The following is a 56,026-nucleotide window of genomic DNA, read 5'->3' on the forward strand; positions in this document are numbered from 1 at the left end:
AATGGATTGTGTTCGTTCTGGTTCTGATAACATCATTAAATTTGGAACATCAGCTTCATTTACAATTGTAACTTTTGTAATTTTAACTTCTTCAGGATCTATTGGTCTATCATTTGCATCTGTTTGAACTTCAGCAATTTTATCAAGGGTTTCAAAGCTTTCTTCAGTAACTAGTCTGCCAAATACAGTATATTGTTCATCAAGAAAGTTAGAATCTTTGTGAACTATAAAAAATTGTGAACCTCCACTATTTGGATCAGCAGATCTTGCCATTGAAACAATCCCACGATTATGTTTTATTGTATTAAATTCTGCATCTACTCTTTCATCAGGGCCTCCCATTCCCCATGTGTTTGGATCACCATCGACAGTGTTTGGATCACCGCCCTGAATCATAAAACCTGGAATAATTCTATGAAAGAGAGTTTCATCATAATAACCGCTTGAAGATAATTTGATAAAATTTTCAACATGTTTTGGTGCATCGTCATAGAAAAATCCAATAGCAATTTTTCCTAAATTAGTTTCTAAAATAACAATTGGGTTTGTAAGATTATGATAGTCAACAGAAATTTGAGCAAATGCCTGATTTCCAAAACTTACTAATAATAAAGACATAGTCATTATCAGAAATATTTTATTCAATATTTTTTTTCAAAACGGCTTACATAAAAGCTAATTGTATTAGTTTTTAACAACCTCAAATAAAATAATCAATATGAACCCTGATGAGAAAATTCAGGCACATTTAGTTTCGGTCTGGAGAGAATCTAAAAAGTTCTTTTCTATTGGTGGGAAAGAAGGTATGTTGATTTTAACTGATAAACATTTGATGTTTATTCATAAAACAGAGTCCAAAATGAATTGGTGGAAGGCAATTACTCAAAGACAGGTGGTGAATTTTATCAAATCAAAAAACACAATGATTCGTCATGATGGTTATGATGAAGAAGAATTAATGAATGATGTAGAAGATGTGAGGAATGTTGAGTTATCATTTGATGATATTTCCAGTATTAGTTATGAGGAAAAGGATTGGGGAAGTCCATTATTGATAGAATATGAAAAAGATGGAAAACAAGAGAAATTTCAGTATTCAATTGCTCAAGATTGGGTAAAATATCCAGTAAAAGAGCCTATGAAATACATGAAGGTTGATTGGAAACCATTTGTGCAATATATTAAAGAAAGGCAAAAATTTACAAAATAAAATTGGGAAAAATTTTTGCTGTTGGTGTTGGGCCTGGTTCTCCAAAATATGTAACTGAGATTGTTAAGGAGATTATTCAGAATTGTGATGTATTAATTGGATACAAATACACGTTAAAAACAATAGAGCACCTCATTGAAGGAAAAGAAGTTTATGAAATTACCATGAATGATCAAGAAAAATCCTATCAAGAAATTCTTCCAAAACTCGGTGATAGAAAATTAGTGATTCCATTTACTGGTGATGTTAATTTTTCAGAATCAGAAGTGGTAGATAGGTTAATTGAAATTTTTGGCAAAGTGGAAATCATTCCAGGAATTAGTTCAATTCAAGTTGCTGCATCAAGGGCTCAAGTTCCTTTAGATAAATCCAAAGTAATTACAATGCATGTTACAACTCCAATTGAAGATAAAAAATTAGAATTGCAAAAAGCTTTGATTGATGGTTTTAGTGTAATTTTAGTTCCAAGGCCTTGGCCAAAACAACCAGACAAACACTTTATGCCATCAGAGATTGCAATTTATCTCAGAAAAAATAATTTTGATACTAGTAAAATTAAAGTTCATGTTTATGAGGCTATAACAACTGAAAATGAAACAAGTTTCGAAGGAACAGTAAAAAACTTGGAAGGAAAAGAATTTTCTGACTTGTCAGTTATGGTTTTCAATCAAACGAGTTTAGATTCGTATATGAATTATAGATGGCAATGGGAAAATTAATTTCCCAAGTTTTGGCCTTTACCTAAAACTAAACTATCTGAAGTTGGAAACACGTATGCTACAATCTTCATCCAAGTGTAATCAGGATCATACAATCTATAAAATCCTGCATTCTCAAATGTAATGTTTATTGATTCACCTGGAGCTATAATACCAGTTGAAATTCTTCCATCAGATTCAAAAGGATTGTGTCGGTCACCATAGTTTTCTTTTCCACTAAGAATACTATGAGATGCTACATCATCATTTACAATAGTTATAGTTGCACCTGGTGCCACTGAAATTCTATCATTAGAAAAGAATCTTAAATTAATTGCAGAGTTAACACCTGGAGTAATATCATCAGCTGTTTTTAATGCAGATGAGCCTTTAAGAATATGAATAGTTAGATTTTCGGATTGTTTTGTCTCTGTAGAAACTGGGGAAATTTTAGAGAGTTTGGATAATTTAGTAGTATAAAGTATTTTGTAACTATCATCTGTAGTTGTAATTCTTCCAGTAAATCCATAGACTGATGCATCTTTGCTTTCTTCAACTAATCTTCCAAAGAAGCTAATTGAAGTATCAAATCCATTTGAACTTTCTATATTTCCATTAATTCTAACATATTGACCTTCACGTAAGAATTTTCCATTTAGTTTAGAGATTGTAAATTCTTCGTTATCTAATGTTACAAATCCATCTTCAATAATAAAATTAATTGTACTTCCACTTTGTTTTTGAGAAGATAGCCCCAAATCAATTTCAGATGTTCTAATTGATTCTTCAGTAACAGCAAATCCAGATCCTTCTAAAAGGAATGCTTGATTTTCAGAAATTTCAGCAAATGATTCATTTATGAAATATCCTGATGAAAATACAAGTAATGGTAATAGAAATAGAAGTGCTTTCATGATTAATTTCTCTTTTAATTTGGTTTATAATTTGCTACTAAATTATTTTAGACATATTAGGCAAAACCAAATTTGTATGAAAAATTAGAATCCAGGTAGCTTAAAACCTTCTTGTTGAGCTAATTCTATCATATAAAATTCAAGATATCCTCCTGCTAAAAGAAGTCCAATTACAACTCCAATTTCTATTGCAGTTGGTTTGATAAATGATGTGAGATTGACTTTTTTAGTTATTGCTCTAATCAAGATAAAACTTCTAGAAATCCCTAAAGAGTAGGCTACAAGTTCCATCAAACCAAATGGGGATAAGAAAAGAATTGTAAGTGGAGGAACATCTGCCAGAATTGGAGCAGTGGTAGCAATTGCTGCAAAAGCATATCCAGTAGACCAAGCAGAGAATAGTCCCCATGCTACTCCAAAACCGGGAATAAACATGGGTAATGCAATAGTAGTGTTATGTGTAAAGATTCCAAATGCATCAATATCTAATACTAATTTCTCAAATTCAGACATGAACATTTTAGCTTCTTCATCACCTACAGTTGAAAAAGATCCAATCTGATAAGCCGAAGCGAAAATTATTAGAAATATAAAAAATGTTATAATTCGAATTTTATTCATATTGGCATTGATTACGAATGATATTTGAGGGTTAGTGTGGGCGCAGATTTAATTAAACCAGATAATATTTTTGTATATGAAAAAGGAATTGTCCTTTGCGTTAAACTATGCATTAAACAAAGGATTTCAAATTCATCCAGATGCTTTTAAAATATTAGAAAATGTAGATGTTAAAAAATTAGAGAAAATTATCAAAGAAATAGTAAGAGAGAAAACCAAACAGAAATTATTTCAGATAAATCAAGATGATTTGGAGACATATTTAGGGATCAAAGAGGATCTTACATTACAAAGTGAAATTAAGATAATTTCTGAGCCTAGTAGTAAAATAACATCAGGAGAAGGGGTAAAAGGTTACAATGCTTTGTTTTCTAGTCGATTTAACAAGCTTAAACGAATAATTTCAGATAGGCCAGAGTCTAAAATGCTCAAATCTGCAGCTTCTGTAAAAACAGCAAAATCGGAAGAAGACATCTATGTGTGTGGTCTTCTAACTACAAGAAATATTGAAAGAAATATCACCAAATTGATTTTAGAAGATCCCTCTGGGACTTTTGAGGGTATTATTTTTGATAATGAATTACAAAAAACGGCAAATACGCTATTAATGGATCAATTTGTCATGGCTAGAATTAGCACAGGAAAGAATTCAGGATATATTATTAAAGATTTGATTTTGCCTGACATTCCAGATCAAGCTAAAAACAAATCAGAATCTGAAGCGTATGCAGTTTTTCTATCAGATCTTCATATTGGAAGTAAGTACTTTATGGAGGAGGAATTCTCAGAGTTTGTTTCTTGGTTATCAAGTCCGGATCCTGTTGCAAGAAAAATTCGTTTTGTCCTTATTGGTGGAGATGTTGTAGATGGTGTTGGAATTTACCCAAATCAGGATAAAGAATTAGTTTGTCAAACTATTCAAGAGCAATTAAAAAAAGCAGAAGATTTGATTGATAAAATTCCAAAAAATGTAAAAATTATCATAATGCCGGGTAATCACGACCCTGGCAGAAGAGCACTTCCTCAGCCTGCTATTCCAAAAAAATACAATTCAGGGTTGTGGGAAAGAGAAAATGTAGTAATGGTTGGAAATCCGGCCTTGGTGTCTTTGAATGGGGTCAAAATTATGATGTTTCATGGACAAAGTATCGATGATATTGTAAAGACCACCCCAGGCCTAAGTTATGATAAACCAACCAATGTGATGAGACATCTATTGCGAGCAAGACATCTTAGTCCCATTTATGGCAGTCAAACACCAATAGCTCCTGAAATGGAAGATCTTTTAGTAATTGAGGATATTCCAGATATTTTTCATGTAGGTCATGTTCATAGAGCAGAATTAGACATGTACAAGGGAATTTTGTTAGTTAATTCTGGTTCATGGCAAAAACAGACACCATTTCAAGCCAGTGTTGGTATGACTCCAAATCCAGGAATTGCCATAATGGTGAATTTGAAAACTTTTCAAGTCTTCCATGAAAATTATAGTTCAAACTCAAACAATATCTTGCAAAGTTAAATCATCTTTGAAAGTCTTTTTAATCATTTCAGATGCTATTGTAAGTTTGTATTTTTTTGTCCTTCCATGAATTCCTTGATGAATTAATCTTCCAGAGATTAATCCAGATAATTCAATTTCACTTAGCATTTGCGTGATTCTTCTTTGAGTTAATTCGTCTTTTCCAACCACTTTACAGAGATTTTTGTATGAAGAGTAAATCTCCCCAGTAGAAGAGCCATTTGCCTTCATTATTGCTATAAGAACCAATTTTTCGTGTAGTGGGAATGATTTAAGAGATTTTTCTTCTTTATTTTCCTCAATTTTTTGGGAGGCTTCTCTAACATGCTCTATTGTAACTTTATCAGATTGTTGTCGCTCAGCAAGCTCACCGGCAACACGTAGTAAATCAATAGCTCTCCGTGCATCACCATGCTCTCCACCTGCCAGAGCAGCTATGAGGTTTAGGGCTGGTACATCTACAGAGTTTTCAATAAATGATTCATTGATTCTTTCTTGAAGAATTTTTTTTATTTGTTCAACATCATAGTTTGTAAAAACTACTTCCTCTTCTCCCAGACTGCTAATCACTCTAGGATCTAGTTTTTCTTTAAAAGTCAGGTCATTAGATATTCCAACCAAAGTTAGAGAACCCCCTTCTTCAAGTCGTTCGTTTGCTCTTGTAAGTTGATAGAGAATATCTTTTCCTGTTTTAGCCACTAATTGGGCTAGATAATCAATTTCATCAATTACAAAAATTGCATTAAGTTTCCCACTTCTTATTTTATTGAGTAGTCTTTTGAAGACCTCACTAATTGCAAGGCCTGTATTGGGTAATTCGTCCTCTTCTAAGCCTAATTGCCTACCTAAACTTACTAATAATCCATATAATGTTGTCTCTTCTTTTGAATTAGTGTAAATTAATTTTATTGGAAAATCGGATTTTTCCACTCTTTCTTGAATTTTATCAATAACTCTTCTCACCACAAGTGTCTTACCTGTTCCAGGTTTTCCATAAACTAATAGATTTGATGGTCTTGATTGTTTTAGGATTGGTAGTAATGATTGGGTTACTTGTTCTAATTCAGATTCTCTATGTAAGATAATTGGTGGTTTGTAAGAATAATGAAGACTTTCTCGATTTTTAATAATTGATTTTCCAGATTCGGCTGCATCTAACAATCTATCTATAGGATCAGACATACTCACACACCTTCATTTCCAATGTATCTATCATATCCATATCTAAATTAAGAGAGTATAGAATACAACAGTAATTGTAGTTTAGTTTGTAATTAATTATTTTTAGTTAGTTTTAGATTTTCTTAAAAAAAATAATTAAAAAAAGATAGAGTGGAAATATTGGTGTGTGGGTTTAGTCCAAAAAAATTAAAATTAACATTTTTGTTATTGGTATGTTAAGAAAATCCTAAAAAACCTCATTTTACCCCCTTTATTTCCATTCCAGGCGTTAAGGTGGATGTTAACACTGTGAATATCATCAAAATACCCCTTTATTTCCACTCCAGGCATGAAAATACCCTAAAAATTAACCATTTTGATTGTGTGGTTGTTAATAACAAAATTATGGCTAGGCGTGGCCTAGGCAGTCAACGTTAACAAACTAATTAGTTAACAAAGATTCTGGGATCCATTGAACTGTTAACTACTGATCCATTAGATCTCTAAGATGACAAACAAACGTATTCGAATAGGCATGGAAGATTCTGATGGAGCCAAATATGATATTAAACTAGAAGGAAATGTGACTAGAGAAAAAGTCCTTAAAATATTTGAAATGATGGATTTAATGAATATTGAAGAAGAACAACCTGAAACAACAAATATGGACTCAATAGGCTCAAAAATTTGGTTTATTGTAGATAAATTCTTCCCAATGGGCAAATTTACCTCTACAAACATTCTTGAAAAATATGAAGATGAATTTAATGAGCCAATAAAACTTAGTATTATTTCCACATATTTGTCTAGATTCGCTTCAAAAGGTAGGGTGGATAGGTCAAGAACAGGCCGAGAATGGACATATCAAACAATTAAGATTAGACAAAAACAAGAGTTATCATCTAAGAAATAGTGACTTTTCTAACCAATAATCTATCTTTTCCAAGAATTACTTTAACATATTCACCTTTTTGGATATCCATATACTTTCTAAATTGTTTAGGGATGGAAATTGTTCCTGCGGAAGTAATTTTTACTAAGACTTCATTTTCTTGGACTGACATGATTGTATTATAATTTAATAATATATATAATTTATTAAAATCTATAATTAATAATTCATAATAAATTAGGCCTAATTTAGTGTATTTTTTAAAAATTATTTCTAAACAAATAACAAAAATCGTCGATAATTATTTTATGCAATAGAAGGACTTGTTTGTACTTCTTCAACCTTTGCTAATCCTTTTTCTGTTATTGAATAAGTATATGGTTTTGATTCGGTATTTCTTTCAACATAACCATCATCAAATAATTTTTTCATTAGTCTTGAAGTATGCTCTCTACTTCGCTTCAATGTGATTTGAATATCACGTGATGTCATAGCTTTGTTTGTGATTAACTGCAACACATGATTTGTTGGGTTCGTATTATCAATATTTGAAATAATAGGCACGGAAATTGGTTTTTCCTGTTTAATTTCAGGATTGATGACTTTGTCAGTTGGTTTCTCTTCTACTTGATTTTTTGTTAATTTCTCTAAGAATTGTTTTAACTCTAAGTTTGGATCTTCTGTTTTTTGTTCAATTCCCTGTATTTCCAATGCATCTAGGCGTATTTTCATATCAATTAATTGTCTTTCATAGTACTCTAAACGCTCTGATTGTGATGCATCAAACATTTCATTCTTAGTTTTAACAAAAGGACGAATTTTGTAATACAGATACAATCCTCCTAAACCAACAACAAATGCTAAAATCACACCTAAAATCACTTCAGGATCAGGAATCTCTACTAACATCACAACTTTTACGCCTATATCGTGATTTATCGTGATTGAACAATATTATTTCACACTTTAGATTAACTAACTCACACACTTTATCACAAAATACATGTTTGAGCATTAATGATTATCATCACATATATCACATATTACATGCCTGTCGAATGAGCCTATCTATCACACTAATCACCTCATTTTCTCTTTCTGGAAATATATCACTCTCATTAATCACACTAATCTGCTCTGAAAGCTTTGATATCACATCAATATCATCAGGCAAAAGTATGCCTAATCCTCGCAAAAGTATGATTGAATAGAATAACCCAATCAATTTGTCTCTAGATTGTCCAACTTGCCTGTAATACGCGCCTTTACTGATAGAAAAATTAGATTCAAGAAGATCTTTCTGATTTAAAATAATTTCAATTTGTCGCTCTGTAAACAAAGATTTTTTGATAATTTTACGTATAATATTGTTAAAATTAGATCCTTCTAACTCCTTCATAGCTATACAAATCTGTATACCGCATTCCAATTAAACTTTAAAGAGTCATCTACAAACCCATTTTATGACTGAAAATAAAGTTGAAGAATTCCTAAAATTAGAATTAAAAAAGAAAAATGCATTACTATTTGTGTTAATTGATTCAGAAGTTTCTAATTTAGAAGCATCATCTAAACTTGCAAAAGATGTAGAAAAGATAGGCGCATCAGCAATCCTAGTAGGCGGATCTTCTGCAACTGATCAAATAGAGATGGCTCAAGTTGTTAAAGGAATAAAACAAGGAATTAAGATTCCAATCATCTTATTTCCTGGTAATGTTACAGGTGTTGTGCCTGATGCAGATGCAATCCTATTTAGCTCCTTGATGAATTCAGAAAATCCTTATTTTATCACTCAAGCACAAGCCTTAGGAGCTCCAAATGTTCTCAAATTTGGTTTAGAACCTCTTCCAACTGCATATTTAGTGATAGGTGAAGGAACATCTGCCTGGTTTGTAGGAGCTGCTAGAGGAATACCCTTTGAAAAACCAAAGATTGCAGCCGCATATGCCTTAGCTGCTCAATTTCTAGGTATGAGATTTGTTTACTTAGAGGCCGGCTCTGGAGCAAAATCTAACGTTACTCCTGAAATGGTTAAAACAGTAAGACATGCATTTAATGGATTTTTAATTGTTGGAGGTGGTATCAAAGATGTCAAAACCGCAGAAAGTTTGGTAAATGCAGGAGCAGATGCCTTAGTGATTGGAACATTCCTTGAAAAAGGAGGAAGTATTTCAAAGTTAGAAGAAATAGCAAAAGCAATTCAAAGAAGCAAGTAATAGAGCACATATCATGTCTGAAAACGACGCAATTTCTCGTATTAGTGGAATTAACATGCCAAATTATTATCTTGATTATTACACAAATCTTTCAACTGATACATATTCAATTTTTCAACATGCTGCAAAGGCAAAATCTAGTTTGGTTGATTCTTCAGGAATTATAGAGCCAAAAATTGCATTTGATCTAGCTGATCGAGTTGCAAAGATGCACGAAATTGATATTGCAGATCCTTTAAGAGACCTTCTAAAAATTAATGGAAAAGAACTATCTGCACTAATACTTTCAAAAGAAATTGCTTTAGGAAAATATTCTCTTCCAGATGCAACATTAGAAGAAAAACTTGATCTAGCAGTACGTGTAGGTCTTGCAATTGTCACTGAAGGGGTTACTATTGCACCATTACAAGGAATTAGCGAAGTTAAAATTAAGAAAAACAAAGATGGCACTGATTATCTTTCAGTTTCAATAGCTGGTCCAATGCGTTCAGCAGGAGGAACAGAATCTGCTGTAACAATGTTGATTGCAGATCATGTTAGAAAAGCAGCTGGATTATCTAAATATCAAGCCAATTCATTTGATGATGAAACAGGTAGATTTGTTGAAGAATTAAGAATTTATGAAAGAGAAGCTAGTAGTTTCCAATTTCATATCTTAGATGAAGATATTGAGCATGTAATTTCTAATCTTCCTGTTGAATTAGACGGGGTAGACACAGATCCTTATGAAGTTGTAAATCACAAATCTATGGCTCGAATCAAAACTGACAGAGTTAGAGGTGGAGCATTACGAGTTTTAAATGATGGATTAATTGGAAGATCAAAAAAACTTCTAAAAAGAATTGAATTATACAATTTAGATGGTTGGGAATGGCTCAATGATCTAAAAGGAGCAGTTCAGACTGGTGACAATCAAGAGGATGCAGCTGCTAAAAGAATGCGAGAGGTAATTACTGGAAGATCAGTATTATCTATGCCTAACAAACTAGGTGGATTTCGATTAAGATACGGAAGAGCATGTAATACTGGGTTTGCAGCAGTTGGAATTCATCCTGTAATCGCTGAGATTCTAGATCATACAGTAGCAGTAGGAACACAAATTAAAATTGACATTCCTGGAAAAGGAGCTACCGTTGCCTTTGTTGATTCCATAGATACGCCAACTGTTCGTCTCAATAATGGGGATGTAGTAAAAATTAGAGATGTAAAGCATGCTTTAGAAATAAAAAATGAAATTGAAAAAATTCTGCATTTAGGAGATATATTAATTTCATTTGGAGATTTTCTTGAAAACAATGCACAATTAGTTCCATCTGGATATGTTGAAGAATTCTGGATTGAAGAATTAAAACAAAAAACACAAAATATTAAATCTGATTCTGAATATCTAAAACAATTCTTAAGTAAAATTCCTTCAGTTGATGAAGCAATTAAAATTTCATATGATTTTAAAATTCCACTCCATCCTCATTATCTATATTTTTGGGACAAAATTTCATCTGAAGATCTTTCTATTCTCTTAGAACCTACAAATGTTAATGAAAAATTAATTGAATATCCAATAAAAGTTAAAAAAATCCTTGAAAATCTTGGCACTCCTCATAAAATCGATAATCAAAAAATAATTTTAGAAAGTCAAGAAGCAAAAATATTCTTTAATTTATTATTTAGAGAAAAACCAACAATAAATGATTTTTCAGTTCCATTAATAATATCAAAATCATCTGGCATTAAAATCAAAAACAAATTTTCAACTTCAGTTGGTGTAAGAATAGGGAGACCTGAAAAAGCAGCTGCAAGACAAATGAAACCCCCAACCCATGTATTATTTCCAGTAAGCGATAAGGGAGGACCTACCAGAGATCTTCTAAAGGCATCTAGGAATGAACATTTTTTTGCAAATATCTATAACAGAATTTGCGACCAATGCAATGAGCCTTCAATTGGAATAAAATGTTCAAACTGTGGTGTTAAAACAACAATTACTTATCGATGTACTAATTGTAGAGATGTTCTTAATGAACCGTTTTGTGAAAAATGTAAACGTAAAGCTCCTGCACATTCTCATAAAGAATTTCCACTAAAAACAAGATTACTTTTAGCACAGGAAAAAATGGGACTGCGTGCAAAAGAACCATTCAAAGGTGTTAAGGAACTAATTAATCAAGATAAAATTGCAGAACCACTAGAAAAAGGACTTACACGACAAAACTTTGGATTGACAACCTTCAAAGATGGAACTGTTAGATTTGACGCAACAAATTCACCATTAACTCAATTCAAACCATCTTGGATTGGAACATCAATTGAGAAACTAAAACAACTTGGATATTATCATGATATTGATGGAAATCCACTTGAAAACTTAGATCAAATTATTGAACTTCGTATGCAAGATGTGATAATTCCTTATGAAAGTGGAAAATATCTTGTTTCAACTTGTAAATACATCGATGCACTTTTACAGAAATTTTATGGCACATCTGCATTTTATAATGTAAATAATTCTAAAGAGCTAATTGGGCATCTGATAATTGGTTTAGCACCTCATACTTCTGTTGGAATTGTAGGACGAATTATTGGATACACTGAAACCCATGTTTGTTTTGCAACTCCTAATTGGCATTCTGCTAAAAGAAGAGATGCTGATGGTGATGCTGATTCAATAATGCTTTTGATGGATAGCCTGCTAAATTTTTCAAGACAATTTCTATCTGATAGAATAGGTGGATTAATGGATGCACCATTACTTGTTCAACCACTAGTTTTACCCCATGAATCGCAACCACAGGCACACAATCTTGAAGTTACAAAATTTCTTCCTTTGGAATTCTTTGAATCAACATTTAATGAAATTAAAGCATCTGACATTAATTCTGTTGATATAATTAAATCACGACTTGAAACTGAAAGGCAATTTTATGATTATTTCTTTACACACCCAACCTCGTCATTAACTACATCAAAATCTCGAAGTGCATATTCGACACTTGGTTCAATGCTAGACAAATTTGATATGCAAGTTAAAAATGCGGATTTAATTGATGCTGTAAACACTTCAGAAATTGTTTCCAATGTAATCTCAACGCATTTAGTTCCAGACATTATGGGAAATCTTAGAGCATATGCTAGACAAAACTTTCGGTGTACTGCTTGTGGTAAATCTTATCGTAGAATGCCATTGATTCAGACATGTATTTGTGGTCATAAACTAATTGCTACAATCACAAGAGGTTCTGTAGAAAAATATCTAAAACTTGCAAAAAGATTAGTTGAAAAATATGATGTTAGTGAATATCAACGTGGAAGAATACATGCACTATCAGATGAAATTGAATTAGTATTTGGTAAAAACAAAGGAGATCAATCACTACTTACAGATTATGCTTAAAGTTTATCTGAGTTTAACGTATTCGTAAGCACCCAACTTATTATCAAAACAGAATTTTACTTTCTGGAAATTCTTTCTAAAAGATTTAACCTTTGAAAGTATTTTCTTTGGATCTTTTTTCTCAATTACAATATTTTTGATTAAAGATGCAATCTCTTCCATCTCATTCTTTTTCATTCCCAATCGGGTGATTTCAGAAACTCCTAATCTAATTCCACCTGGATGGAAATAATTTCTTCCAGCCTTAATATCACCTGGAATTAGTTGTCTATTTACAATGATGTTTGCTTTTTCTAAATCAGCTTCAACTTTACCACCATCAGAATAATCTAAAACATTCACAGCTATTTGATGAGACTTTGTAAATCCTTTACTTTCACCCAAGACTTTGAAACCTGCATTACTAAGAGCGTCTGCTAATGACTTTGCATTTTTAATTACCTCAGTAGCATAATCTTTTCCAAATTCTAAAGCTTCGGCAAAAGCAACTGCTTTTCCAGCCATATGATGAATATGATGACTGCTTGTAAGACCAGGAAATGTTGCTTTTTTAATTACTTCTTCATGTTCCTTTGAACCTAAAACAAGTCCCCCTTGAGGCCCAAACAAAGTCTTGTGAGTACTCATAGTCATTGTATCTGCTCCTTCACGCAGAGGATCTTGGAATTTTCCACCTGCGATTAACCCTGCAACATGAGCTGCATCATAATTAATATGAATATCAAAACTCTTTAGAAAATCTGATAATTCTTTGACAGGATGAGGAAATAAGAATAATGAACCTCCAAACATTGCCATCTTTGGAAGACGATTTGCTTTTTCTAAATCCTTTACTTTTTGCTTAGTCTTGTCAACATCAATTGTCATTTCTTCTGCATCAAATGGATAGAATTCAATTTCTAATCCATGAACTAAACCTGCAGTACCTGAATGCTCCTTTTTACCATGAGAAATATGTCCGCCAGCTGGAATGGAAGGTGCTAACATTATATCGCCAGGATTAGTAAAAGCAGAGTAAATCGCTAGATTTGCAACAACGCCTGAAATTGGTCTTACATCTGCAAATTTTGATTTAAATAATTTTTTTGCTAATTTCATACACTCAAACTCTACATCATCAATGTAGACACAACCTGCATAGACTCTCTCACCAGGCCATCCTTCGGCATATCGATTCCCAAAATCAGAAATTATTGCTTCACGAACAGCAGGACTTGGAATATTTTCACTTGCAATTAATGGAATTGAATTTTCAAACCATTTATGATGTTCCTTTAATTTTCCAAAAATTTTATCATAAGATTGTCTATTCTGGGATTTTGCCATATTTTGCAACTTTATTTTCCCAATTTAAAAACACCGATAATAATCTAATTTTTTAAATCTTGATCTGGAAGGTATAAAAGGGGAATTCGGAGTTTTAGCATCTATGGGTATGCAAGCAACTTCAAAGGGAAATATGCCAGTAGTATTGTTAAAAGAAGGCGGTTCAGAAACTAAAGGCCGAGAAGCACAAAAGAACAACATTGCTGCATCTAAAATTATTGCTGAAATTGTACATACCAGCCTAGGTCCTAGAGGAATGGATAAAATGTTAGTTGATTCCTTAGGTGATGTTACTATTACAAATGATGGGGCAACCATCCTTAAAGAAATTGATGTTCAACATCCAGCAGCAAAAATGCTTGTTGAAATTTCCAAAACTACAGATAATGAAGTTGGAGATGGTACAACATCTGCTGTTGTCTTAGCAGGTGCATTATTAGAACATGCAGAATCTTTGATAGATCAAGATGTTCATCCAACAATTATTGTTGATGGCTATAGAAAAGCAGCAAAAAAGGCTAAAGAATATCTTGAAAGTATCGCAGACAAAATTTCTGCAAACGATAAATCAATTCTAACTAAAATTGCAAAAACATCAATGCAAACTAAACTCGTTAGAAAAGATGCTGATCAACTTGCAGATATTATTGTAAAATCAGTACTAGCAGTAGCAGAGAAGAATGGAGAAAATTATGATGTTGATATTGATGATATTAAAGTAGAAAAGAAAGCAGGTGGATCTGTAAAAGATTCAATGATAATCCAAGGAATCGTACTTGATAAAGAAGTAGTTCATGGAGGAATGCCAAGAAAAATAACTGACGCTAAAATTGCATTAATTAACACTGCATTAGAGATTAGTAAAACTGAAACTGATGCTAAAATCAATATTTCAAATCCTCAACAACTAAAATCATTTCTAGATGAAGAAAACAGAATGCTAAAGACAATGGTTGACAAAGTTATTGGTTCTGGAGCAAACGTAGTATTATGTCAAAAAGGGTTAGATGATATGGCTCAACATTATTTTGCTAAGGCAGGAATTATTGCAGTAAGAAGAATAAAAGAAAGTGATCTTACGAAACTTGCAAAAGCAACTGGTGCTAGAATAGTTACTAATCTTGATGACCTCTTTGAAAAAGATTTAGGAAGTGCAGAAATTGTTGAAGAAAGAAAAATTGAAGAAGACAAGTGGGTCTTTATCGAAGGATGTAAACATCCAAAATCTGTAACCTTACTTCTTCGTGGAGGTTCACAAAGAGTAGTAGATGAAGTTGAACGTTCTGTTCATGATGCCCTTATGGTAGTAAAAGATGTAATCCTAAAACCTGAAATTGTTGCAGGTGGTGGTGCTCCTGAAACATATGCTGCAACTAAACTCAGAAGTTGGGCAAAATCCCTAGAAGGAAGGGAGCAATTAGCTGCAGAAAAATTTGCTGATGCTTTAGAATCAATCCCATTAGCCCTTTCAGAAAATGCTGGAATGGATCCAATTGATACACTTACACTTCTTCGTTCAAAACAACAGAAAGGTGAGAAATGGACTGGAATTGATGTAATGAAAGGAAAAGTAGGTAATATGAAATCAAGTGATATCATTGAACCATTAGCAGTCAAACTTCAGATAGTCTCAGCAGCAGCAGAAGCTGCATGTATGATTCTTAGAATTGATGATGTAATTGCTACTCAAAAATCTGCAGGAGGTCCACCTGGTGGAGAAGGAGGAATGCCACCTGGAATGGGAGGAATGCCACCTGGAATGGGAGGAATGGGCGGAATGCCTGGAATGCCTGACATGGGCGGAATGATGTAAATTATTTTTAAAAAATTTTTCAAAAGTTTATTTGATTACCATATTTACAACCAGTATTGAATAAGACATCATCAAAAATTCTTGCTAGTTTTAAGTACATTTACCTTATTGCATTCTTTGCATTACTTTCTGGATTTTTTCATCCATTAATCACTAACACCAGTTTTGATAGTGTAGTTATTGGAGTTTTGATATTGTTTGTAGGGCTTGCAGGTGGAGTTTTACTCTATAAAGCAGCTACATCTGAAAAGAAACGAGAAATATTTCTTGGTGGAGGATTCACCTTAATGGCGATTTCATTATACTATATTGTTGCACTTACCGGAAGAATCTAAACATCAAAGTATAGATAAAATTCATGTGGATGTGGTCTAATTGCTATTTCACGTTGGTCACGTCTTTCTAATTCTATAATTCTGTCAATTACATCATTTGTAAAAATCGTGTTTAGGAATTTTCTGTCACTTTCCAATTCATCTAGTGCTTCTCCAAGACTTTTTGGAAGAACACCTATTCCTCTTCGAGCTCTATCTGATTTAGTCATCTTGAAAATATCGTCACGTACTTCTTCTCCGGGATCCATTTTCTTTTTTAATCCATCCATTCCAGCTGCAGTTACCGCAGCAAATACAAGATACGGATTTGCTGAAGGATCAGGAGCTCTAAACTCTAGTCTTTTAAGATGTGCATAATTTCTTCCTGATAGATGTTTAGGAACTCTTACAATAGCAGAACGATTTCCTGAACTCCATGCAACATATGCTGGAGCTTCATAACCAGGTACTAATCTATGATATGAATTAGTTGTTGGATTACAAATTGCAGATAATGCTTTTGCGTGATTAACGATTCCACCACAGAAATATCTTCCAGCCTGACTCAGTTCAATCTCATCATCTGGATCAAAAAATGCATTTTCTTTTCCCTTCCATAAACTAACATTAACATGCATACCAGATCCTGAATCCATAGCAATTGGTTTTGGCATCATTGTTGCAACTTTTCCATATTTCTGTGCAACATTTCTAATTACATACTTGTAAGACTGGGCAGCATCTGCAGCATTTGTCATGTAATCATATTTTATGTCAATTTCACACTGTCCTGCAGTTGCAACTTCATGATGATGATTATCACATAAGATCCCAAAATTATTTTTAAGAATATTCACACATTCATTTCTATATGGTGTAAGAGTATCTGATGGTGTACTAGGATAGTATCCTTCTTGTAATCCCATTGGATATCCATCTCCTTCTTGACTCCATGGAGCTTCTTTTGATTCAATTGAATATGACTGACCTTTGTATGGTGTTAGGACATCCCAATGAACTTTATCAAAAACAAAAAATTCTACTTCTGGACCCCACGTACTAAAATCATATCCTTGAGATTTGATATACTCTTCTGCTTTTTGAGAAATTCCTCTGGGATCTCGTGATAATCGTCCTCTATTTTCTCCCCAGTAAATATCACAAAGAAGTCTGGCAGTTTTATTTTCAGTCATCCAAGGAATTATTGCAAAAGTATTTGGATCAGGTTTTAAAAGCAGATCTGAATCATTAATGCTAGCAAAACCAACTATAGATGAACCATCTAATTTTGGTAATCCATCTCTCATCTGTTCCGGAGTAAAAGTATCCGCTGAAATTGTAGTATGATGGAAATGACCAGTTAAACCAGTAAATTGTAAATCGATAAATTGGATGCCTTCATGTTGAATTCTGGAGAAAACTTCGTCAGGAGAATATGTTACTTGTATTGCTTTACCATGACTTACTTTATAGGGCAATTTTTTACTTCAATCAAACACAAATACATCCAGCATTTAAGGATTAGGTAAGAAATGTCTGAAACAAATCAAATAGATATCAACTCATTACATCATACTGTTTTGCGAGAAATCGAAAATGATTCTCTTTTAGAAATCGATCCTAATTTTTATCGAGATCTTGCTGATTTTATAGGAAATTTACGAAAACAAGAATTTGATGGTGTAGAAAGCAAAATTAAAGATACAATGATAGAAATGGCATCTGAATTATCATCATTATTAATAAATCTGAGATTAAATAAAATCTTAAACTCTTCTGAAATAGAAATTGGATTTCTTTTAGATGAAGAAAAATTCATTTTAGATTCAAAAGAAGAAGAAAAAGAAAGAATTGAAATGATTATTTCTGCAACAATTCACGGAAAATCAAAATTTCTTGAATCATTAGCTCAAAATCATAAGACAAAAAAAATTGTCATTAGATTTCTAAATGAAGTAGATGAAATAGTTGGAGCCGATCTTGAAAAATATGGTCCTTTCAAACCTGAAGATATAGCGACTATTCCCTATGAGAATGCTCAAGCCTTAATTTCCAAAAATATTGCGACCAAAGTACGTTGGGAAGATTAGATAGAAATTATACCTATTTCTTTTGATGTTAAATGTCTCATACAGGTGTCGATGTAATAGATTTTTTGTTCTATACAATATATCCTGTAATTGGAATTTTTGTAGTAGAAGCTATTAGTAGATTAATCAAAGCTCCAAAATGGATAAAATTATGGGTTCAAGCAATTGTATCAATTGGTTTTGGTGTATATTATTGGTTCATTTTACCTGCTCCACAGAACTTTCCGCTAACTGCAATGGTGATGTTTGCACTTGCTATTGCACTTATTTATCAAGGCAGACGTGCAAAAATATCTCCTGATAAAAGTCCATATTGATTTTAAAAACGTCCAAAAATCCGTTTGAAAATATTTGGTTTATTTGGACCTCCGTCCCGAATTACTTTTTTCTCCCCAAATCTCCTTGCTCTAATCTGACTAAGTTTTACACATCTATGTTCTTCAGGAAGTCTATGTTCTGAACAAAAAGGATCCTTGCAATAATTACATTGAAAAGGTAAATCTGTCAAATCACCACAATATGCGCAATTTTCAGATTTCATAAATTAATTAGATCTTTTCTTTTAATAAAGGTGCTATAACTTTGCATTTAATTTACAATTTTATAACGTCTAAACATTTTTACCATGATAATCTGTTTAAGAGATTTAGATGATTAAAGATAAAGTTGCTATAATTACCGGAGCAAGTAGTGGTATTGGTTTTGCTACTGCATTAACTCTATCAAAAGCAGGTGCTAAAGTTGCTATAGGAGCTAGAAGAATTGACAGATTAGAAGAACTTGCAAAAAAAATTTCTGCCAATGGTGGAGAAGTATTTTTCCAAAAATTAGATGTAACTCAAAAAACTGAATGTGAAAATTTTGCTAATGCCGTTTTAGACAAATGGGGGTCTATTGATATTCTTGTGAATAATGCAGGTTTGATGCCCTTGAGCTTTTTCAAAAGTCTGAAGGTTGATGAATGGGATAGAATGATTGATGTAAATATCAAAGGGGTGTTATATTCAACTGCCGCAGTAATTTCTCACATGAAAGACAAAAAATCAGGTCACATTGTAAATCTCTCTTCTGTAGCTGGAAGAATTGTTTTTCCAGCAGGAAGTGTTTACTGTGCAACAAAACACGCTGTTGCTGCATTTACTGAGGGCTTAAGACAAGAATTTAGTATACGATCTAAAATTAGAGTTACTAGTATAGAGCCTGGGGTTGTTGCAACAGAACTCAATGATACAATAACTGATGAATCATTGAAAGGGTTTGTTGAAAATACAAAGAAGATGGAAGCATTACAAGCAGAAGACATTGCAAATGCAATTTTGTATGCAGTTGAATCTCCACCGCATGTAAACGTAAATGAAATTTTGATAAGACCTACAACACAAGAACGTTAAGTTGACTGATATCCCACATGTTGTCATTTTAGGGGGAGGTTTTGGTGGACTATCTGCTGCAAATGAATTAAGAAATTCTCTATCTTCATCTCAAGTAAAAATTACCGTAATCGATAAAAAAGATTGGTTTATGGTAGGATTTGCAAAATTATGGATTATTAATGGAACACGAACTTTTGAAAATTCTATTGGATCATTAAAAGAATTATCAAAAAAAGAAATTAATTTCATTAAAGATGAAATTGTAAAAATCGATCTAGAAAATAAAAATGTAAAAACTATTTCTCAAAATATACAATATGATTATCTAATAATTTCTATGGGTGCTGTATTGGCTCCAGAAAAAATTCCCGGATTAGTTGAAAATGGATTAAATCTATATGATCATAATGATCTATCAGAAATTCACGACAAACTACAAAATATAGAATCTGGAATTATCGCAATTTCAATAATGGGAATGCCTTACAAATGTCCACCTGCTCCCTTTGAGGCTAGTTTACTAATAGATTCTATGCTTAGAAAACGTGGAATACGTGATTCTGTAGAAATTAATTTTTACAGTCCTGCCCCTATAACTTTGCCTGCAGCAGGTGCTGAAGTAAGCAAACAAATTCTTGAACTTGTAAATTCTGAAAATATTATTTTTCATAATTCAAGCAAAATCAAATCTGTGGAATCAAAAAAACTAATTTTTGAAAATGGTCAAGCTGATTTCGATTTACTTTTAGCTATTCCTCCACACACAGCTCCAAAAATTATTTATGATTCTGGATTAGCAAAAGAACCTGGATTTATTCCGATAGATAGAGATTGTAAAACATCTTTCGAAAATGTTTTTGCAATTGGTGATGTCACCAGCTTAACTGTTGCAGAAACAATGGCAGTACCAAAAGCAGGAGTATTTGCAGAGGGTGAAGGCATTACAGTTGCAAAAAATATCATATCAAAAATTCAATCAAAAGAAGAATCTGTACTTTTTGATGGAAAAGGTGGTTGTTTTATTGAATCTGGTAGAAATACTGCTTCGGTTATTGAGGTGGATATGTTTTCAAAACCAAAACCATCAACAAATCTTACAGAATCAACCACAGAAAATCTTTCCAAGAAAGTAGAATTTGAAAAAGAAAGATTAGAAAAATGGTTATAGATTATCTTTATCATCTTTAGTTTTAGAGAGATGCTCTAAGATAGCTTTAACTTCAACACCTAAATCTTGAGTATTATTAGATAGATTCAGTTTTTCTGGAATATTATTTTTAAAATCTTCATCTTGTGATTCGATGCTTCTTTTTTGAATACAATCTAGATGATCTTGATCAGTTGCTGAAATTTTGTGACAAATATTACAAATCTTCATCTATTTCCTTATTCAATACGACGATTTAATAATTTCATTTTGTGCCTCTGAGACAAGGGATTGTAGTCTAGCTTGGTATGATACTAGTCTGGGGGACTAGTGGTCGCAGGTTCAAATCCTGCCAATCCCATTATAATTTAAGAACTTTTAGTAATTCATCAAAATTCTCTCGTGTTTTTTCTTGTTTGTATTGTTTTAACGCTTTAATTATTTTTTCTTTGGAAGAATTTTTGTATATTTTTTGAGTTTTTTTTGCAATTCCTGAGCCAATAAAAAATGCTTGAGTGATTGATGTTACATTTGATGGTTTTCTTTCAGTACTAGAGCTTTCAAAATCGATTAAAGTAGATTTTGTTTTTCCAACAATAACATGTTTAGAAATATTACTTAATTCACCATGATCAAAACCTATTTGATCTAATCTATAACAATCCTCTAAAATTTTTTTAATTGTTAATTTTAATTTTTTTGCACTACCTACTCCTTTTAACTGATAAATCCATTCACTAATTTTAATCCCATCTAAATATTCCATCACCAAAAAATTTTTACTAGCAACAATCATTTTTGGGCCTACATTCACAGAATTTACTAATTTCAGTAAAACTGATTCTTTTTTCATTTCTTTTCTTTGTGAATCTGTTCTTCTAATTTTTAATGCAACTAGTTTGTTATTTTTTTTTGCAAGAACAACAACACCAACATATCCTTTTCCTAAAATTGCTAGATTACCAATTGTTGTAGGACCTGAAAATGAAATTGATTTAATTTTTAATTTATCTAATTCAGATATTCTTGATTTTATTTGACGATTAGTAGCTTTTGGATATCCAAGAATTTTTGAATATGGCTCCTCAGATAATTTGTTAATTGAAATAAATGAGTGTGCCATCCGTTGAAATCAACTCATTTGCAACCTCTTTAATTGATTTGCTTAAATTTTTCTTTCCTATTGTAATCTTGTAACCTCGTTTAAAATCACTTTGAAGTCCTTTTGGTATGCCTGTTTGAAGATTCTTTTTCAAAAATTCTGACATAAACTTGACTGCGTCTGTATTCTTTCTTTTTTCAACTGAAATAATTTTTCCATTATTTCCAATCCACATCAGTTCGGTATTTTTAAGATTTTTAGAAATAAAGCTCTTCGAACTTTCTTCTCTGAAAAAATCAGGTCCATTCTTTGAATAAATTTGATTTATTTCAGTTGATTCCAAGAAGAAAAACAACCATGCATCTTTCTTTTGATCCGTGTAACAATTACTTCTTAATACGTGAAATCCACCTAATTCTAATTGTGTTGACAATGATGAAGTAGCTCTTTTAATCTGTCCCCATATTATATCTGGACTTCTTATTTTAAAACTAAATTTTATCACTAACAAATTTTCCCAATATTTTTTTGAAACCTTCAATTGTTTATTCTTAAAGAAATTCAACGTACTTTTGTTTTTAAAAGCTCTACAAATTAGAATAAATTTTCCAAGATTCTCATTTGATATTGCTGCAGCTAAGTTTCTATTATTGTCAATTGGATCAATTATAGCAATTAATGTTTCAAATTTCTTCGATGTTTTTCCAATTACCTGACATTCTTTAATTTCTGATATTGTATTTACAATGTTTTCAAAACTTCCATAGTGTAATACTAAAACCTCGCATACATATCCACTAAACCCTTGTTTGGCAATTTCTGCACCGTAAATCCCATTTGATTTTAGAAATGTCTTAAGAATTCTAACATTGTTTTTCATTTTTAACGTCAATGATTTTTGCATAAATTTAGTATGAAATGTGGATCTATCAGCAGCACTTTTCCATTCTCCAACTTTTACATCATAAAATGGTACTACATTGATCTTCGTGTTTTTAATTTTAGCCTCAACATATGGATGTTCAGAATATCTTACATATGGTGAATACTTTTTTAATGATTCAAAACCTATCTTTTTAGAAATTTTTTCAAACTTATCTTCTGTTGTAGATTTTTTGAATCTTACAAAAATATCAATATCTGCATCCTTTGCTAACCAAGTGCCTTTTGCAAATGATCCTCCAAATTCTAATCCAATGACTTCTGGATATTTTTTAATTTCTTTTTCTACTAATTTGAACGCTAAATTAGATATTTCATTTTTTGATTTCTCAATTGTACTTGATGGAATTACATTTTTTGTTATTTTGGTAATAATTTGTTTCATTTTCTTAATTTAATCTCCTCTAAATCAGAATAAATTGGTCCAGTAGAAGTTAGTTCACTTTTTTTCAATTTGAAACTAGTTATTTCTTGAATTCCAAAATCTACCATTTTTTGTTCATCCAATTCTTTTGTTATATCTCCTACCTTCTTTTTAATCCTAAATATCGTAATGTGAGGTTTGAATGGTTTATCAGGAGAGAACCCTAGTGGTTCTAATACCTTTTCAACTTTTTTTGCTAGTTGAATTAGCATATTGCCTCCATTTTCATCAACACCAATCCAAATCACTCTTGGAAATTTAGGTTTAGGAAAAACACCTACTCCTTTTAGATTAATCTTAAAACTTGAAAATTCAACGGTGTTAAGAGCATCAATAACTTTCTTAGAAATTTCATCTGTTATTTCTCCTAAAAACTGCAATGTAAAATGTAAATTTTCTAAATTAACTGGTTTTGCCTCGATATCAATTTCATTTTGAATTTTTTTTATTGAATCAAGAATATCATTATTTGAAATTTCTATTGCTACAAAAGTTCGCATCACAACATTCTTTGGTGTATCTCTATAATAATTTCCGGTAAATTCATAGACGAGTCTTTTTTTTGTTATATATTGACAAAACTAATTGTATGCCTAACAGGAATGCCCGGTGCTGGGAAATCTACAATCGCTGAAGGTTTAGAATCAAAAGGTTACAAAATTATCAATATGGGAAATGCTGTGAGGGAAGAAGCAAAAAAAAGAAATTTAGAATTGACAAGATCAAATCTAGGTAAATTAATGCTTGAACTTAGAGAACAAAATGGTCCAGGGGCTATAGCAGAATTAGTTAAACCACAAATCGAATCTTCTTCTGCTAATGTGATATTATTAGATGGAGTAAGATCAAATGATGAAATAAAAGTACTAAGAAAATATGGAACAGTAAAACTATTGGCAATTCATGCTTCAACAGACACAAGATTTGATTTTTTACAGAGAAGAGGAAGATCAGACGATCCACAAACAAAAGAACACTTTGAAGAAAGAGATAATCGTGAATTAGGAGTTGGAATTAGTAATTCAATTGCGTTATCTGATTATGCAATCTCAAATATTGGCTTGACAAAAGATGAATTAATCAAAAATGCATATGAAATTATACAAAGTTGGATAGAATGAAAATTCCAAGCATTAACTGTGTACTTGAAATGAAAAGTGCATTACATCCTTCTGAAGATCCTGAAAAAGTTAGGAAATGCATCTCAAATATTTTTCCTTATTCATCAATAAAAACTGAAAATTTTTCAATTTCATCCCAATCAAAAGAATTAAGATCATTTGAAAAAATTTATGAAACAATTCATTTAAAAAAATCTCAAAACACATACCGCCATTATCTTGAAAAAAATTTAGATAATAATACAACTTGGTTTTATCTTAACAAACAAGCAGCATTTGCTGAAAAAATAGCAATTTGTGAAGAAGCAGAAGAATCTCCTTTGGGACCAATTAAAGTAATTATTACTTCATCAAATATTGATGGAATTATTGATTGGATTGTTTTAGGAAATTAGTAAAACTTAGTTAAGAAAATTCACTCTTTTTTGACTATTTTTTTTAGTATGAATCTAAAATGATTTTTTGTGAACTATAATCAAATGTTCATAAAATTAGGCATAATTGCTGGTATTTTGATATTAGGAGGCATGATATTTTCTACTGAGATTGATACTTTATTTCCCTCAACTTCTGCAAGCGTAGTGGATTCCTTAAAAACTGACGTATCAGATTTTGGTTCTAAAGCTTCAGATTCAGTAGAAAAAAGAATTGATAACTCCATTGAAAAAATTATAGATGAAACTGGAAATTCTATCTCTAATGAAATTACTCAAACTGGCAATAAAATCTCTAACGAAATCTCTGAAGTAAAAGAATCATCACAAAAAGTTATCTCTGATGGTATTTCTAATTTTAATCCAATAGAATCTGTTAAGAATATCTTTGAAACAAATTCAACATCACAAAATTCAAAATCAATTGGTTCATCCTCTATTTCATCATCACCAACTACACCATCTATAACTCAAACTACTCCAATTACATATGAAACACTCTCTTTATCCACCAAACAACAATCTGATGATAATATTGTTCTTCAATATTCAGATACAAGTGGAAAAACAAATAGTGTTAATGTTGTAATTAGAACTGAAGATAAAGAAATTTTTTCTGGTACTTATTTCACTTCAATGTTTGAAACTACTGTAAATGATGCAACTGGAATTCCTTATTATGTGGATATGGTAATTGACCATGAAGATTATGGTACAGTTGCTTCATCTGTATTTAATCCTGGAGATTCTTCAGACTCGAACATAAATGGCATCTTTTCACAAAAATAATTTAATTTTGTTTAAACAGAGATACTAATTCAGGTAATGAATTTGCACCTGTATCTCTTACTACTAAATCCATCTCAGATGACATTTCAGTAATTTCTGGATTAATCTCAATTAATGTAGTATGACTTTGTTTGGCATAGATAGGCAATGTATTTGCAGGTGATACTACTAAAGATGTTCCAACAATTATCATTAAATCACACTGATTTGCAAGAATCATAGCTTTTTGCCAAACATCTTGAGGTAAAGATTCCCCAAACCATACAACGTCTGGCCGTAGAATATTCCCGCATTTACAAATAGGTGGAATTTCTGAAAATTCTGATGTTATTTCTTCTTTATAATCACAAACTGAACATTTGATTTTAATGATACTTCCATGCAGCTCTAATACTTCGGTACTACCTGCCTTTTGATGAAGTCCGTCAATATTTTGAGTTAAAACCGATACTTGAGCATATTTTTCTAGTTCTGCAATGGCTTTATGACCTGGATTTGGTTTGGCTGCAAAAATATTTGCTCTTCTTTCATTATACCACGTCCAAACTAATTCTGGATTATCATAGAATGCATCAATTGTAGCTAATTTCATAGCATCATGATTTCTCCATAATCCATCTTTCCCTCTAAATGTTGGAATTCCACTTTCTTGAGAAATTCCAGCTCCTGTTACAACTACAATTTTTTTAATATTTTGAACTTGGTCTTTGATTATTTCAAACATTTTATTTTATTTCTATTTCTAAAAGATCTCTTGCAGTTATCACTGAATCATGAATTTTTTTTGCTTCTTCAAAATGCCCAACTTCATCTTTATATCTTGCTGAAAAATGTGTTAAAATTAAATTTTTTACATTTGCATTTTTAGCAATTGTTGCAGCTTGCTTTGCTGTAGAATGACATGTTTCTTGTGCTCTTTGTTTTTCTTCATCTAAAAATGTAGAATCAAATACAAGATAATCACAACCTTCAAAAAATTTTTCTAATTCTTGAGTAGGCATTGTATCTCCTGAAATACCAATCTTTTTTCCAGAGCGTTTTTCTCCTAATACTTGATTTGGTTGTATCAATTTCCCATCAATTTCGATTTCACTTCCATTTTGCAATTTATTCCACAACTCACCTTCTGGTATTCCTAATTTTTTGGCTTCATCAATATTGAATCTTCCTGGTTTATCTTTTTCTACAAACAAATATGAAAATGCAGTGACTGAATGATTTGCTTTACAAACATAAATTGAATATTTTTTATCTTCATAGATTTTTCCTTCTTTAATAATATTGATCAAAACAGGAAATGATAATCCAAAATTTAATACTTTGATATTAGCAGCTATGAATTCTTCAATCCCATTTGGACCAAAAATTTCCAAAGTTTCTGTTCTATTTTGCATAGACATTGTTTGTAACAATCCCAAAATTCCTACACAGTGATCACCATGTAGATGTGTTACGAACAACTTCATTTTTTTATTCCATCCTAAACCTGATTTCATATACGATATTTGTGCTGCTTCACCTGCATCAAACATTATAATTTCACCTTCTTTTTCTAAACAAATACAAGACAGCCCTCTTTTTTCAGTAGGCTGCGCTGCTGATGTACCTAAAAACACAAGCTTCATTTTATCAAAATTGTCCTTGTCAAGCTTTTATGCCTATAGATTTCATATTTTTTAATTCCCTTTAATTTCAATTTACTATCCAATTCTTTTTTGTACATAATTGCACCTCTTTTACGTTTAGGTAGAATTGAAAAAAATTCCTTTAGAATTTCTTCTGGTTTTTCTGATGTTTTTGATGATTTTCCATATGGTAAATCAGTAACAATACCATCGATCTCATCAGAAATCTTTGATAATTCATGATAATCAGAGTTGAAGACTTTTGATTTGTAGCCATTTACCTTAAGATTTTCATCAGAAATCCTACACATTTTTTCATCAAAATCAAATCCAATTGCATGAATTCCCATTGACTCAGCTTCTAAGAGAGTTGTACCAGTACCACAAAATGGATCACAAACGGTCTCACCCTCTTTTATTCCTAGTAAATTTATCATAACTCTAGTTAATTTCCAATCTAATTCATGAGGATATTTTGTAATTTTTTTTGGTCTTTTATCATCTTTCATTCTTTTTGAAAAACCAAAAAAGTTTTCTTTATCTGTAAATATTAGATATACAGTAATATCAGGATCTTCTAACTTTACCTTTGCATGAGAAAATTTGGATATCATATCCCCCATAGAACTTTCTAATTCGGGAACATTGAATTGATTAGATGATAAATTAATTATTCTACACACAAAAGTTTTAGCATTTTTTAATACTCCAAAGTTTTCTTCATCTAAAAATAACCCTGACATTTTTCTTAAAATCTGACCAGAAATTTTTACAAATGATGCACGTTTTGTAATTTTCTCCCAATTTGTTTTTGATTGAATTATTACTAAATTAGAAATAATTTTAATCTTAGAAAATCTATCATACATTTTTGATAATGCAATTATTTCATCAGTTGCAAGCTCAAGATAATCTTTAGATAAAATAAAAAAACTTTCTGGCATTAGACTATTGCCTTTGCTATTGTACTTGAAACATCTACTACTGATGTTTTACCTGGTATTGTATTTGCACTAACAATTTTTGTGACTCCTGCTTTCTTAATTTTCTTTTCTGCATCATTCATTAAAAGAGCATGAGTACATGCAACATACACTCTACCACATTTTTGTTTTTTAAGAAATTGTGTAGCCTTAACAATGCTACCGCCAGTACTTATCATATCATCTACTAAAATCAGATCCCTACCACCAACTTCTACATTTTTTGTTTGAATCTGTACTTTGCCTGTTTTTCTATCCCTCTTCTTTTCTAATGCAATATACTCTGTTCCAAATTTACTTGCAAATTCTTGTGCTCTTTCTTTACCTCCCTGATCAGGTGATACAATTAGAGGATTTTTTAGCCTCAATTTCTTAAAATATTGAACAAGATCTGGAATTGCAGTTACATTTTTTGTCGTTATAGTAAAATGGTTAAACCCAATCAGGCTGTGAATATCTACAGCAATAACTTTTGATGCACCTGCACCTTTGAATAATTTTCCAAGAACTTTCATTGTAACAACCTCTCCGGGCAAGAACTCCCTGTCCTGTCTTGCATATCCCATATATGGAATTACAGCAATAACTTGTGATGAAATTTCTTTAGCTTTTGATATCAATGATAATACTTGTATCAAATTAGTATCAACTGGTGGATAAATTGACTGCACGACAACTGATTTTTTTTTGGAGATTTTACCTTTAAGCGTAATTTTACTTTCTCCATCAGCAAAAATTCTAATTTCGGATTTCACTAAGTTTGCCTTTATTTTCTTAGATAGTCTTCTTGCTAAATCTTCAGATGATTTTCCTGAGATTACTGATAAACTACTCAACAAAGAATTGTGATTCGATGGGATTCTTAAGTTTTGAGAAGATCAATCTTCTCCACCTCCACGACCTAAGTCACCAGTACCATATTCATCTAAGACCTGATTTCTTTCTTCATCAAGCTTACTGATTTCTTCATCCTCACGTTTTTCATCACCCTGATACACTGTTCTAATTGGCCATGGAATTCTAATATCATATTTTTTAAATTCTTCATACATAATTATCCTGATGTCTGTTTTAGTTTTGAATTGTGCACCATAATCCCTAACATACACCCATAATGAAAAATCTAATGATGAATCATTAAATTTGTTAAATCTAACAACTGGTTGATTTATGTCAACATGAATATCTTTGTCACATCCACAACTGGGTTTATTTTCATCCAAGTAAGGACACCTTTGCTGTCGAATTAGATGTCTTCCCCTTTCATCAATAACCTCTTTCATAGCACGTTTACCGATTTTTACTAGAATTGAGGCTACTTGTTTTGGATTATTTAGATAAGAAACACCTACTTCAACAATTGCAGGCACCATTTTGATTTCTTTTGAATAATTAATGATTTGAGAATTAACAAGCTGCCTAGTTGGAATTACTGCATATGATTCATTTAATGCATCACGAATGAAAGTCACTCTGGGAGTAATTTTATGCACGTATCCATTATAGCCAGTATCTAACTGTACACGCTCACCTTCTGCAAAAATCTTATCCTTTCTAATCAATATGTAAGCAAAATAATTTTGCATAGTTTCTTGTAATGCTAATCCAATTCCAATGGCCAATCCTCCTGTAGCCGTTGCAAGAATTATCAAATCTATTCCCCACCAACTAATCACTCCAAGTATTACTGCAATAAATATTCCAAGTGGTAAAATTTGAGAAATTGATTTTGGAAGATCTTTTCTTTTTCTTTTTGCATAACCTGGTGGCTTTGATCCTGAAATTATTGGATCGAATCCATTAAACCTCTTTTCTTCTCTCCATGTATCTATAGGGAAAATCTCTTCAACATCTTGTCCAGGCTTTAGTTTTTTCCCAGACTCATTATTTCCAGAAACACAATCATCAAAATATTGTTCATATTTTTTTCTTTCAGATATTTTCCATTCTTCAAATGGATCTTTAACTAATTGTTCGAAACTTCCAATAGGTAACCCTTTTGTTGTTCTAAATTCTTCCAGGAATTTTCTTCCTTCTTCTGTCTTTAACTTTTCTTCAAACTCTTCATCTGTCAACTCATCTGGTGTATGTTTTGGAGGAACCCATTTGTAGAATTTATGGAAAAGATCACCATCATCATCAGGAAATCCACGTAATTCTTTCCATGATTCAAAATCTTCTTTCTCCAAATTTGATTTTTCTTTTTTACGAAGTATTATTGGAATTAAATGAGCAACAGAATATCCGATTACGAGAATGTTTATTGTGTTTAGAATCTTTGCAAACGTTTCACTAGGGGATATTTTTCCTTCTGGATTTACAAAGGTATCATCTTCAAACAAAGCAAATGATTGTATGTAAAAATTCACTGATGTAATTAGTATGATGGCAAAAACTGGTAAAACTACTACCCTAACAAATCTTGAAAGATGCGGTCGTACATAATTCAATTTTTGTTTCTTGACCCATTTTGAAAATGTGCGATAAATTACTGTAATTCCAATAATGCCTACAATTAATACAATAAATGCTGCCTGAAGAGATTCTGATGAGGCTAGAAGCTGAGATATACCTTGAAACTGGTCTACTTGGCCTGATACAGCCTCGATTATTTCTTCAGCCATTTAGATCTCTTTTTCTCCTTTTTCCTATCATACAAAGGTTAACTCCGTTTCTGATAGAATTTTTAATTTAACTATTATAAAATTTAAAATTTTTAGGCATAAAAAACGTGTAACCTTTAACAATGGTATTTGTACTAATAACTAAGTGACCTATCAAGAAACAGTTTGGGATTCTTCGCCCTCGCTAAAATCCTATACCCTATCGAATTTTAGAACTCTTCCACAAATTCAGAAACTTGGAGAGGATATTCAATTTGAAATGGAAGTTGTTGGAAATGTATTACCATTTAAAGCAAATAACTATGTTGTTGAGCAATTAATTGATTGGAATGATATTCCAAATGATCCTATGTATGTTCTAACTTTTCCCCAAAAAGGAATGCTAAAACCTGAGCACTATGAAAAAATGGAAACTGCATTAAAAAATAATTTAGATAAAAAAGAAATAACAGCCATTGCAAACGAAATTCGTTTACAATTAAATCCACATCCTGCAGGACAAATGGAACTCAATGTTCCAACATTAAAAGACGGAACAAAACTATATGGAATGCAGCATAAATACAACGAAACCTGTCTTTTCTTTCCTAGTCAAAGTCAAACATGTCATGCATATTGTAGCTTTTGTTTTAGATGGCCACAATTTGTGGGGATGGATGAAATGAAGTTTGCAATGCAGGAAGGAGAACAGCTAGTACAATATGTTCGAGAACATCCCGAAATCAGCGATGTACTATTCACTGGTGGAGATCCAATGATTATGAAAGCAAAAATTTTCTCCAAATATGTTGATTCTTTACTTGATGCGAAGCTACCAAATCTTAAAACAATTAGAATTGGAACAAAAGCTTTGTCATATTGGCCTTACAAATTTTTAACTGATTCTGATTCTCAAGAAATGTTAGATGTGTTTAGAAAAATTGTTGATAGCGGTATACATCTAGCAATTATGGGTCACTTTAATCACTTAAATGAATTAAAAACTGATGCTGTAAAAAACGCAATTAAAGAAATTAGATCTACTGGTGCAGTTATTAGAACACAATCTCCTATTTTAGCTCACATCAATGATGATGCTGAAATGTGGGCAAAAATGTGGACCAAACAAGTCCAATTAGGATGTATTCCATATTACATGTTCGTTGTAAGAGACACTGGTGCTCAGCATTACTTTGGTGTTCCTTTAGTAAGGGCTTATCAAATTTTCAAAAAAGCATATTCATCAGTTAGTGGCTTGGCAAGAACTGTTCGTGGACCTAGCATGTCTGCAACACCAGGAAAAGTACATGTTATTGGTACTGCAGATCTCCACGATCAAAAAGTTATTGTTTTACGATTCTTACAAGGTAGAAATCCTGATTGGGTTCAAGTTCCATTTTTTGCAAAATACGATGAAAATGCAATTTGGTTAGATGATTTGAAGCCTGCATTGACTGAAAAATTCTTTTTTGATGAAGAGATGAAAAATTTCAAAAAATCAAACCCACTTGATGACTATCCTGAATCCTAAAATTATTTATGAAAATCAGTCAAAGGTTTTTAAAATCAATTAAAGTTTTTTTAGTGTTGAAAACAAAACTCTTGTTTTTATTTTTATTATTTGCTTCAGGTTTAGCAGGTATTGCATATGGGCATACAGTTGATTCTGTTGGAGAATATAGAGTAGAAATTGGTTGGATGAATGAACCAGTTGTTTCTGGTGAAACTAACGCAATTGAATTTTTTGTTAGTCCACTTGAGCCTGGATTAGAACTTGAAGACCAAGTTTTTAAAAATGGAATTAAAGATTTAAAAAAAACAGTTCAGATAAAATTAATCTACAAAGATGAAAGCATAACACTTCCTTTATCACCAGATCATAATATTCCAGGAAAATATTATGCATTTGTTAATCCAACTATCTCTGGATTTTATCAAGCAAATATTTTGGGGACAATCAAAGATACTCCAATTAGTTTATCAATGCATCCACCAAAAGTTGAAGAACGTTCTTACATTGAATTCCCTGAACCCTCTGATCTTACATTGAATCAAATTATTGATGGACATACTGCACTAATTAGTGATGTAAATGATTTGAAAGAATCTGTTATTTCTCTTGAAGAATCTAAACAGCAGATGGATATAGGATATATTGGAATTGGAGTTGGTATTGCTGGAATTGTTATTGCAGTAATTGCACTTGTAAAATCTAAAAAGAACTAAGTAGAATTCATAAAATCTTTTCTTCTTTTCAAAATTATATACAAAACAACTCCAATCCCAATTATTGCTAATCCTGCAAGAACTACTTCGATCTCAAACTGTAATGCCATGTAAACAGTTGTTCCAAATCCAAACAATGGCAAAATTGGAAATTTACCAATATTTACCGGAACTCTAAATGGTCTTTCTAAAACTGGTTCAGTATATCTTAGAACAATTACTGCCAAATTTATTGCTGCAAATGTAATAACTACAGCAAAAACAACAATATTTGCAACAATTACAATATCTCCGACAAAAGCAAATCCTATTGAAGTCACCAAAATTCCAATTACTGCAATCCATGGTGTCTTTGTTTTAGGATGGATTCTCCCTAAAAATTCAGGAAGAGACTTACTTTTTGCCATTCCATATAGAATTCTGGAACCTGCAACTAATGTGATTAGAACAGTACTTGCAGTAGCAAATAATGCAATTAATGATAAGGTAACACTTCCATTAATGCCTAAAACTGCATGTGCAACATCGGCTAATGGAGCTGATGAACCTGCTAACACTTGCCAATCTAAAATTCGTACTACTGATAATGAAACAAGAATGTAAATTACTCCAGTAATCACAACTGATAAAATTATAGCCCTAGGAATTGTCTTATGAGGTCGTCTAACTTCTTCAGCAACATTTGCCATGTCCTCAAATCCAATAAATGCAAAGAAAATCAATACAAATGCTAAAATTATTCCAGTCATTCCGCTTGGTGCCTCAAAGTAATCAACTGATTCAACAGGTTCAATCGTAAATCCGAGAAAAATAATCAGTGCTAATCCTCCAGCAGTAATTATTGCAAAAATGGTATTTGCCCATGCTGATTCTTTAATTCCAATAAAATTTACGATAGATAAAATTACAATTAGAATAATAGCACCAATTGTTATTGGTAAATCAATAAACTGAGTTAGATATCCGCCAAATCCTAAGGAAACTGTAGCTGCAACTATGATAGATGTAATTGCTGTTAGCCATCCTATAATAAAACCAAAAAAATTATTCTTGAAAGCATTTTTTACAAAAGTATATTCTGCAGCTGCTTTTGGATACAAAGCTGATAGTTCAGCATAACTTAATCCAGCAAAAACTGCAACTATGGCACCCAACAAAAAAGATATCCACATTGAATTTCCAGCAAATCCTGCAGCTTCTCCAATTAAGACATAGATTCCAGCACCTAAAATCAAACCCACTCCATACATGGTAAGATGAAAAAGTCCCATGTGGCGCTTTAATTCAGACATTTATCATTAATCCTAAGACACCAGAAAATTTAATCCGTATCCTACAATGTAAGCAACCATTGCTGCCACACCCCCAATGATTAGTGTAATTATCCCAGCACGAATCATGGAACTTTTAACAATTTTTCCTTTTATCATTCCTACCAAAAAAAATGCTGCAAGAACAGAAACTGTAGAATAGATAAATGCATTTGAATTTGATTCAAACCCCAACATCATGAAAACCATGAATGGAACTAAAGGAATAACTCCAATCAAATTAAAACCAACAAAAGTACTAACAGAACTATCTATTGGTTTCTTTTCGTCTTCAATTAATCCTAATTCCTCTTTCATCATTGTATCTATCCAAACTTTTCTTCTAGATGTGATAATTCGTACAACATCTTCTAGTAATTCATCCTTGAATCCTTTCTCTCTGTAAATTTCTCTGATCTCATCTATTTCTTGTTCTTCTAAATTGTCAATCTCCCACTCTTCTTGCCTTCTCTTCATTTGAACAAATTCATTTCGTGCTTTTGATGCTTGATAATTAGCAGCTGCCATTGAAAATCCATCTGCAAATAAATTTGCAAATCCCAAAATCAAAATAATGCTAGGCGATAATGATGCTCCAACTACTCCAGCTACTATAGCAAAAGTTGTTACAGCACCATCAATTGAACCATAAATGAAATCATCAAAATATATTCTCATTATTTAATTCATATAATTTAGAATATTTGAATAAATCCAACTAACAATTTCAAACTTGGAAATCATCACTGTTTCTTATATTGAAATAGAAAGTATTGTTTCATATGGCTAAATTCAATAAAATTCTAGTTCCTCTTGATGGATCTGCAAACTCTATGAGAGGATTAGATAGAGCAATTGAAATTGCAAAAGGCGGAAATGCTGAAATAACTGGATTTTATGTATTTCATTTACCATTGGCAGCAGGAATAAAGTATACTGCAAAAATGAAAGATGAAGCACAGAAAAAAGCTGTTAAAGCAATTGGTCCTGCAATGAATAAAACTCAAAAGGCTGGTGCCACATTCAAATACAAAACCGGTGGTGGTCATACTGGATCTGAAATTGTCAAAGCCGCAGAAAAAGGAAAATTTGACATGATAGTTATTGGAGCAAGAGGTGTAGGCGGGGCCAAGGAAACATTCCTTGGAAGTACCTCAAATTATGTAATGCACAAAACAAAGCTTCCTGTATTAATTGTGAAATAATTCATTTCCATTTTTCCCATTTTTTCACATCCTTGATATTCTGTAAGTAAAAACCTACAAGTATAAGGAATATGAAAATTTAATTTTGATGGTGTAAAAAATGGTGGAAAGTAATTATGATATCTTAGGAATTGTGGAAGGCTCAACAGAGAAGGAAATTAGAGATGCATTTAGAAGATTGGCACTTCAATATCACTCAGATCGTGGGGGAGAAAACGACCAATTTATCAAAATTAAACAAGCATACGAAGACATCAAAATTGGTAAAAAATATCCTGATACTGATATTGAAAAACTAAAAAATTCTAAAGTATATTCTAGTGATTCAGAAGCTGACATTAGACGAAAAAATCAGATCCTAGGTCAAGAATTATCAAAAGAAATGAAAACTGCTGAAGAATGGGCAGGAGCTTTGAATAGATCAGGTGCCACTGGAACAAGACTATTTGGTTCTAAAACTCTTGGAGAAATTGAACTAGAAAGGAAAGCAAATGGGGCTCTCTCGATTAAAGGAAATTTTATGGCAGGAAATCTAACTTATGATGGGCCAATAATTATGCAAGGAAGTATTTCAAGTCCATCGTGGACTGAGGAATTTAAAACTAACATTCATCTGACTACAGGAGATTTCAAATTTATTGATCCTATTGAAAATAAATACAAAATTGAGAATGGTGCTACAATTATTGCAGATAATGGAAACATTGTAGTTGGAAATGTTTTTGGAAGAAAATTCAAAGTTGAAGATCCACAAGGAAGAGTTGGCATTTTTCAAATCATTGAACATAGAACACATCTATCTGCACCTAACGGAAAAATTATAGCTGAAAATCTTGTAAATTCAGTATCAATAGAAGCAGATACTGCTATTATTCTAAATGTAGAAGATGATGTAACAGTAACTGCACGTGAAATTTTATTTTACGGTGGCAAGTTTACTTATGATTCAACTATTGAATTAAAAAAAGGCGGATCAATTAGATTCTTTGAAAATTTTTCAATTCAAGGACTAAGTGGTGATGCAATTATTAAACTTGAAAATGGAAAAAAAATTCGTCTATTTGATGTAAAAACTAAAAAAATCAGAGATTTGTCAGATGAATTTGTTACCAATAAAGAAAATTACGGTAAAGATGATACAATGGTTGGGCACGGATTTACAATTACTTATGATATGCTAGATAACCTTTCAAAGAAACCATCTAAAAAACAAAAAAGCAGTTGGAAATCTAAATTTGGATTATAAACAATTTATTGTTTTGATTCTATAATTTAGCAAAAAGGCTATTTTCTTTCTGTTCTATCTAATTTCCTTCTTACTTCATATACCCTATAATCATATTTTTGCTTCAATTCAGCCACAACTAATTCATCAAAACTGTATTCTGAAAAACTCTTTGAAATTTTATTCATGTTCTCTCCAATCACTATACTGTTTCTTGGACACAATGAATTAATCTTAAAACATCGATTTACTGTTGGCCCAAAGATGTCACTGATATTTGAAGTTGTACTCTCAGCAACTTTAACAGCGCCATATGTCAAACTAATTTTATAATCAATTTGAGGCATATTTTCAGCTTTGAGTTTCTCTTGTAACTTTTCATGTGATTCAATCATTGATAAACAACATTCAAAAATATTTTTCAAAACTTTTTGATCTGCAATGTCCACATTTGGAAATCTAAACATCAATGCATCACCAATATTTTTTACCACTTCGCCATTATACTCTCGAATAATCTTTGCCATAAAATTCAGAAAAATTTCATATAGCTTTGTAACATCTTGATCAGATAATTTAGATGAAATTCTTGTCGAGTCTGACATATCAATCACCCCAACACAATCATTTTGCTCATGCTGAGAAAATTTTAACAACATATCTCCTTCAAGTTGCTTGATTACCTTTTCTTTGCGTTTAATCTCAATTATTGATTCTTGAAGCTTTTCTGCCATTGAATCAAATGCATGAGACAATTCACCAATCTCATCACCAGTATTGATCTTAGTTCTTACATCAAAGTCTCCACTTGAAATTTTATTTGCAGCATTTTTTAATTTAGTTAGTGGCCTTGATAGTGATTTAGAAATACCAAAAGCTACAATTCCCATTACTAATGTAATTACTATGCCTGTTTCAAGTATTCTCTCTTGTAGAATTATTATTGGTTTTTCAACTTCTGACTGATCAATTTCTGCAAGTAAAGTAATTCCTAAATCATTTGCACAATACGATGAACCAAATATTGGAATTCCTCTATAATCTTTGTAAAACCCAATGTACTCTTCGCCCTCATTGAAGCATTTTTGAACTGGCAAAGTATCCACTTTTTGCTCAAACACAGCATTTTCAAAAAATCTAGATTCAGATAACATCATAAACTTGTCATTTACTATGTACACTTCCCCTGTTTCGCCTAATCCACTTCTACTAATCAAAACATTATCTATTGATGCTGTCCTCATTCTTGAAATGATTACACCAATTGGTTCATCTCCTTTTTTACTATCACTTGCAACAATTGGTGAAACAACAATCATTTTTTTACCTGACTCGGCTGGTTCAAATTCTATAAAAGATTCTTTTTGACCTCTTTTAAAAAATGGGTCATTAGTGAAATCTTCATCAGTATTTGCTCCAAGAGAAAAGAAAACTTTTCCATTAGCACCGATAATTTTTACATCTTCAAACCCTATCGAAAACCCAATAAGCCTCTGGTAAGCTTGAATCTGGATTAAAAAATCTCTACGATTATTTTCTTTTAATTCTTGAAATTCATTTTCAGAAGATTGATTCATTTGTGAAACTAAAAGTTGAATCATTGGATCCTTTGCAAGAATGTTATTTTGTTCAATTCTTGATTCAAAAAGAATCCTAAGTGAATCTCCACGAACACTTGATTCTCCTAATAATTGATCTCCTGCTCTTTGTTTTAGTATTTGATCTGCGTAATTGAAACTAAGAAACCCTGTAATTGAAAGAGCAACAACTGATACGATCATTACTAAAAAAATTAGTTTCTTGCCAAGATTGATTGAAATTGCCATTTTACTCTACGTTCATTTTATGTTAATATGAAACCTTCTACAAATCTTGAGTTAATATATTTGGGTTAATTCTTTGATTTGATAATTACTTCTCATCGATGAAAATTAAATCATGTATTTATTTAATGAACTAATAATTTTAAAATGTGAAGTTTTTAATATTTTCAATAATTTTTACGATTTTAGCCTCAATTCCAGTTGTTTATGCAAATGAATACATCATTGATATTCCACTAGGAGCATATAATCCAGAATTAAATACTCCTGCTGAAGTGTGGTATGATCCCCCACAACTATACGCTACAGTAGGTGATACAATTACTTGGTATAATGATGACAAAGAAGGTCACACAGTTACAAGTGGAGAGGGATCTGGAAGATTTGGATGGATGAGTGATAATTTTGGAACTCCGAATGGAATTTTTGATAGTGGTAGATTTATGCCAGGAGAATCATGGTCTTACAAATTTGAAGAATCTGGTACTTTTTCATATTATTGCACTATTCATCCATGGATGGAAGGTGTACTAATAATTGAAAAATTAATTCCAGACTATCCACATGATGCAACTGGTGCAAAAATAGAATTTCCATTATTACAATACACTCCAGACTTGGCCTTAGAAGTCAATCTAGCATGGGATCCACCTGTGATTAAAACTCATGAAAAAATACAATTTGTATATCAATTCTATGATCCTCAAACAAATTCAAATCTTGCAGAAATGAAATACAATTTTGTTATATTTCAAAACGGAAAAGAGATTTTCCGAGATGAAGGACTAAGCCAGATTGGAGGCGATTACAGAAATTTTGTCTTTAGCGATTCTGGTTCAATCATAATAAGAATAGAAGGAATTCATACCCCCTCTATATTTGCAGAAGAAAGTGTAACTGTATTTGGTGATGTACAAAGTAAAGAACAAAGATCAGTTGATTTTACTACAGCAGTTTATGATAATCCTGAGCGAACATCTCATGAGACCTATCACATTAAACCTGCTCAAAGACTTACCACTTATTACGAATTAATGCTGTTCATCATTCTAATCCCAGGTATTTTGTTTATTGGAGCAATGCTCTGGTTAAAGAAAAAACCAAATATTCCACAAGAAAAGCCTGGTGCTGTTAAAGTCTAAAATAATAAAAAGAAATTAAAAATTGATGAATTAATCTAATCGATTAATTCAGTCCAACCTTTGACGAAGACTGAGTTCTTGTAGAGTGGAACTGGTTGTCCAACAGTAAAGTCCATTGGTCTCATCCAAAAGATTGCTTTTGTTGGGCATACACCGATGCATGCACCATCAGAAATACATCTTTCTGGGTAGAAAACAAATGCTTTACCTCTCTTCCAGCCTTCAACTGGTTTTACTCTAAGGACATCTGGACCTAATGTTGTACAGATTTCTACACATAGTGCACATCCGATACACATTTGTTCGCTGATGTCTGGAATAATTCCTACTGGCATAACAGAATTCAATCTTGATTTCTTCTTAATATAATTTACCTAAGAATTTCGTCTTATAACGGCGTTTCAAATTTTATAACGGCGTTTAAAATCTGATCGCTATTGTTTCATAAATTTTGATGCTCTATTTTGAATGATCTGTGATCATTTTCTTCCAAACTAGTAAAAATCAGATTGTTCTGATTTTTTTTAATAAAGTAGACACCTGTTTTTTCAGATTTTATGATCTGTTTTCCTCCTGGTGATATTATCCACCCAACATTTTCTTTCTTTCTTGCCATTCCAGTAACAACAACTTGTGAACTTGTTTGATTTGCCAGAGATGATAGAAGCATTATACATGAATTAACAAATCTTGCAGATTCTAGATCATCAAACATGTTGTAAACTCCATTAAACGAATCAATTACAACTAGAAATTTCTCCTTTGAAACTTTGGAGATAATTTCAGTTAATTTTTCTTCTCCAGTTTTCTTTTTCAGGGTGAAAAATTATTACATTTTTATTTTTTGGAATCATGCCAGATTCAACATATCCAGTATAAAGTAAATCCAAGTCCACAAAAATTATCTTGTTTTCTATAGAACTGATTAATCTATAAAGAAATTCTATCTTGTGAAAAGGTTCAGAGCACAAAACTAAACTTGGAATATTTAGCTCAAACTCATTTTTAATGTGTACCAAATTATTATCTAAAATTAACTCAGGACTTTTATCCAACACCACTTTAGCATTTTACAGATATAATAATGAATTTAACTTCAAAAGATATTTCTGGTGATTTTCCAGATTCAAATAAAATCTATCTAAATAATGCATCAGTTTCTTTGATGCCTACTCAAAGCATAGAGGATATGAAAGAATTTCTAATTTCATACAATTCAATTGGTCCGGATTCAAAGGATTCAGAACCATTTGTAACTGAAAAACTACAAAATGTCAGAAAAATAATTTCAAAAATCATATCATGTCAACCTGATGAGGTAGTTCTTACTCAAAGCACAACAGATGGAATAAATTTTGTAGCAAATGGTCTATCTTTTGATGATAAATCAAATATCATCATTCGTGGGATGGGACATGAACATCATGCTAACTATTATCCTTGGATTCAACTCAAAGACAAAATTTCAATAAAAAATCTCAACATTGACAAAAATGGTCTTTTCAAATTAGATGATCTAGAATCTCTAGTTGATCAAAACACAAAACTAGTTGCTTTGAGTCATGCATTATACAATACTGGTTCAATTTTACCTATAGAAGAGATTGTAAAAATTCTTGATGATAAAATTCCATTCTTTATTGATAGTGCGCAAACTGTAGGATGCATAGGTGAAATGGATGTATCAAAAATTAAATGTAATTTTATGTCATTTAATGGCTCAAAATGGCTTTGCGGACCAATGGGTACTGGATTATTTTACTGCAATAGAAAATCAAGTGAATTACTAAAACCTATGACTATTGGAGGTGAGTCTGCAATAATTTATGATGAAACTAATCTTGCTTTCAAAGAACTTCCCGACAAATTCCAAACTGGTTTTAGAAATTATGTTGGAATAGTAGGCTTGGAATCATCTGCAAGGTATTTGATGAATTTTGGTTTGAATAATATCCGACAAAAAAATCAGTACCTGTCAAATCTATTCAGAGAAGAACTATCAAAAATTCCTGATATTATTTTGTATGGACCTGATGACCCAAATCAAAGAACAAGTATCGTATCTTTTAATCTAAAAGGACATGATTCTCAAGAAATAGTAGATAGACTTGAAAAGCAAAATATCATTTTAGCAGTAAGAGAAATTATGGAGCAAAAAATTATCCGAGCATCTCCCCATTTTTTCAATACTGAATCTGAAATGCTTCAGGTAATTGATGAAATAAAGAAACTATAGATTTTCTTGTTCTTCAATGACCATCATGGTCAATGTTGATTGAACTTTACTGATTTTTCTAACTTTATTGGTGATAATTGCACGTAGTTTTTCTGCATCATTAGATGTCAATTTTAATACAATATCGTATACTCCGTAGACACCCTGAATTTCGTATTTGATGTCCTCATCAGCTAGAATCTGTTTTACTTCATTGATTATTGATTCATCTGATCCCAAATCAGAATTTAATAGAACATATGCAGTAGGCACAGGATGATTTTCATCAAACAGTATTTAACTTTTCATAGTTCATAAATTGATTAATTACTAGTAGATTCTATTGATATGAAACCAATAGATCTTACACTTACAATATCAAAATCCATTCCAAGTTTTCCAGATTCCCCAAAACCTCAATTCATTTTATGGTCTGATATCAAAGATGATGGATATAATCTTGAATTATTATTTCTAAGTTCTCACACTGGGACCCATATTGATGCACCATACCATTTTGTTAAAGATGGGATAAAGATTCATCAAATTCCCCTTGATAGACTGATTGGAAAAGCCATTCTAATTAAACTCAAAAAAACTAGAAATTCCCCAATAACAAAGGAAGATATTATTTTATTTGAAAAAAACAATGGAATTATCCCAAATGATTCATCAATCTTCTTTTTTACTGAATGGCAAAAAAATCTAAAAAACGATAATTATTTTTCAGAAAATCCAGGACTGGACAAATCATCTGCTGACTATCTTGTATCAAAAAAGATCAATCTTGTTGGAATAGATTCCCCAAGTATTGATCTAGGCATAGATGATTCATTTACTGTTCACCATATTTTCTCAAAAAACAATATCTTGATTGTAGAAAATCTTGCAAATTTGAATAAAATTCCTTCTAGAGAATTTACTTTTACAATTCTACCATTAAAACTCAAAGATGCAACAGGCTCACCTGTAAGAGCAGTAGCATCATAATTTTGTTCATTATTTCGCAATGCTAAAAATATAGCAAATTCCTATTACGCATATGAGTAAACCTGGAAATTTATGGAGAAAAGTTCATGGAAAAATTACAAAAAAACCAACAAACTTTTCTTGGTTAATCGATGAACAATTAGCTGGTTCTGGATTCCCAACGACTTTTGATGAATTTAATTGGCTTTTAGATCAAGGTGTAAAATCAATTGTTACTATGACTGAGAATGCATTACCTGATGATTGGATAGAAAACATTGGTTATCTTCATGTTCCCACACCTGATCTAACTGCACCAGATATGGATAAGATAGATTTAGCAGTGGATTTTATTCATGAACGAATTAACAACAATCAATCTGTTATGGTTCATTGTGCAGCTGGAATGGGAAGAGCAGGAACAATTCTTGCATGTTATTTTGTAAAATATAAAAAATATGCAGCAAAAGATGCAATTAAAAAAATTCGAGATGAAAGACCAGGCTCTATTCAGTCTGAAGTGCAAGAACTAGCTATTGGTTTTTATGAAAAACATGTGAGAAATTAGTTTTAAACAAATTCAGAAACTAATTTTCCATCTACAACTTTAATTTTCAAAGTTTTATTTTCTTGGAAAATCATAGTTAATCCACCGTCTGAATCAGGATCTTCAACTTTTACAAGTTCTAACATTTTGATTGCATCAAATTTTTCCATTCATATCACCTATTCTGGAATTGATACGGTCTCAATCTTTCCATCAATTGCTTTGATGAACAAAAACCTGTTGTCCTTAAAGATAAAGGTAATTCCGTCTTCTTTATCAGGTTCTTCAACTTCAAGAATTGGTTGTCCTAACAGACCATCGTATTTTGCCATATTGATTCTCTCAAAAAGTTCCTTATATCCCTAATTGATTGTTATCTCAATTTCACTAGAATTATTCTTGATACTTCCAGTTTCTGTATAGTCATGTTTTTGCCATGATGCAAATGCTTCAGCACTAATCTTGTGTTTACCTTTTCCCAAATCTGATGCCTTGAATACAAATTTCTCATCAAAGTCAAAAAGCTCTTGCCTTACTTCTTCTTCAGATAGTCTGATAAATGGCTCAAAATTTTTGGCTACCTGAACCCAAATCCTTCTATCTTTCATTGGATTGACTAGTTTAGGATTTCTAGTCCAAAAGATTGATGCCTTTCTATAGGTATCAATGGTTCTGCCCAATTCCTTCTTTCTGAATCCGCCTGATGTCAATTTAATCCCGTATTTCATTTTGAATGAAACATCGTTGTTATTGTAGGCCTTAGTCCAATTTGCCTCATTAAACGCATTTCTAAGGTCTCCCTCGACTGAAAATTGCACATTTATCTCTACATTTTCATCAGATGAGTACTCATCCTTTGAATTTGCTAGTTTTATCTCTGAAATCTTACTTTCTGCCATTCCTACCGCTCATAATGATTTATATCCGCAATAAGTGCTTTTTCTGAATACATGAACGCACAAGTGATCAGTTCTGAACCAAAAGAAATCAGCCTTTCCATCACTGAGACTGATATAGGAATTTTATACATTATTCAACATGAACTCCTAAAAGGATCAAATATTGATTTTGCAGGAGTTATAGTAAAACATCCCCTTACCAATGAATGCTGGATGAGAATTAACTCCAGCACAAAACCTCTGGGAGAAATTAAAAAAGCAACAGATTCCGCAATAAAAATGGCAGAAGAGTTCAAACAACTGTTTAATTCTAAAATTAAGGTAAATTAGATTGAAATTTTGCCCCAAATGTGAGGTCAAATTAAAGAAGGGTGCTTCTGGTCTTGAATGCTCAAAATGTGGCTATGTAGAAGGACAAAAAGTAAAAGAGACAAAAAAAATTATTGAGGAAGAGAAAGAAGATTTTTCACTTTTAGCTTTTGAAGGAGATGAAGGAGAAGATACTCATCCAACAATCAAATTAGATTGTGAGAAATGCGGTCATGATGAGGCAGTTTGGTGGATGTTTCAAACTAGAAGTGCAGACGAACCTACAACCAGATTTTATCGTTGTCAGAAATGTAAATACACCTGGCGAGATTACACATAACGTTTAACTGGAACTTTAAGTCAAGAAAATTGATTTGACTTTTGGAGCAAAAACAAGTGGTTCTGATGATCTAAAGGCAATCATATCTGCAATATCTACACTTGTTGAAGAAGCTACTTTTGTTGCAACAGCAGAAGGAATTACCTTTAGAGGAATGGATCCATCACATGTCGCTTTAATTGATATATCGTGGCCTAATTCTGCATTTGAAAAATATGAATGTGATAGTGATATTAAATTTGGAGTTAGAATTGATGAATTTTCAAAACTTATCAAAAGAGCTGACAAAAAAGATAGCATAGAGATTAGCATCTCTGAACAAAACATGTTACTAGTTACTGTTGGAAAAAATAAAAAATACAAAATGCGTTTAATTGAAAGTTCTGCTACAGATACCCCGTTACCAAAAATTCCATATGATTCTAAAATTGTCTTGTCATCATCAAAATTTGATAAAATTCTCGGCGATGTGCAAGTAGTATCAGATTATCTGACAATCCATACATCTGATTCTAAGGGTGACTTTTCAGGCAAAGGTGATTCTGGAGAGGTAGTTATTGATTTGGATAAAGAAGATGAAGAGATTGAAGAAATCTCTTCAAAAGAAGACAGTGTTGGAACTTATAGTCTTGAGTATCTAAATCCAGTAGTAAAGGCAGTAGGTACAACTGCAGGCTTTATCACATGTGAGTTTTCAAGCGCAAAACCTCTTAGAATTGAATTTAAAGTAGCAAATATTGGCAGAATTCACTTTTACCTAGCCCCACGCGTGGAAAGTTAAAGCATTTAAAGATTAACTAATTCAGGTACTTTGAATTGAGACTCGTAATAAAATATGGTGGAACATCAATTTCTGCTACAAAAGATATCCAAGCAATAGCTAAACAGATTAACTCACTATCAAAGAAACATCAAATTGTAGTTGTTTGTTCTGCAACAAGTGGTACAACTGATGATCTAATAGAAATATCAGAATCAATCAAAAAAGAAAATAAATCAAAAGCTGAACAACTTGCATCAAAGATTACAAATCGACATAAACAGTTAGCAAAACAATCAATCAAAAAATCTGATTTACAAAAAAAATTATTAAGAAAACTAGATGAAGATTTTTCAGAACTTCTTGCTTTAATTGATGGAATGGTTCTACTTGGTGAAGTTACAGCCAGATCAATGGATTATCTGATTTCATTTGGTGAAAGATTATCCATAAAGTTAATCTCAGCAGCAATTAATGATTCAGGAAAGAAATCAATTCCTCTTACTGGAAAAGAAGTGGGAATAATCACTGATTCTAATTTTGGTGAATCAAAACCACTAATGGATACTACAAGACTTCGAGTATCAAAGACTGTAGATGATTTATTCTCAAAGAAGACTGTTCCTGTAGTGGGAGGATTTGCAGGTGCAGATCAACATGGACATGTAACTACGTTTGGCAGAGGTGGTTCTGATTATTCTGCAACAACTATTGGCTCTTGTATGAAAGCAGATGAAATTTGGTTGATGAGTGATGTTGATGGACTAATGACTGCAGATCCAAAAATTGTAAAGAATGCAAAATTACTCAAAGAAGTTTCATACATTGAAGCAGTAGAGATGGCCATGTTTGGTGCCAAGCAAATTCATCCAAGAACCTTTGAGCCCCTACTATCAAAGAAAATTCCCATGAAGATCAGAAATTCCTTTAATGTCAAGAATGAAGGAACATTGGTAACTGTATCTCCATCAGCTTCTGTAAAAAATACTGTCAAATGTGTAAGTAATGTTCAAAATAATGGGCTAATTGATATTCGAGGCGGTAGTATGGTTGGAACTCCTGGAACTGCAGCAAAAATATTTGAAACATTAGCAAAATCTGGCATAAATGTAATGATGATCTCACAAAATCCATCAGAATCAAGCATCACAATTGTGGTAAAAAATACTGATCTTGATAAAGCAGTAAGTGCACTAGAGATGGAATTATTAGGAAAAATCATCAAAAAACTGGAAATTACTACTAATGTAGCAATTATTGCATTGATTGGTTCTGGAATGAGAGGAACAGTTGGGGTAGCATCAAGAGTATTTGGAGCAATTGAGAAAAATAAAATCAATGTATCCATGATAACCCAAGGTTCATCAGAACTAAACCTTGCATTTGTTGTCAAAAATTCTGATACATCAGCAGCAGTACGGGCATTGCATGATGCATTTGAACTAGATAAAATCAATTAAGATAAAATCATTTAAGGGCATAAACCAAATTAGATTTATTGAAAAAACTAATTACTATTTTATTAATTGGATTTTTGGCTATTGGCCTCATTTCACTTTCTTCGATATCTGATCAGTTTGCAGATGCAGGTTCAAGAAAAAAAATTCATTTCACTCAAACTATTACATCTTCTCAAGATCCTGGACAAGGACATGAGAATCATCAATTAGCACTAATTCTTTCTCCAAATGAGGGAACCTTGTATGATGGTTCAATGACATTTACCTCAAGTTCACCTGTTCAGATAGTTGTTTTACATGAAATTAATCCTCAAGATTCCAAAGGACAGCCAACTTGGACTGTTGATGGAAAAACAGTTTATGGATTATCCCTAATTGATTCACAGGAAAAATCTGGATCTTTTGAGTTTACAGGAGCTGCACTTGCATTACATTCTCCTACCTCAAAAGAATTTACTTCTACTGTAAGTGTCGATGGTTGGATAAGAGGGCAACCTACCGAAGTTATTATGCAAAAAATTGAATTAGAAAAAGAAGAACCGACATCATTACTTTCAAGAACTAATGTACCTGCAACTATTCCAATGCATAAAGGAATCTACAACGGAAATCAAGTTTTATACATCATTACTGATGGCAGTGATAAAGAATATGCAAAAAAAATATCTGAAAAGCAAGAATGGAATGTAGAAGTAGCACCCGGAATAGGAAATGTTCCAAAAGATGCACTACAAAAAATTTTCGTTTTTAAAAATGGAGTCAAAGCTGATGGAATTTATGGATTCCAGAACGAAGTATTTTCTAGTACTCCTTCACAAGAATCTGATTATAGTGCATTAAATTCTGTAATTGAAGTGACATGGAAAAAGGGCCAAAAAGAAATAGTTTTTGAATCTGCCACTGATATTATTGCTGCTCAAGAAAAAGGTAGAATAGAATTCAATGAAACCGGAATTGTACTAAATACTCCTCAAATTACTTGGCCTGATGGACAGATGAAGATACGTTCTGACAAAGAAATCACTGATGATATGCCATATGGTGGGGGACAAATAATAGAAATTAATGAAGAAGAATTGACTGTAACTTTTGTTGCTCATAGAGGTTGGGGACCTGATGGAAGAACAATTTACTATATTGTAACTGATGCTACTCCATCAGGACCTGCAGAGACGATGGGTGTTGTTTCGTCTCCAAGTTCTGCAAATCTAATTGCACATTCTGGAGCAGTAGATCTTTTCCAATTTAAAAACGGAATTAAAGGATCTGGTCCATTAGGATTCCAAGCAGGAATTGCAGGTGCATCACTTGATGACGAAAATTATAGCCCAATGTGGCGAATTTATCTAGTTGAATGGAATAATTCAGAACAAGCAAAAATTTTGGAGACAAAATCAGATATTGATTCATTTCGTGCAGATGGTTTGCTTTCAGTTAGTATTGCTAGACCACTAAACAGTGATCATATAGTGAATTGCCCATTCATAGATCCTTTTCAATAACTACCCGCTAAACGGATAAATTACTTGGCAGAAAAATTATTCTAAATTGACAGGTAAGCTCTACATTGTTGGTGTTGGCCCAGGACATCACGATCACATGACATTTCGAGCCAAAGAAGTAATTGAAGAAAGTGATACTATTGTTGGCTATGAAACATATGTGAATTTAGTTCAGGATCTGATTGAAGGTAAAACAGTATATCGTTATGCAATGACACAAGAAGTTGAAAGAGCTCATCAATGCATTGATCTTGCAAAATCTGGAAAAATTGTTTCACTTGTATCAAGTGGAGATCCTGGCATTTATGGGATGGCTGGATTAATTTATGAAACACTTGCTGAATCAAACTGGAATCCTAAAGATGGTCTACAAGTAGAGATTGTACCTGGTGTATCTGCACTAAATTCATGCGCTTCAATAATTGGCTCACCTCTTATGACAGATTTTGCAGTAGTTAGTATGAGTGATTTGCTAGTTCCATGGGAAATAATTGAAAAAAGAGTTGAAGCTGCAGCTCAAGGTGATTTTGTAATTGTTATTTACAATCCCGCAAGCAAGAAAAGAATTCATCAATTACAAGATACAAGAAAAGTTCTTTTAAAATATAGAAAACCTACAACCCCTGTTGCAATAATTAAAGGAGCATTCAGAGAGTCTGAAGCTATAGAAATGACTGATTTGGAAAATCTACCAAATCATTCTGACAAATTAGGAATGATCAGTACTGTGATCATTGGTAATTCATCAACATATACTTACAAAGATTTGATGATTAATCCAAGAGGATACAAATCAAAATATAATTTAGAAGAGCAAACTAATCCTGATCTTAAAGTCTAATAGCTTTTCTTTATTGCCTCATTAACTTCTTCACTTAGATTTAGCTTTTCTCTTATTGGAGAAATCACTTTAACCAAATAATTCCCAACAGTTTGTTTCAAATCTCCTGGATGTAATTTCTTTTGCTCAAAATCTGATTGCAGTTGTTCATACTCAAAATATGATACATTTCCACCAAATTTTTCTGGCCTTTCAACTTTCATCTCATCAAAATCATGAAAGATTACAGTTCTAGCAATTTCTAGCAATGGATTATTTTCAATATTTGCCTCCTCACACCATGCTTTGCTAATTTTTTTCTTTATTTCGTCATCTGTATTATGAATAAAAACACCTGAGTTAGGATCAGATTTACTCATTTTACCTAATATTTTTGAATCACTAATATCTGCAGGTTTTAAAAGTCCGGGTAATAGTTTGTGATGAACTGCGACAGGAACCTTCCATTTCATTTTGGGAAAAATTTCTCTAACTAACATGTGGATTTTTCTCTGATCCATTCCAGCGTGTGCGATATCAACATCCAATGAATGAATATCTACTGCTTGCATTGCAGGATAGAGTAATTTAGCCAAGTCTATTTTCTTATCATCCTCAGAGCGACCCATTATTGTAAGAGTTCTCATAGTTCTTGCAATTGACATATGTTTTGTAAATTTTACAAGTTCAGACCAATATTCAGCTTTTTCCTCATACAATTTTGATCCTAAGATGATTTGTGCATCGGGACAAACTAACTTGAATGCATCTTGATAATATTTTGAGACTTTGGATATTGTTTCCCAATCCCCCCCTAGCTTATCATTAATTAGCGTGTGCCAATCTGCAAGAAATATTGTACAGTTTACTCCAGCTTTCACAAAATCATTAATTTTGAAACCTGTACTGATTAAACTTCCAAGATGTAAAAATCCAGAAATTTCTAAACCAATGTAATGTTTTGGTGATGAATTTGATTTGAATAACTCAATTAACTCATCATGAGTGACAACCTCTTCAGTTGGTGGTCTTTCTATCAGATCTACTTTTTCTGTAATATCCAAATCAAAACAAGTTTTATGATCTAAACGTATAAAGTTATTCAAAAAATTTACATGATTTTAGAAACTATGAATATAGGATATCTTTGTCTTATGTATGACTCTTGAAGATGGATTGAATTTAATTGAAAATTACAAAAAAGCACTTCAAAAATTTCTAGATACATTACCTGAGCAATCAGTACAATTAGGCTCAGAAATGGTAAAAACTCTTACAATGAATTCTAAAAATGAAATTGCAAACTTAGATGCAATTGAAAAAGCACTCAAAAAACCTGCAAAATATGAATCTGGTTTATCAGAATAATTTTCTAAATCCTACTTACAATTCTTTTTGTGTTTTCTCAATTCATCTTGAGTATCAAATTCAGTTCCACATACTCGACATTTTTCTTTTTTCTTATTGTGTGCTTTTTCTTGATGTTTCTTTAATCTTTCAGAATCAGAAAGAACTGTTCCACATTTTTTACATTTTAAATCATTACTACTAGAACCAAATAACCCCATACTGAAAATGCTCATTCATACTAGAAATAGTTTTTATGCAAAATAATCTTAAACTAGCTATTCTATACCTGTTTCATCTAGACTTTTTCGGGGTTTTATGCTAAGATAAAATGCATGAGTGCTGATAATAAATGCGGCAAGAAATACCTTGGTTGCAAAAACCAAATTCCATGGTCTATCAGGATCTGGATATGCTACTGATAATCTATCTATATCTGGAACCATTCCATCTATAACTCCTGCAGTAATTTGTGCATTTAATACTGTAAAATTGTATATCACTTCATAAAGTGTAATGATTGAAAATCCTAGTAACATTAACTGAAGTAATGCCATCTTTGTTCCAACAATTTTATTTCCTGCAGTTCTTCTCCATCCAATCCTTGAAACACTATACCATCCAATTATTGTAGAAAAAAATATCCATGTAGATACTCTTGCAAAATTTTCAAATGGAATTGTAGTGTTGTGAATTGCTTCTCCCATCACATATGTTCCATTTTCAATCCATTCAATCATTGTAACATAGACTCCAAATACTAGAGTTGATAACATAATGGCTCCACAAATATAGAAAATGTACAAATAGACTTTGTAGCCTGAATCTGTTTTTTCAAGATGACGTGGTTTCATAATGCCGTTTGCCAATTTTTGAAATATAAAAATTCATGTTTCATCGATGAGATTTATAGACTAGTTATAAACAGCAAATACTGTTGAAGATTGCAATTAATATCCCAATTGTAGGTAAAGAAGAGATATCTGCAGTCACCAATGTTCTCAAAAATGGTGTTTTAACATCATCTGCTAGTCAAGGTGGGAAACACGTTCAAGACTTTGAAAAAGTCGCTGCTTCTTTTGTAAAATCTAAATACGCAATTGCTGTAAATTCGGGTACTGCTGCTCTGCAAGCTGCACTACACGCATTAGATATCAAAAAAGGAGATGAAGTCTTAGTTCCATCGTTTACATTTGTTGCAACTGCAAATGCTGTTGTCTCAACTGGAGCTAAACCAATTTTTGTTGATATTCTAAAAGAAAATTATACAATTGATCCTACTGATTTAGAAAAAAAAATTAATAAAAAAACTCGTGCCATTATACCTGTTCATCTATATGGAAATGTAGCACATATAGAAAGACTTTCTGAAATCTCAAAAAAATATAATATTCCAATAATTGAAGATTCTGCACAATCACTAGGTTCAACTTACAAAGGTAAACACACGGGAACTTTCTTTGATATGGGTTGTTATAGTATGTATCCTGCAAAAGTAATGACTGCTGGTGAAGGTGGTTTTATTGTAACTAATAATAAAAAACTTCGGGATAAATTATTGATGATTAGGAATCATGGAATGGTTCATGGATATGACACTAAGATTTTTGGCCTAAACTTACGATTACCTGAAATAAATGCTGCAATTGCAACTGTTCAAATGAAAAAACTTTCAAACTTTTTAAAATCGAGAAAGAAAAATGCACTACTACTATCAAAACTCTTATCTGATCTTAATGTTACACTTCCAACACAACGAAAGAATGAAAATGTGAATTGGTATCTCTATACAATTGCAACAAAAAATCGTGATCAAGTTTTAAAAAAACTCAATGAAAATGGAATTGGAGCTGCGTCCTATTATCCTATTCCAGTTCACAAAACACCATTTTACAAATTAAAAACAAAACTTCTTATTACTGACTGGGCAGCTTCTCATGTAATTTCTTTACCAATTCATCCGGGTGTAACCAAAACAAACATTGAATTTATTGCAAAAACCCTGCATGAAATACTATGAATATAATAGCGGAGGCTATAGGAGAACTATGTAAAGTTGTTTTACCCATACCTGAAGAGTACTTTAAAGGAAATCCCAAATCATCCGTAGCAATTTGTACTCTTTCAAGCATGGATTTACTCAAAAAATTCTCCAATTCTGATATTCTAAAAGATATTTCTATAGTTGGCAGACTATTATCTGAAAATAAAGGAATTGATTCTATTGTTGAATATGTAAATAATTACCAAAAAATTAACATCATTGTAGTTTGTGGAAAAGAAGTTTGGGGACATAAAGCTGGTCACTCTTTATTTGAATTACACAAAAATGGGGTTGATAAAAATTATAGAATTATAAATTCATCCAGTCCAGATCCTTATCTTACAGTTTCTAAATTAAAGATCAAACATTTTCAAAATAATGTACATCTTGTAAATTTGATTAATGAAACTAATTATGAAAAGATCTTATCTAAAATTAAATTTCCTTAATACCCATTTCGCTGTCTTTCTCTATTGATTTCATTTTTCTTTTTGTATTCATCTACAATATCATCAGGTGTAAGATTAAGCTCAAGTGATGCTTGAACAACGAAATGCCAAATATCAATTAATTCTTCTCTTGCTTCTGCCTCATTAAATTTAGTTGGTGTTTTCCACCATTTCCAATTTGTAGTTCTTTGTAATTCAACTGCTTCATGCATAATTGCAGTACACAATGCAGAAACTCGTCCCTCTGAATCTTTTGGATATCTATCTAAATTCATCATTTCAGATAGACCTTTTTGAAGTTTGAATATTGTATCTAGTCTATCTTCAGACATTTCTTGTGTCAAGGATGAATTAATTTGAGAAATTATTGAACTTAAGTCTTTTTAGAAGCGAATCATTTTTTCATAAATTTTAATTCGTTTTGAAATATCACCATTTTTGATCCCAAGTAATCCATCCAAACCATATTTTTCAACTGCAAAAGATCCTAATACATTTCCATACACTACTGCTTTTTTTATTTCAGAAATACTAGTAGATTTTTTGCTTGCAAGATATCCAATCATTGCTCCTGCAAAAGAGTCTCCTGCACCTGTAGGATCTACTACATCCTCTAACGAAAAACCTGCTGTAGGAAAGATCACATCATCATAAAACATTAGCGAACCATGCTCTCCTTTTTTAATTATCACATATTTTGCTCCCCATTTCATCATTTTTTTAGCACATTTTATCAGGTTGAATTCTTTTGTAAGGAGTTTAGCCTCTTCATCATTAATTACAACTGCATCAACAGCTTTAATCATTTTAATTACTGAATCTCTTTTTGTAGAAATCCAAAAGTCTATCGTATCACACATAGAAAATTTAACATTATCAAATTCTTTGATTAATGACGTATTTTGATCAGGATCATTATTTGCTAGATACACAAATTGAGATTTTCTGTAATCATCTGGTACACTTGGTTTAAAATCTGCTAATACATTTAATTCTGTCTTTAAAGTTGCTCTAGTACTTAGTGTATCATCATATTTTCCGTCATAGCGAAATGTTTTACCATTTTTAATTGTCAATCCCTGTAAATCCAAATGCTTTGATAATATCTTGTGATGCTCTTTAGGAAAATCTTTACCAACTACAGCAATTAATCCTGTGTTCACAAAATTGCTTGCTGATATTGCAGCAAAAGTTGCAGCTCCTCCTAAAACATTTTTTAATGTTTTTTTTGGTGTTCTAATTGTATCAAGTGCTGTAGAACCAAAAACAGTAAGCATTTACAAAGAAATTAATTTTGATGTATAAATTCTCTTGCCTGCTCTTCTGTTGGATAATAAACAAATGGAACATCAATAGAAGTAATTATCAAATCATATTTTGTTATACCTGTAATTTTTACTGATCCAGATTCTTCATTATTGGAATCTGTATGAAAAGTTCCTTTTACAAAACTACTATCTAATGGGTGTAAAGTAAAAGGTTCTAACTTACCTTTTCCAATCAGTTCATCATTTGAAATCACAAAAAATTCTGTCTCACCTGCAGTCATTAATAATAATGATGGATTCTCAAATTTTAATTCGATATTATAGTTTGAACTATTTTCATTTTCATCTAATAACTCACTTTGTGCAACACTGACTCCAATTTGTGATGCAGAAGCATACTGTGAATACCCAAAAATACTCATGGCTAAGACAAAGAGAACTAAAAGACCACCTTTTTTTGATGATTTCATGACTAATTTCAACAAAATCCCATTTTAACTCAAAAGGGAAAAAATACCGATAAATTGTGTAAAAGTTTTGATCTAATCTCTAAGCTCCTTAGAGCTAACAGAATAAATCAAAATTAAATGATTATTTTTTGTTGGCTAGAATTAAAGTAAAGTTAGGAGAGAACGAAATTGAAGTTGATTCTAGAGATTTCTATGTTGATAATCATACACTAGGTGAAATTATTGATAATATTTCAAATCATTTGCCAGAAAATCAAGCAAAAATTGTATACGAAACAGAATCTACCCCAAAACCATCTGAAACTGAGCAAGTGGCTCAATACGGTTTAGATTATTTAGATAATGCTGAAGCAAACGAGCCAGAATTTGATGAACCAATATCTATCACATCCAATGAAATTAAATCAAAATTAAGAATTCTAGAAACAAGCAGATTTTTTGATTCCCCAAGAACAGTAACTGAAACAGTTCAACAACTTAGAGAATATGGCTGGTCTGCAAGCCCATTAGATGTATCAACTGCATTAGCGAAGATGGCATCAAATAAAGAAATAATGAAAAATTCATATCAAAATAGAACTCGCTATTTTAATGAAGAAGCATTAGTTGCTAACTAGAAAAATTACATTTCTCACAATTAGAAAAAGTTTCGCCATCTAAATGATCAAAATGTGTGTTGCATTCATTACATGTATGGTGCATATCAAAATATCCATCCTTCTCAATTTCACCTATCTGGTTAGATTCAAGATTTGTACTCTTACACTTTATGCAATGACATCCACATTCAATTTTCATGATTTGTATCCGATATTCATGTATAGCTGGAATACCTATACAAATCATTGGAAAAGAAACGAGAAATTCCTATAGAAATTGATGATCATTTCAAGCTTTTTGGAAAAGAGCCATGGGAGGTAGATTATGGTGAAAAATGCCCTGTTTGTGATGTTAGGATTGATGAATATGGTTTTTGTTCGTGTGG

Annotated in this window: 69 protein-coding genes and 1 tRNA gene (2 of these 70 only partly in view); 35 read left to right on the top strand and 35 right to left on the bottom strand. The window is 31.9% G+C overall.

Annotated elements, in window-relative coordinates; translation table 11 throughout:
* Positions 1-618, bottom strand: the 5' end (the start) of a protein-coding gene (locus NADRNF5_RS00315; RefSeq protein ID WP_192828329.1) for a peptidylprolyl isomerase. 912 nt of this gene lie to the left of the window's left edge; the window shows 618 of its 1,530 coding nt (coding positions 1-618); the start codon lies at positions 616-618; the stop codon falls past the left edge of the window.
* Positions 619-718: 100 nt separating this feature from the next.
* Between NADRNF5_RS00315 and NADRNF5_RS00320 the strand changes: the two genes are divergently transcribed.
* Together NADRNF5_RS00320 and cbiE are read left to right on the top strand one after the other, a co-directional pair.
* Complete coding sequence (locus NADRNF5_RS00320) at positions 719-1,210, top strand: hypothetical protein (RefSeq protein WP_048114495.1); 492 nt, start codon at positions 719-721, stop codon at positions 1,208-1,210.
* 2 nt (positions 1,211-1,212) lie between these two features.
* Positions 1,213-1,929 (top strand): precorrin-6y C5,15-methyltransferase (decarboxylating) subunit CbiE, encoded by a 717-nt coding sequence (cbiE, locus tag NADRNF5_RS00325; RefSeq protein WP_048114497.1) that lies wholly within the window; start codon positions 1,213-1,215, stop codon positions 1,927-1,929.
* On the opposite strand, the gene NADRNF5_RS00330 is transcribed toward cbiE, so the two are convergent.
* Together NADRNF5_RS00330 and NADRNF5_RS00335 are read right to left on the bottom strand one after the other, a co-directional pair.
* Positions 1,926-2,822, bottom strand: coding sequence for a cupredoxin domain-containing protein (locus NADRNF5_RS00330; protein ID WP_048114499.1), 897 nt, complete (start codon positions 2,820-2,822; stop codon positions 1,926-1,928). The genes cbiE and NADRNF5_RS00330 overlap by 4 nt on opposite strands.
* An 84-nt stretch (positions 2,823-2,906) precedes the next feature.
* A complete protein-coding gene (locus NADRNF5_RS00335; protein WP_048114501.1) occupies positions 2,907-3,443 on the bottom strand; it encodes a stage II sporulation protein M in 537 nt (178 codons plus the stop codon).
* A gap of 76 nt (positions 3,444-3,519) precedes the next feature.
* Between NADRNF5_RS00335 and NADRNF5_RS00340 the strand changes: the two genes are divergently transcribed.
* Positions 3,520-4,965 carry a DNA-directed DNA polymerase II small subunit gene (locus NADRNF5_RS00340; protein ID WP_048114507.1) on the top strand — a complete coding sequence of 482 codons (1,446 nt, stop codon included), beginning with the start codon at positions 3,520-3,522 and terminating at the stop codon, positions 4,963-4,965.
* On the opposite strand, the gene NADRNF5_RS00345 is transcribed toward NADRNF5_RS00340, so the two are convergent.
* Positions 4,942-6,147 carry a Cdc6/Cdc18 family protein gene (locus NADRNF5_RS00345; RefSeq protein WP_048114509.1) on the bottom strand — a complete coding sequence of 402 codons (1,206 nt, stop codon included), beginning with the start codon at positions 6,145-6,147 and terminating at the stop codon, positions 4,942-4,944. The genes NADRNF5_RS00340 and NADRNF5_RS00345 overlap by 24 nt on opposite strands.
* A gap of 487 nt (positions 6,148-6,634) precedes the next feature.
* Here NADRNF5_RS00345 and NADRNF5_RS00350 point away from each other — a divergent pair, with 487 nt between their 5' ends.
* Positions 6,635-7,039, top strand: a complete 405-nt coding sequence (locus NADRNF5_RS00350; RefSeq protein WP_048114511.1) for a hypothetical protein — start codon at positions 6,635-6,637, stop codon at positions 7,037-7,039.
* Here NADRNF5_RS00350 and NADRNF5_RS00355 read toward each other — a convergent pair.
* The 3 genes from NADRNF5_RS00355 to NADRNF5_RS00365 form a co-directional block, all read right to left on the bottom strand.
* Positions 7,029-7,190 carry an AbrB/MazE/SpoVT family DNA-binding domain-containing protein gene (locus NADRNF5_RS00355; RefSeq protein ID WP_048114515.1) on the bottom strand — a complete coding sequence of 54 codons (162 nt, stop codon included), beginning with the start codon at positions 7,188-7,190 and terminating at the stop codon, positions 7,029-7,031. The genes NADRNF5_RS00350 and NADRNF5_RS00355 overlap by 11 nt on opposite strands.
* Positions 7,191-7,324: 134 nt before the next feature.
* Positions 7,325-7,927 carry a winged helix DNA-binding protein gene (locus NADRNF5_RS00360; RefSeq protein ID WP_048114518.1) on the bottom strand — a complete coding sequence of 201 codons (603 nt, stop codon included), beginning with the start codon at positions 7,925-7,927 and terminating at the stop codon, positions 7,325-7,327.
* Between the two features lie 127 nt (positions 7,928-8,054).
* Positions 8,055-8,417 (bottom strand): hypothetical protein, encoded by a 363-nt coding sequence (locus NADRNF5_RS00365; RefSeq protein ID WP_048118611.1) that lies wholly within the window; start codon positions 8,415-8,417, stop codon positions 8,055-8,057.
* A gap of 64 nt (positions 8,418-8,481) precedes the next feature.
* On the opposite strand from NADRNF5_RS00365, the gene NADRNF5_RS00370 reads away from it, so the two are divergent.
* Complete coding sequence (locus NADRNF5_RS00370; RefSeq protein ID WP_048114520.1) at positions 8,482-9,234, top strand: phosphoglycerol geranylgeranyltransferase; 753 nt, start codon at positions 8,482-8,484, stop codon at positions 9,232-9,234.
* 13 nt (positions 9,235-9,247) lie between these two features.
* Positions 9,248-12,625: a DNA polymerase II large subunit gene (locus NADRNF5_RS00375; RefSeq protein WP_048114522.1), complete on the top strand. Its 3,378-nt coding sequence runs from the start codon at positions 9,248-9,250 to the stop codon at positions 12,623-12,625.
* A gap of 3 nt (positions 12,626-12,628) precedes the next feature.
* On the opposite strand, the gene NADRNF5_RS00380 is transcribed toward NADRNF5_RS00375, so the two are convergent.
* Complete coding sequence (locus NADRNF5_RS00380) at positions 12,629-13,951, bottom strand: serine hydroxymethyltransferase (protein ID WP_048114524.1); 1,323 nt, start codon at positions 13,949-13,951, stop codon at positions 12,629-12,631.
* 103 nt (positions 13,952-14,054) lie between these two features.
* Here NADRNF5_RS00380 and thsB point away from each other — a divergent pair, with 103 nt between their 5' ends.
* Together thsB and NADRNF5_RS00390 are read left to right on the top strand one after the other, a co-directional pair.
* Complete coding sequence (gene thsB, locus NADRNF5_RS00385; protein WP_048114526.1) at positions 14,055-15,764, top strand: thermosome subunit beta; 1,710 nt, start codon at positions 14,055-14,057, stop codon at positions 15,762-15,764.
* A 56-nt stretch (positions 15,765-15,820) separates the two neighbouring features.
* Positions 15,821-16,099: a hypothetical protein gene (locus NADRNF5_RS00390; RefSeq protein ID WP_048114533.1), complete on the top strand. Its 279-nt coding sequence runs from the start codon at positions 15,821-15,823 to the stop codon at positions 16,097-16,099.
* Here NADRNF5_RS00390 and glnA read toward each other — a convergent pair.
* A complete protein-coding gene (gene glnA, locus NADRNF5_RS00395) occupies positions 16,096-17,556 on the bottom strand; it encodes a type I glutamate--ammonia ligase (protein ID WP_048114535.1) in 1,461 nt (486 codons plus the stop codon). The genes NADRNF5_RS00390 and glnA overlap by 4 nt on opposite strands.
* Positions 17,557-17,610: 54 nt before the next feature.
* Between glnA and NADRNF5_RS00400 the strand changes: the two genes are divergently transcribed.
* Both NADRNF5_RS00400 and NADRNF5_RS00405 read left to right on the top strand, forming a co-directional pair.
* Positions 17,611-18,168, top strand: a complete 558-nt coding sequence (locus tag NADRNF5_RS00400) for a DNA replication complex subunit Gins51 (RefSeq protein ID WP_048114537.1) — start codon at positions 17,611-17,613, stop codon at positions 18,166-18,168.
* Positions 18,169-18,200: 32 nt separating this feature from the next.
* Entirely contained in the window at positions 18,201-18,485 is a 285-nt protein-coding gene (locus NADRNF5_RS00405; RefSeq protein ID WP_048114539.1) for a hypothetical protein, read from the top strand.
* 2 nt (positions 18,486-18,487) lie between these two features.
* On the opposite strand, the gene NADRNF5_RS00410 is transcribed toward NADRNF5_RS00405, so the two are convergent.
* Entirely contained in the window at positions 18,488-18,709 is a 222-nt protein-coding gene (locus NADRNF5_RS00410; protein WP_048114540.1) for an AN1-type zinc finger domain-containing protein, read from the bottom strand.
* Between the two features lie 109 nt (positions 18,710-18,818).
* On the opposite strand from NADRNF5_RS00410, the gene NADRNF5_RS00415 reads away from it, so the two are divergent.
* Entirely contained in the window at positions 18,819-19,559 is a 741-nt protein-coding gene (locus tag NADRNF5_RS00415; RefSeq protein WP_048114543.1) for an SDR family oxidoreductase, read from the top strand.
* A 1-nt stretch (position 19,560) separates the two neighbouring features.
* Positions 19,561-20,709, top strand: coding sequence for an NAD(P)/FAD-dependent oxidoreductase (locus NADRNF5_RS00420; RefSeq protein ID WP_048114550.1), 1,149 nt, complete (start codon positions 19,561-19,563; stop codon positions 20,707-20,709).
* Here NADRNF5_RS00420 and NADRNF5_RS00425 read toward each other — a convergent pair.
* Positions 20,704-20,919: a hypothetical protein gene (locus tag NADRNF5_RS00425; RefSeq protein WP_048114554.1), complete on the bottom strand. Its 216-nt coding sequence runs from the start codon at positions 20,917-20,919 to the stop codon at positions 20,704-20,706. The genes NADRNF5_RS00420 and NADRNF5_RS00425 overlap by 6 nt on opposite strands.
* Before the next feature lie 56 nt (positions 20,920-20,975).
* On the opposite strand from NADRNF5_RS00425, the gene NADRNF5_RS00430 reads away from it, so the two are divergent.
* Positions 20,976-21,049 (top strand) — tRNA-Pro (locus NADRNF5_RS00430).
* On the opposite strand, the gene NADRNF5_RS00435 is transcribed toward NADRNF5_RS00430, so the two are convergent.
* The 3 genes from NADRNF5_RS00435 to thpR are packed head-to-tail and all read right to left on the bottom strand — an operon-like array spanning position 21,050 to position 23,656.
* Complete coding sequence (locus NADRNF5_RS00435) at positions 21,050-21,811, bottom strand: RIO1 family regulatory kinase/ATPase domain-containing protein (RefSeq protein ID WP_048114556.1); 762 nt, start codon at positions 21,809-21,811, stop codon at positions 21,050-21,052.
* Positions 21,786-23,117: a CCA tRNA nucleotidyltransferase gene (gene cca / locus NADRNF5_RS00440; RefSeq protein ID WP_048114558.1), complete on the bottom strand. Its 1,332-nt coding sequence runs from the start codon at positions 23,115-23,117 to the stop codon at positions 21,786-21,788. The genes NADRNF5_RS00435 and cca overlap by 26 nt, the downstream gene beginning before the upstream one ends.
* Positions 23,114-23,656, bottom strand: a complete 543-nt coding sequence (gene thpR / locus NADRNF5_RS00445) for an RNA 2',3'-cyclic phosphodiesterase (RefSeq protein ID WP_048114560.1) — start codon at positions 23,654-23,656, stop codon at positions 23,114-23,116. The genes cca and thpR overlap by 4 nt, the downstream gene beginning before the upstream one ends.
* A 72-nt stretch (positions 23,657-23,728) precedes the next feature.
* On the opposite strand from thpR, the gene NADRNF5_RS00450 reads away from it, so the two are divergent.
* From NADRNF5_RS00450 to NADRNF5_RS00460, 3 genes are all read left to right on the top strand, one after another.
* Positions 23,729-24,277 carry an AAA family ATPase gene (locus tag NADRNF5_RS00450; protein ID WP_192828330.1) on the top strand — a complete coding sequence of 183 codons (549 nt, stop codon included), beginning with the start codon at positions 23,729-23,731 and terminating at the stop codon, positions 24,275-24,277.
* A complete protein-coding gene (locus NADRNF5_RS00455; protein WP_048114564.1) occupies positions 24,274-24,672 on the top strand; it encodes an RNA-binding domain-containing protein in 399 nt (132 codons plus the stop codon). Before NADRNF5_RS00450 ends, NADRNF5_RS00455 begins: the two co-directional genes overlap by 4 nt.
* Positions 24,673-24,756: 84 nt before the next feature.
* A complete protein-coding gene (locus NADRNF5_RS00460; protein ID WP_048114566.1) occupies positions 24,757-25,500 on the top strand; it encodes a hypothetical protein in 744 nt (247 codons plus the stop codon).
* A gap of 1 nt (position 25,501) precedes the next feature.
* Here the strand turns inward: NADRNF5_RS00460 and NADRNF5_RS00465 are convergent, their stop codons facing one another.
* From NADRNF5_RS00465 to NADRNF5_RS00485, 5 genes are read right to left on the bottom strand one after another with little or no spacing between them, the layout of a single operon-like run.
* Positions 25,502-26,224 (bottom strand): SIR2 family NAD-dependent protein deacylase, encoded by a 723-nt coding sequence (locus NADRNF5_RS00465; RefSeq protein ID WP_048114568.1) that lies wholly within the window; start codon positions 26,222-26,224, stop codon positions 25,502-25,504.
* A gap of 1 nt (position 26,225) precedes the next feature.
* Positions 26,226-27,125, bottom strand: a complete 900-nt coding sequence (gene rnz, locus NADRNF5_RS00470) for a ribonuclease Z (RefSeq protein WP_048114575.1) — start codon at positions 27,123-27,125, stop codon at positions 26,226-26,228.
* Positions 27,122-28,069 carry a TRM11 family SAM-dependent methyltransferase gene (locus NADRNF5_RS00475; RefSeq protein WP_048114577.1) on the bottom strand — a complete coding sequence of 316 codons (948 nt, stop codon included), beginning with the start codon at positions 28,067-28,069 and terminating at the stop codon, positions 27,122-27,124. Before NADRNF5_RS00475 ends, rnz begins: the two co-directional genes overlap by 4 nt.
* Positions 28,069-28,944: a ribose-phosphate diphosphokinase gene (locus tag NADRNF5_RS00480; protein ID WP_048114579.1), complete on the bottom strand. Its 876-nt coding sequence runs from the start codon at positions 28,942-28,944 to the stop codon at positions 28,069-28,071. Before NADRNF5_RS00480 ends, NADRNF5_RS00475 begins: the two co-directional genes overlap by 1 nt.
* 42 nt (positions 28,945-28,986) lie before the next feature.
* Positions 28,987-30,732 (bottom strand): mechanosensitive ion channel domain-containing protein, encoded by a 1,746-nt coding sequence (locus NADRNF5_RS00485; protein ID WP_048114581.1) that lies wholly within the window; start codon positions 30,730-30,732, stop codon positions 28,987-28,989.
* Between the two features lie 145 nt (positions 30,733-30,877).
* Between NADRNF5_RS00485 and NADRNF5_RS00490 the strand changes: the two genes are divergently transcribed.
* A complete protein-coding gene (locus tag NADRNF5_RS00490) occupies positions 30,878-32,242 on the top strand; it encodes a KamA family radical SAM protein (protein ID WP_048114583.1) in 1,365 nt (454 codons plus the stop codon).
* 56 nt (positions 32,243-32,298) lie between these two features.
* Entirely contained in the window at positions 32,299-32,937 is a 639-nt protein-coding gene (locus NADRNF5_RS00495; protein WP_048118614.1) for a hypothetical protein, read from the top strand.
* On the opposite strand, the gene NADRNF5_RS00500 is transcribed toward NADRNF5_RS00495, so the two are convergent.
* Both NADRNF5_RS00500 and NADRNF5_RS00505 read right to left on the bottom strand, forming a co-directional pair.
* Entirely contained in the window at positions 32,934-34,229 is a 1,296-nt protein-coding gene (locus tag NADRNF5_RS00500) for an APC family permease (RefSeq protein ID WP_048114585.1), read from the bottom strand. The two genes, NADRNF5_RS00495 and NADRNF5_RS00500, sit on opposite strands and share 4 nt — an antisense overlap.
* Positions 34,230-34,241: 12 nt before the next feature.
* Positions 34,242-34,925: a VIT1/CCC1 transporter family protein gene (locus NADRNF5_RS00505; RefSeq protein WP_048114587.1), complete on the bottom strand. Its 684-nt coding sequence runs from the start codon at positions 34,923-34,925 to the stop codon at positions 34,242-34,244.
* A 104-nt stretch (positions 34,926-35,029) separates the two neighbouring features.
* Between NADRNF5_RS00505 and NADRNF5_RS00510 the strand changes: the two genes are divergently transcribed.
* Together NADRNF5_RS00510 and NADRNF5_RS00515 are read left to right on the top strand one after the other, a co-directional pair.
* Complete coding sequence (locus NADRNF5_RS00510) at positions 35,030-35,452, top strand: universal stress protein (RefSeq protein ID WP_048114589.1); 423 nt, start codon at positions 35,030-35,032, stop codon at positions 35,450-35,452.
* 100 nt (positions 35,453-35,552) lie between these two features.
* Complete coding sequence (locus NADRNF5_RS00515; RefSeq protein ID WP_048114591.1) at positions 35,553-36,698, top strand: J domain-containing protein; 1,146 nt, start codon at positions 35,553-35,555, stop codon at positions 36,696-36,698.
* 38 nt (positions 36,699-36,736) lie between these two features.
* Here NADRNF5_RS00515 and NADRNF5_RS00520 read toward each other — a convergent pair whose 3' ends face one another.
* Positions 36,737-38,503 (bottom strand): HAMP domain-containing protein, encoded by a 1,767-nt coding sequence (locus NADRNF5_RS00520; protein WP_048114593.1) that lies wholly within the window; start codon positions 38,501-38,503, stop codon positions 36,737-36,739.
* Positions 38,504-38,649: 146 nt separating this feature from the next.
* Between NADRNF5_RS00520 and NADRNF5_RS00525 the strand changes: the two genes are divergently transcribed.
* On the top strand, positions 38,650-39,642 hold the full coding sequence (locus NADRNF5_RS00525) for a cupredoxin domain-containing protein (protein WP_048114595.1): 993 nt from the start codon (positions 38,650-38,652) through the stop codon (positions 39,640-39,642).
* A gap of 35 nt (positions 39,643-39,677) precedes the next feature.
* On the opposite strand, the gene NADRNF5_RS00530 is transcribed toward NADRNF5_RS00525, so the two are convergent.
* The 3 genes from NADRNF5_RS00530 to NADRNF5_RS11510 form a co-directional block, all read right to left on the bottom strand.
* Positions 39,678-39,977, bottom strand: coding sequence for an ATP-binding protein (locus tag NADRNF5_RS00530; RefSeq protein ID WP_007402606.1), 300 nt, complete (start codon positions 39,975-39,977; stop codon positions 39,678-39,680).
* Positions 39,978-40,084: 107 nt separating this feature from the next.
* The gene (locus NADRNF5_RS11505; protein WP_237089288.1) at positions 40,085-40,357 is read right to left on the bottom strand and encodes a hypothetical protein; all 273 of its coding nucleotides are present in this window, start codon (positions 40,355-40,357) and stop codon (positions 40,085-40,087) included.
* 67 nt (positions 40,358-40,424) lie between these two features.
* On the bottom strand, positions 40,425-40,697 hold the full coding sequence (locus tag NADRNF5_RS11510; protein ID WP_237089289.1) for a hypothetical protein: 273 nt from the start codon (positions 40,695-40,697) through the stop codon (positions 40,425-40,427).
* A 29-nt stretch (positions 40,698-40,726) separates the two neighbouring features.
* Here NADRNF5_RS11510 and NADRNF5_RS00540 point away from each other — a divergent pair, with 29 nt between their 5' ends.
* On the top strand, positions 40,727-41,878 hold the full coding sequence (locus NADRNF5_RS00540; protein ID WP_048114598.1) for an aminotransferase class V-fold PLP-dependent enzyme: 1,152 nt from the start codon (positions 40,727-40,729) through the stop codon (positions 41,876-41,878).
* Here NADRNF5_RS00540 and NADRNF5_RS00545 read toward each other — a convergent pair.
* Positions 41,873-42,130, bottom strand: a complete 258-nt coding sequence (locus tag NADRNF5_RS00545; RefSeq protein ID WP_048114602.1) for an Lrp/AsnC ligand binding domain-containing protein — start codon at positions 42,128-42,130, stop codon at positions 41,873-41,875. The genes NADRNF5_RS00540 and NADRNF5_RS00545 overlap by 6 nt on opposite strands.
* A gap of 75 nt (positions 42,131-42,205) precedes the next feature.
* Here NADRNF5_RS00545 and NADRNF5_RS00550 point away from each other — a divergent pair, with 75 nt between their 5' ends.
* Positions 42,206-42,847, top strand: a complete 642-nt coding sequence (locus NADRNF5_RS00550) for a cyclase family protein (RefSeq protein WP_048114604.1) — start codon at positions 42,206-42,208, stop codon at positions 42,845-42,847.
* Between the two features lie 52 nt (positions 42,848-42,899).
* Entirely contained in the window at positions 42,900-43,394 is a 495-nt protein-coding gene (locus NADRNF5_RS00555) for a dual specificity protein phosphatase 23 (protein ID WP_048114606.1), read from the top strand.
* A 2-nt stretch (positions 43,395-43,396) separates the two neighbouring features.
* On the opposite strand, the gene NADRNF5_RS11195 is transcribed toward NADRNF5_RS00555, so the two are convergent.
* Genes NADRNF5_RS11195 through NADRNF5_RS00560 form a run of 3 tightly spaced genes read right to left on the bottom strand, consistent with a single transcriptional unit; the run spans position 43,397 to position 44,272 of the window.
* A complete protein-coding gene (locus NADRNF5_RS11195) occupies positions 43,397-43,543 on the bottom strand; it encodes a hypothetical protein (protein WP_182127932.1) in 147 nt (48 codons plus the stop codon).
* A 9-nt stretch (positions 43,544-43,552) separates the two neighbouring features.
* Positions 43,553-43,705, bottom strand: coding sequence for a hypothetical protein (locus tag NADRNF5_RS11200; protein WP_182127931.1), 153 nt, complete (start codon positions 43,703-43,705; stop codon positions 43,553-43,555).
* Positions 43,706-43,735: 30 nt separating this feature from the next.
* A complete protein-coding gene (locus tag NADRNF5_RS00560; RefSeq protein ID WP_048114614.1) occupies positions 43,736-44,272 on the bottom strand; it encodes a hypothetical protein in 537 nt (178 codons plus the stop codon).
* Positions 44,273-44,323: 51 nt separating this feature from the next.
* Between NADRNF5_RS00560 and NADRNF5_RS00565 the strand changes: the two genes are divergently transcribed.
* Genes NADRNF5_RS00565 through cobJ form a run of 6 tightly spaced genes read left to right on the top strand, consistent with a single transcriptional unit; the run spans position 44,324 to position 49,484 of the window.
* Positions 44,324-44,602, top strand: coding sequence for an RpoL/Rpb11 RNA polymerase subunit family protein (locus NADRNF5_RS00565; RefSeq protein ID WP_048114616.1), 279 nt, complete (start codon positions 44,324-44,326; stop codon positions 44,600-44,602).
* Between the two features lies 1 nt (position 44,603).
* Positions 44,604-44,921: a transcription factor S gene (locus NADRNF5_RS00570; RefSeq protein WP_048114619.1), complete on the top strand. Its 318-nt coding sequence runs from the start codon at positions 44,604-44,606 to the stop codon at positions 44,919-44,921.
* 34 nt (positions 44,922-44,955) lie between these two features.
* Positions 44,956-45,702, top strand: coding sequence for a proliferating cell nuclear antigen (pcna) (gene pcn / locus NADRNF5_RS00575; protein ID WP_048114622.1), 747 nt, complete (start codon positions 44,956-44,958; stop codon positions 45,700-45,702).
* A gap of 35 nt (positions 45,703-45,737) precedes the next feature.
* Positions 45,738-47,141 carry an aspartate kinase gene (locus NADRNF5_RS00580; protein ID WP_048114624.1) on the top strand — a complete coding sequence of 468 codons (1,404 nt, stop codon included), beginning with the start codon at positions 45,738-45,740 and terminating at the stop codon, positions 47,139-47,141.
* A 38-nt stretch (positions 47,142-47,179) separates the two neighbouring features.
* Positions 47,180-48,643 carry a DUF7482 domain-containing protein gene (locus tag NADRNF5_RS00585; protein WP_048114631.1) on the top strand — a complete coding sequence of 488 codons (1,464 nt, stop codon included), beginning with the start codon at positions 47,180-47,182 and terminating at the stop codon, positions 48,641-48,643.
* 46 nt (positions 48,644-48,689) lie between these two features.
* The gene (gene cobJ, locus NADRNF5_RS00590; protein WP_048114633.1) at positions 48,690-49,484 is read left to right on the top strand and encodes a precorrin-3B C(17)-methyltransferase; all 795 of its coding nucleotides are present in this window, start codon (positions 48,690-48,692) and stop codon (positions 49,482-49,484) included.
* Here the strand turns inward: cobJ and NADRNF5_RS00595 are convergent.
* Positions 49,481-50,527, bottom strand: coding sequence for a tyrosine--tRNA ligase (locus NADRNF5_RS00595; RefSeq protein ID WP_048114635.1), 1,047 nt, complete (start codon positions 50,525-50,527; stop codon positions 49,481-49,483). The genes cobJ and NADRNF5_RS00595 overlap by 4 nt on opposite strands.
* A gap of 94 nt (positions 50,528-50,621) precedes the next feature.
* Between NADRNF5_RS00595 and NADRNF5_RS00600 the strand changes: the two genes are divergently transcribed.
* Entirely contained in the window at positions 50,622-50,831 is a 210-nt protein-coding gene (locus NADRNF5_RS00600) for a hypothetical protein (protein ID WP_048114637.1), read from the top strand.
* 11 nt (positions 50,832-50,842) lie between these two features.
* On the opposite strand, the gene NADRNF5_RS00605 is transcribed toward NADRNF5_RS00600, so the two are convergent.
* Both NADRNF5_RS00605 and NADRNF5_RS00610 read right to left on the bottom strand, forming a co-directional pair.
* Positions 50,843-51,031: a C2H2-type zinc finger protein gene (locus NADRNF5_RS00605; protein ID WP_048114639.1), complete on the bottom strand. Its 189-nt coding sequence runs from the start codon at positions 51,029-51,031 to the stop codon at positions 50,843-50,845.
* A gap of 57 nt (positions 51,032-51,088) precedes the next feature.
* Positions 51,089-51,664 (bottom strand): hypothetical protein, encoded by a 576-nt coding sequence (locus tag NADRNF5_RS00610; protein WP_048114641.1) that lies wholly within the window; start codon positions 51,662-51,664, stop codon positions 51,089-51,091.
* A gap of 83 nt (positions 51,665-51,747) precedes the next feature.
* On the opposite strand from NADRNF5_RS00610, the gene NADRNF5_RS00615 reads away from it, so the two are divergent.
* Positions 51,748-52,830 (top strand): DegT/DnrJ/EryC1/StrS family aminotransferase, encoded by a 1,083-nt coding sequence (locus NADRNF5_RS00615; RefSeq protein ID WP_192828331.1) that lies wholly within the window; start codon positions 51,748-51,750, stop codon positions 52,828-52,830.
* On the top strand, positions 52,827-53,303 hold the full coding sequence (locus NADRNF5_RS00620) for a tetrahydromethanopterin S-methyltransferase subunit A (protein ID WP_048114646.1): 477 nt from the start codon (positions 52,827-52,829) through the stop codon (positions 53,301-53,303). Before NADRNF5_RS00615 ends, NADRNF5_RS00620 begins: the two co-directional genes overlap by 4 nt.
* Here the strand turns inward: NADRNF5_RS00620 and NADRNF5_RS00625 are convergent.
* The 3 genes from NADRNF5_RS00625 to NADRNF5_RS00635 are packed head-to-tail and all read right to left on the bottom strand — an operon-like array spanning position 53,300 to position 55,041.
* The gene (locus tag NADRNF5_RS00625) at positions 53,300-53,635 is read right to left on the bottom strand and encodes a dUTPase (RefSeq protein WP_048118617.1); all 336 of its coding nucleotides are present in this window, start codon (positions 53,633-53,635) and stop codon (positions 53,300-53,302) included. The two genes, NADRNF5_RS00620 and NADRNF5_RS00625, sit on opposite strands and share 4 nt — an antisense overlap.
* A gap of 51 nt (positions 53,636-53,686) precedes the next feature.
* Positions 53,687-54,580, bottom strand: coding sequence for a PfkB family carbohydrate kinase (locus tag NADRNF5_RS00630; RefSeq protein ID WP_048114648.1), 894 nt, complete (start codon positions 54,578-54,580; stop codon positions 53,687-53,689).
* 11 nt (positions 54,581-54,591) lie between these two features.
* On the bottom strand, positions 54,592-55,041 hold the full coding sequence (locus NADRNF5_RS00635) for a hypothetical protein (protein WP_192828332.1): 450 nt from the start codon (positions 55,039-55,041) through the stop codon (positions 54,592-54,594).
* Positions 55,042-55,172: 131 nt separating this feature from the next.
* Between NADRNF5_RS00635 and NADRNF5_RS00640 the strand changes: the two genes are divergently transcribed.
* Both NADRNF5_RS00640 and NADRNF5_RS11205 read left to right on the top strand, forming a co-directional pair.
* Positions 55,173-55,658 (top strand): hypothetical protein, encoded by a 486-nt coding sequence (locus NADRNF5_RS00640; protein ID WP_048118621.1) that lies wholly within the window; start codon positions 55,173-55,175, stop codon positions 55,656-55,658.
* A 228-nt stretch (positions 55,659-55,886) separates the two neighbouring features.
* Positions 55,887-56,026, top strand: partial view of a hypothetical protein gene (locus NADRNF5_RS11205; protein ID WP_182126214.1) — the 5' portion only. It continues 16 nt past the right edge of the window; 140 of the gene's 156 nt are visible here — the first part of the coding sequence; it begins with the start codon at positions 55,887-55,889; the stop codon falls past the right edge of the window.

The sequence above is a fragment of the Nitrosopumilus adriaticus genome (genome assembly GCF_000956175.1).
GTDB classification, from domain to species: domain Archaea; phylum Thermoproteota; class Nitrososphaeria; order Nitrososphaerales; family Nitrosopumilaceae; genus Nitrosopumilus; species Nitrosopumilus adriaticus.

Excerpts from the sequence above, each read along its gene's own strand:
- NADRNF5_RS00320 (WP_048114495.1), top strand. The coding sequence starts at position 719 with ATGAACCCTGATGAGAAAATTCAGGCACATTTAGTTTCGGTCTGGAGA.
- NADRNF5_RS00330 (WP_048114499.1), bottom strand. The coding sequence starts at position 2,822 with ATGAAAGCACTTCTATTTCTATTACCATTACTTGTATTTTCATCAGGA.
- NADRNF5_RS00335 (WP_048114501.1), bottom strand. The coding sequence starts at position 3,443 with ATGAATAAAATTCGAATTATAACATTTTTTATATTTCTAATAATTTTC.
- NADRNF5_RS00340 (WP_048114507.1), top strand. The coding sequence starts at position 3,520 with ATGAAAAAGGAATTGTCCTTTGCGTTAAACTATGCATTAAACAAAGGA.
- NADRNF5_RS00345 (WP_048114509.1), bottom strand. The coding sequence starts at position 6,147 with ATGTCTGATCCTATAGATAGATTGTTAGATGCAGCCGAATCTGGAAAA.
- NADRNF5_RS00350 (WP_048114511.1), top strand. The coding sequence starts at position 6,635 with ATGACAAACAAACGTATTCGAATAGGCATGGAAGATTCTGATGGAGCC.
- NADRNF5_RS00355 (WP_048114515.1), bottom strand. The coding sequence starts at position 7,190 with ATGTCAGTCCAAGAAAATGAAGTCTTAGTAAAAATTACTTCCGCAGGA.
- NADRNF5_RS00360 (WP_048114518.1), bottom strand. The coding sequence starts at position 7,927 with ATGTTAGTAGAGATTCCTGATCCTGAAGTGATTTTAGGTGTGATTTTA.
- NADRNF5_RS00365 (WP_048118611.1), bottom strand. The coding sequence starts at position 8,417 with ATGAAGGAGTTAGAAGGATCTAATTTTAACAATATTATACGTAAAATT.
- NADRNF5_RS00370 (WP_048114520.1), top strand. The coding sequence starts at position 8,482 with ATGACTGAAAATAAAGTTGAAGAATTCCTAAAATTAGAATTAAAAAAG.
- NADRNF5_RS00375 (WP_048114522.1), top strand. The coding sequence starts at position 9,248 with ATGTCTGAAAACGACGCAATTTCTCGTATTAGTGGAATTAACATGCCA.
- NADRNF5_RS00380 (WP_048114524.1), bottom strand. The coding sequence starts at position 13,951 with ATGGCAAAATCCCAGAATAGACAATCTTATGATAAAATTTTTGGAAAA.
- thsB (WP_048114526.1), top strand. The coding sequence starts at position 14,055 with ATGGGTATGCAAGCAACTTCAAAGGGAAATATGCCAGTAGTATTGTTA.
- NADRNF5_RS00400 (WP_048114537.1), top strand. The coding sequence starts at position 17,611 with ATGTCTGAAACAAATCAAATAGATATCAACTCATTACATCATACTGTT.
- NADRNF5_RS00405 (WP_048114539.1), top strand. The coding sequence starts at position 18,201 with ATGTCTCATACAGGTGTCGATGTAATAGATTTTTTGTTCTATACAATA.
- NADRNF5_RS00410 (WP_048114540.1), bottom strand. The coding sequence starts at position 18,709 with ATGAAATCTGAAAATTGCGCATATTGTGGTGATTTGACAGATTTACCT.
- NADRNF5_RS00415 (WP_048114543.1), top strand. The coding sequence starts at position 18,819 with ATGATTAAAGATAAAGTTGCTATAATTACCGGAGCAAGTAGTGGTATT.
- NADRNF5_RS00425 (WP_048114554.1), bottom strand. The coding sequence starts at position 20,919 with ATGAAGATTTGTAATATTTGTCACAAAATTTCAGCAACTGATCAAGAT.
- NADRNF5_RS00435 (WP_048114556.1), bottom strand. The coding sequence starts at position 21,811 with ATGGCACACTCATTTATTTCAATTAACAAATTATCTGAGGAGCCATAT.
- cca (WP_048114558.1), bottom strand. The coding sequence starts at position 23,117 with ATGAAACAAATTATTACCAAAATAACAAAAAATGTAATTCCATCAAGT.
- thpR (WP_048114560.1), bottom strand. The coding sequence starts at position 23,656 with ATGCGAACTTTTGTAGCAATAGAAATTTCAAATAATGATATTCTTGAT.
- NADRNF5_RS00455 (WP_048114564.1), top strand. The coding sequence starts at position 24,274 with ATGAAAATTCCAAGCATTAACTGTGTACTTGAAATGAAAAGTGCATTA.
- NADRNF5_RS00460 (WP_048114566.1), top strand. The coding sequence starts at position 24,757 with ATGTTCATAAAATTAGGCATAATTGCTGGTATTTTGATATTAGGAGGC.
- NADRNF5_RS00465 (WP_048114568.1), bottom strand. The coding sequence starts at position 26,224 with ATGTTTGAAATAATCAAAGACCAAGTTCAAAATATTAAAAAAATTGTA.
- rnz (WP_048114575.1), bottom strand. The coding sequence starts at position 27,125 with ATGAAGCTTGTGTTTTTAGGTACATCAGCAGCGCAGCCTACTGAAAAA.
- NADRNF5_RS00475 (WP_048114577.1), bottom strand. The coding sequence starts at position 28,069 with ATGCCAGAAAGTTTTTTTATTTTATCTAAAGATTATCTTGAGCTTGCA.
- NADRNF5_RS00485 (WP_048114581.1), bottom strand. The coding sequence starts at position 30,732 with ATGGCTGAAGAAATAATCGAGGCTGTATCAGGCCAAGTAGACCAGTTT.
- NADRNF5_RS00500 (WP_048114585.1), bottom strand. The coding sequence starts at position 34,229 with ATGTCTGAATTAAAGCGCCACATGGGACTTTTTCATCTTACCATGTAT.
- NADRNF5_RS00505 (WP_048114587.1), bottom strand. The coding sequence starts at position 34,925 with ATGAGAATATATTTTGATGATTTCATTTATGGTTCAATTGATGGTGCT.
- NADRNF5_RS00510 (WP_048114589.1), top strand. The coding sequence starts at position 35,030 with ATGGCTAAATTCAATAAAATTCTAGTTCCTCTTGATGGATCTGCAAAC.
- NADRNF5_RS00515 (WP_048114591.1), top strand. The coding sequence starts at position 35,553 with ATGGTGGAAAGTAATTATGATATCTTAGGAATTGTGGAAGGCTCAACA.
- NADRNF5_RS00520 (WP_048114593.1), bottom strand. The coding sequence starts at position 38,503 with ATGGCAATTTCAATCAATCTTGGCAAGAAACTAATTTTTTTAGTAATG.
- NADRNF5_RS00530 (WP_007402606.1), bottom strand. The coding sequence starts at position 39,977 with ATGCCAGTAGGAATTATTCCAGACATCAGCGAACAAATGTGTATCGGA.
- NADRNF5_RS11505 (WP_237089288.1), bottom strand. The coding sequence starts at position 40,357 with ATGTTTGATGATCTAGAATCTGCAAGATTTGTTAATTCATGTATAATG.
- NADRNF5_RS00540 (WP_048114598.1), top strand. The coding sequence starts at position 40,727 with ATGAATTTAACTTCAAAAGATATTTCTGGTGATTTTCCAGATTCAAAT.
- NADRNF5_RS00550 (WP_048114604.1), top strand. The coding sequence starts at position 42,206 with ATGAAACCAATAGATCTTACACTTACAATATCAAAATCCATTCCAAGT.
- NADRNF5_RS00555 (WP_048114606.1), top strand. The coding sequence starts at position 42,900 with ATGAGTAAACCTGGAAATTTATGGAGAAAAGTTCATGGAAAAATTACA.
- NADRNF5_RS11195 (WP_182127932.1), bottom strand. The coding sequence starts at position 43,543 with ATGGAAAAATTTGATGCAATCAAAATGTTAGAACTTGTAAAAGTTGAA.
- NADRNF5_RS11200 (WP_182127931.1), bottom strand. The coding sequence starts at position 43,705 with ATGGCAAAATACGATGGTCTGTTAGGACAACCAATTCTTGAAGTTGAA.
- NADRNF5_RS00560 (WP_048114614.1), bottom strand. The coding sequence starts at position 44,272 with ATGGCAGAAAGTAAGATTTCAGAGATAAAACTAGCAAATTCAAAGGAT.
- NADRNF5_RS00565 (WP_048114616.1), top strand. The coding sequence starts at position 44,324 with ATGAACGCACAAGTGATCAGTTCTGAACCAAAAGAAATCAGCCTTTCC.
- NADRNF5_RS00600 (WP_048114637.1), top strand. The coding sequence starts at position 50,622 with ATGACTCTTGAAGATGGATTGAATTTAATTGAAAATTACAAAAAAGCA.
- NADRNF5_RS00605 (WP_048114639.1), bottom strand. The coding sequence starts at position 51,031 with ATGGGGTTATTTGGTTCTAGTAGTAATGATTTAAAATGTAAAAAATGT.
- NADRNF5_RS00610 (WP_048114641.1), bottom strand. The coding sequence starts at position 51,664 with ATGAAACCACGTCATCTTGAAAAAACAGATTCAGGCTACAAAGTCTAT.
- NADRNF5_RS00620 (WP_048114646.1), top strand. The coding sequence starts at position 52,827 with ATGAATATAATAGCGGAGGCTATAGGAGAACTATGTAAAGTTGTTTTA.
- NADRNF5_RS00625 (WP_048118617.1), bottom strand. The coding sequence starts at position 53,635 with ATGTCTGAAGATAGACTAGATACAATATTCAAACTTCAAAAAGGTCTA.
- NADRNF5_RS00630 (WP_048114648.1), bottom strand. The coding sequence starts at position 54,580 with ATGCTTACTGTTTTTGGTTCTACAGCACTTGATACAATTAGAACACCA.
- NADRNF5_RS00635 (WP_192828332.1), bottom strand. The coding sequence starts at position 55,041 with ATGAAATCATCAAAAAAAGGTGGTCTTTTAGTTCTCTTTGTCTTAGCC.